At 58.5% G+C, this 57,254-nt stretch carries 54 protein-coding genes and 1 pseudogene (1 of these 55 running past the window's edge); 23 read left to right on the top strand and 32 right to left on the bottom strand.

Annotated elements, in window-relative coordinates; genetic code table 11:
• The 4 genes from sufC to CRO18_RS03915 form a co-directional block, all read right to left on the bottom strand.
• Positions 1-699, bottom strand: partial view of a Fe-S cluster assembly ATPase SufC gene (sufC, locus tag CRO18_RS03930; protein ID WP_076484752.1) — the 5' portion only. 72 nt of this gene lie to the left of the window's left edge; only the first 699 of its 771 coding nucleotides appear in the window; its start codon is at positions 697-699; the stop codon falls past the left edge of the window.
• Between the two features lie 69 nt (positions 700-768).
• Positions 769-2,283 carry a Fe-S cluster assembly protein SufB gene (gene sufB, locus CRO18_RS03925; RefSeq protein WP_076484751.1) on the bottom strand — a complete coding sequence of 505 codons (1,515 nt, stop codon included), beginning with the start codon at positions 2,281-2,283 and terminating at the stop codon, positions 769-771.
• A 28-nt stretch (positions 2,284-2,311) separates the two neighbouring features.
• Positions 2,312-3,388: a cysteine desulfurase family protein gene (locus CRO18_RS03920; RefSeq protein ID WP_097081149.1), complete on the bottom strand. Its 1,077-nt coding sequence runs from the start codon at positions 3,386-3,388 to the stop codon at positions 2,312-2,314.
• Between the two features lie 81 nt (positions 3,389-3,469).
• Positions 3,470-3,928: an Rrf2 family transcriptional regulator gene (locus CRO18_RS03915; RefSeq protein WP_076484749.1), complete on the bottom strand. Its 459-nt coding sequence runs from the start codon at positions 3,926-3,928 to the stop codon at positions 3,470-3,472.
• Between the two features lie 238 nt (positions 3,929-4,166).
• Here CRO18_RS03915 and CRO18_RS03910 point away from each other — a divergent pair, with 238 nt between their 5' ends.
• From CRO18_RS03910 to CRO18_RS03885, 6 genes are all read left to right on the top strand, one after another.
• Positions 4,167-4,826 (top strand): alpha/beta hydrolase, encoded by a 660-nt coding sequence (locus CRO18_RS03910; RefSeq protein ID WP_076484748.1) that lies wholly within the window; start codon positions 4,167-4,169, stop codon positions 4,824-4,826.
• Between the two features lies 1 nt (position 4,827).
• Entirely contained in the window at positions 4,828-5,055 is a 228-nt protein-coding gene (locus CRO18_RS03905; protein ID WP_076484747.1) for a hypothetical protein, read from the top strand.
• Positions 5,052-5,648: an HD family hydrolase gene (locus tag CRO18_RS03900; protein WP_097081148.1), complete on the top strand. Its 597-nt coding sequence runs from the start codon at positions 5,052-5,054 to the stop codon at positions 5,646-5,648. Before CRO18_RS03905 ends, CRO18_RS03900 begins: the two co-directional genes overlap by 4 nt.
• Positions 5,624-6,112, top strand: a complete 489-nt coding sequence (locus CRO18_RS03895; protein ID WP_097081147.1) for a hypothetical protein — start codon at positions 5,624-5,626, stop codon at positions 6,110-6,112. Before CRO18_RS03900 ends, CRO18_RS03895 begins: the two co-directional genes overlap by 25 nt.
• An 8-nt stretch (positions 6,113-6,120) precedes the next feature.
• Positions 6,121-6,681, top strand: a complete 561-nt coding sequence (locus CRO18_RS03890; RefSeq protein WP_097081146.1) for a hypothetical protein — start codon at positions 6,121-6,123, stop codon at positions 6,679-6,681.
• An 88-nt stretch (positions 6,682-6,769) separates the two neighbouring features.
• On the top strand, positions 6,770-7,984 hold the full coding sequence (locus tag CRO18_RS03885; RefSeq protein WP_097081145.1) for an NADP-dependent isocitrate dehydrogenase: 1,215 nt from the start codon (positions 6,770-6,772) through the stop codon (positions 7,982-7,984).
• Positions 7,985-8,054: 70 nt separating this feature from the next.
• On the opposite strand, the gene CRO18_RS03880 is transcribed toward CRO18_RS03885, so the two are convergent.
• Positions 8,055-8,291 carry a hypothetical protein gene (locus CRO18_RS03880; RefSeq protein WP_097081144.1) on the bottom strand — a complete coding sequence of 79 codons (237 nt, stop codon included), beginning with the start codon at positions 8,289-8,291 and terminating at the stop codon, positions 8,055-8,057.
• Between the two features lie 423 nt (positions 8,292-8,714).
• Here CRO18_RS03880 and CRO18_RS03875 point away from each other — a divergent pair, with 423 nt between their 5' ends.
• The 4 genes from CRO18_RS03875 to typA all read left to right on the top strand — a co-directional run bounded on the left by CRO18_RS03875 (position 8,715) and on the right by typA (position 12,223).
• Positions 8,715-9,332 carry a YitT family protein gene (locus CRO18_RS03875; RefSeq protein WP_076484743.1) on the top strand — a complete coding sequence of 206 codons (618 nt, stop codon included), beginning with the start codon at positions 8,715-8,717 and terminating at the stop codon, positions 9,330-9,332.
• A 51-nt stretch (positions 9,333-9,383) separates the two neighbouring features.
• The gene (locus CRO18_RS03870) at positions 9,384-10,001 is read left to right on the top strand and encodes a YitT family protein (protein ID WP_076484742.1); all 618 of its coding nucleotides are present in this window, start codon (positions 9,384-9,386) and stop codon (positions 9,999-10,001) included.
• Entirely contained in the window at positions 9,998-10,330 is a 333-nt protein-coding gene (locus tag CRO18_RS03865) for an SMR family transporter (protein WP_076484741.1), read from the top strand. The genes CRO18_RS03870 and CRO18_RS03865 overlap by 4 nt, the downstream gene beginning before the upstream one ends.
• A gap of 72 nt (positions 10,331-10,402) precedes the next feature.
• Positions 10,403-12,223 carry a translational GTPase TypA gene (gene typA / locus CRO18_RS03860; protein ID WP_076484740.1) on the top strand — a complete coding sequence of 607 codons (1,821 nt, stop codon included), beginning with the start codon at positions 10,403-10,405 and terminating at the stop codon, positions 12,221-12,223.
• A gap of 132 nt (positions 12,224-12,355) precedes the next feature.
• Here typA and CRO18_RS03855 read toward each other — a convergent pair whose 3' ends face one another.
• The 4 genes from CRO18_RS03855 to CRO18_RS03835 form a co-directional block, all read right to left on the bottom strand.
• Entirely contained in the window at positions 12,356-13,432 is a 1,077-nt protein-coding gene (locus CRO18_RS03855; RefSeq protein WP_076484811.1) for an ABC transporter ATP-binding protein, read from the bottom strand.
• A gap of 50 nt (positions 13,433-13,482) precedes the next feature.
• Complete coding sequence (locus tag CRO18_RS03850) at positions 13,483-14,289, bottom strand: ABC transporter permease (RefSeq protein WP_076484739.1); 807 nt, start codon at positions 14,287-14,289, stop codon at positions 13,483-13,485.
• Positions 14,286-15,167, bottom strand: a complete 882-nt coding sequence (locus tag CRO18_RS03845) for an ABC transporter permease (RefSeq protein WP_076484738.1) — start codon at positions 15,165-15,167, stop codon at positions 14,286-14,288. Before CRO18_RS03845 ends, CRO18_RS03850 begins: the two co-directional genes overlap by 4 nt.
• A 192-nt stretch (positions 15,168-15,359) precedes the next feature.
• The gene (locus CRO18_RS03835) at positions 15,360-16,769 is read right to left on the bottom strand and encodes a PLP-dependent aminotransferase family protein (RefSeq protein WP_076484736.1); all 1,410 of its coding nucleotides are present in this window, start codon (positions 16,767-16,769) and stop codon (positions 15,360-15,362) included.
• A gap of 98 nt (positions 16,770-16,867) precedes the next feature.
• Between CRO18_RS03835 and CRO18_RS03830 the strand changes: the two genes are divergently transcribed.
• The gene (locus CRO18_RS03830; protein ID WP_076484735.1) at positions 16,868-17,098 is read left to right on the top strand and encodes a DUF1127 domain-containing protein; all 231 of its coding nucleotides are present in this window, start codon (positions 16,868-16,870) and stop codon (positions 17,096-17,098) included.
• Between the two features lie 96 nt (positions 17,099-17,194).
• On the opposite strand, the gene CRO18_RS03825 is transcribed toward CRO18_RS03830, so the two are convergent.
• The 5 genes from CRO18_RS03825 to CRO18_RS03790 all read right to left on the bottom strand — a co-directional run bounded on the left by CRO18_RS03825 (position 17,195) and on the right by CRO18_RS03790 (position 27,979).
• Complete coding sequence (locus tag CRO18_RS03825; protein WP_076484734.1) at positions 17,195-17,446, bottom strand: hypothetical protein; 252 nt, start codon at positions 17,444-17,446, stop codon at positions 17,195-17,197.
• A gap of 115 nt (positions 17,447-17,561) precedes the next feature.
• Entirely contained in the window at positions 17,562-19,544 is a 1,983-nt protein-coding gene (locus tag CRO18_RS03820) for a Hint domain-containing protein (protein ID WP_097081143.1), read from the bottom strand.
• A gap of 162 nt (positions 19,545-19,706) precedes the next feature.
• Entirely contained in the window at positions 19,707-20,462 is a 756-nt protein-coding gene (locus tag CRO18_RS03815) for a Hint domain-containing protein (RefSeq protein ID WP_097081142.1), read from the bottom strand.
• A 254-nt stretch (positions 20,463-20,716) separates the two neighbouring features.
• Complete coding sequence (locus tag CRO18_RS18565; RefSeq protein ID WP_143128596.1) at positions 20,717-25,885, bottom strand: Ig-like domain-containing protein; 5,169 nt, start codon at positions 25,883-25,885, stop codon at positions 20,717-20,719.
• A gap of 927 nt (positions 25,886-26,812) precedes the next feature.
• Positions 26,813-27,979, bottom strand: coding sequence for a nucleotide sugar dehydrogenase (locus tag CRO18_RS03790; protein WP_097081540.1), 1,167 nt, complete (start codon positions 27,977-27,979; stop codon positions 26,813-26,815).
• A gap of 154 nt (positions 27,980-28,133) precedes the next feature.
• Here CRO18_RS03790 and CRO18_RS03785 point away from each other — a divergent pair, with 154 nt between their 5' ends.
• Positions 28,134-28,400, top strand: coding sequence for a hypothetical protein (locus CRO18_RS03785; RefSeq protein WP_097081539.1), 267 nt, complete (start codon positions 28,134-28,136; stop codon positions 28,398-28,400).
• Between the two features lie 9 nt (positions 28,401-28,409).
• On the opposite strand, the gene CRO18_RS03780 is transcribed toward CRO18_RS03785, so the two are convergent.
• Entirely contained in the window at positions 28,410-29,426 is a 1,017-nt protein-coding gene (locus tag CRO18_RS03780; RefSeq protein WP_097081140.1) for a hypothetical protein, read from the bottom strand.
• A gap of 92 nt (positions 29,427-29,518) precedes the next feature.
• On the opposite strand from CRO18_RS03780, the gene cysD reads away from it, so the two are divergent.
• From cysD to CRO18_RS03740, 8 genes are all read left to right on the top strand, one after another.
• Positions 29,519-30,418, top strand: coding sequence for a sulfate adenylyltransferase subunit CysD (gene cysD, locus CRO18_RS03775; RefSeq protein ID WP_076484728.1), 900 nt, complete (start codon positions 29,519-29,521; stop codon positions 30,416-30,418).
• 46 nt (positions 30,419-30,464) lie between these two features.
• A complete protein-coding gene (cysN, locus tag CRO18_RS03770; protein ID WP_076484727.1) occupies positions 30,465-32,366 on the top strand; it encodes a sulfate adenylyltransferase subunit CysN in 1,902 nt (633 codons plus the stop codon).
• Positions 32,367-32,646: 280 nt separating this feature from the next.
• Positions 32,647-33,404, top strand: a protein-coding gene (locus tag CRO18_RS03765) for an IS5 family transposase (protein WP_097081139.1) whose coding sequence is annotated in 2 segments (ribosomal slippage) — positions 32,647-32,971 and positions 32,971-33,404 — 759 coding nt in all. Because the reading frame shifts where the segments join, the coding sequence is not laid out codon by codon here.
• A gap of 781 nt (positions 33,405-34,185) precedes the next feature.
• The gene (gene gmd, locus CRO18_RS03760; protein WP_097081138.1) at positions 34,186-35,304 is read left to right on the top strand and encodes a GDP-mannose 4,6-dehydratase; all 1,119 of its coding nucleotides are present in this window, start codon (positions 34,186-34,188) and stop codon (positions 35,302-35,304) included.
• 1 nt (position 35,305) lies between these two features.
• Entirely contained in the window at positions 35,306-36,244 is a 939-nt protein-coding gene (locus tag CRO18_RS03755) for a GDP-L-fucose synthase (RefSeq protein WP_097081137.1), read from the top strand.
• A gap of 181 nt (positions 36,245-36,425) precedes the next feature.
• The gene (locus tag CRO18_RS03750) at positions 36,426-37,826 is read left to right on the top strand and encodes a phosphomannomutase (protein WP_097081136.1); all 1,401 of its coding nucleotides are present in this window, start codon (positions 36,426-36,428) and stop codon (positions 37,824-37,826) included.
• Between the two features lie 57 nt (positions 37,827-37,883).
• Positions 37,884-39,317: a mannose-1-phosphate guanylyltransferase/mannose-6-phosphate isomerase gene (locus tag CRO18_RS03745; RefSeq protein ID WP_097081135.1), complete on the top strand. Its 1,434-nt coding sequence runs from the start codon at positions 37,884-37,886 to the stop codon at positions 39,315-39,317.
• Positions 39,318-39,509: 192 nt separating this feature from the next.
• Positions 39,510-40,643, top strand: coding sequence for a glycosyltransferase family 4 protein (locus tag CRO18_RS03740; protein WP_097081134.1), 1,134 nt, complete (start codon positions 39,510-39,512; stop codon positions 40,641-40,643).
• Here CRO18_RS03740 and CRO18_RS03735 read toward each other — a convergent pair.
• From CRO18_RS03735 to CRO18_RS03690, 10 genes are all read right to left on the bottom strand, one after another.
• Positions 40,627-41,298, bottom strand: coding sequence for an acyltransferase (locus CRO18_RS03735; protein WP_097081133.1), 672 nt, complete (start codon positions 41,296-41,298; stop codon positions 40,627-40,629). The two genes, CRO18_RS03740 and CRO18_RS03735, sit on opposite strands and share 17 nt — an antisense overlap.
• A 49-nt stretch (positions 41,299-41,347) precedes the next feature.
• A complete protein-coding gene (locus CRO18_RS03730; RefSeq protein ID WP_097081132.1) occupies positions 41,348-42,178 on the bottom strand; it encodes a glycosyltransferase in 831 nt (276 codons plus the stop codon).
• A gap of 19 nt (positions 42,179-42,197) precedes the next feature.
• Positions 42,198-43,499, bottom strand: coding sequence for a hypothetical protein (locus CRO18_RS03725; RefSeq protein WP_097081131.1), 1,302 nt, complete (start codon positions 43,497-43,499; stop codon positions 42,198-42,200).
• A 75-nt stretch (positions 43,500-43,574) separates the two neighbouring features.
• A complete protein-coding gene (locus CRO18_RS03720) occupies positions 43,575-44,375 on the bottom strand; it encodes a sulfotransferase family 2 domain-containing protein (protein WP_097081130.1) in 801 nt (266 codons plus the stop codon).
• Positions 44,376-44,387: 12 nt separating this feature from the next.
• Positions 44,388-45,677 (bottom strand): oligosaccharide flippase family protein, encoded by a 1,290-nt coding sequence (locus CRO18_RS03715; RefSeq protein ID WP_097081129.1) that lies wholly within the window; start codon positions 45,675-45,677, stop codon positions 44,388-44,390.
• Positions 45,678-45,701: 24 nt separating this feature from the next.
• Entirely contained in the window at positions 45,702-46,589 is an 888-nt protein-coding gene (rfbA, locus tag CRO18_RS03710) for a glucose-1-phosphate thymidylyltransferase RfbA (protein WP_097081128.1), read from the bottom strand.
• The gene (gene rfbD / locus CRO18_RS03705) at positions 46,586-47,437 is read right to left on the bottom strand and encodes a dTDP-4-dehydrorhamnose reductase (RefSeq protein ID WP_097081127.1); all 852 of its coding nucleotides are present in this window, start codon (positions 47,435-47,437) and stop codon (positions 46,586-46,588) included. Before rfbD ends, rfbA begins: the two co-directional genes overlap by 4 nt.
• Positions 47,434-48,483: a dTDP-glucose 4,6-dehydratase gene (gene rfbB, locus CRO18_RS03700; RefSeq protein ID WP_097081126.1), complete on the bottom strand. Its 1,050-nt coding sequence runs from the start codon at positions 48,481-48,483 to the stop codon at positions 47,434-47,436. The genes rfbD and rfbB overlap by 4 nt, the downstream gene beginning before the upstream one ends.
• Entirely contained in the window at positions 48,480-49,043 is a 564-nt protein-coding gene (gene rfbC, locus CRO18_RS03695) for a dTDP-4-dehydrorhamnose 3,5-epimerase (RefSeq protein ID WP_170952581.1), read from the bottom strand. Before rfbC ends, rfbB begins: the two co-directional genes overlap by 4 nt.
• A gap of 168 nt (positions 49,044-49,211) precedes the next feature.
• Entirely contained in the window at positions 49,212-50,315 is a 1,104-nt protein-coding gene (locus tag CRO18_RS03690) for a DUF1972 domain-containing protein (RefSeq protein ID WP_097081124.1), read from the bottom strand.
• Positions 50,316-50,692: 377 nt separating this feature from the next.
• On the opposite strand from CRO18_RS03690, the pseudogene CRO18_RS19065 reads away from it, so the two are divergent.
• The 3 genes and pseudogenes from CRO18_RS19065 to CRO18_RS03675 form a co-directional block, all read left to right on the top strand.
• Positions 50,693-50,891 (top strand): annotated as a pseudogene (locus CRO18_RS19065) (hypothetical protein); the annotation flags it as partial.
• Positions 50,892-51,134: 243 nt separating this feature from the next.
• Positions 51,135-53,237 carry a YjbH domain-containing protein gene (locus tag CRO18_RS03680; protein ID WP_097081122.1) on the top strand — a complete coding sequence of 701 codons (2,103 nt, stop codon included), beginning with the start codon at positions 51,135-51,137 and terminating at the stop codon, positions 53,235-53,237.
• Positions 53,238-53,248: 11 nt separating this feature from the next.
• The gene (locus CRO18_RS03675; protein ID WP_170952553.1) at positions 53,249-53,911 is read left to right on the top strand and encodes a YjbF family lipoprotein; all 663 of its coding nucleotides are present in this window, start codon (positions 53,249-53,251) and stop codon (positions 53,909-53,911) included.
• Positions 53,912-54,134: 223 nt separating this feature from the next.
• Here CRO18_RS03675 and CRO18_RS03670 read toward each other — a convergent pair whose 3' ends face one another.
• The 7 genes from CRO18_RS03670 to CRO18_RS18760 form a co-directional block, all read right to left on the bottom strand.
• Positions 54,135-54,449, bottom strand: a complete 315-nt coding sequence (locus CRO18_RS03670) for a hypothetical protein (RefSeq protein WP_143128594.1) — start codon at positions 54,447-54,449, stop codon at positions 54,135-54,137.
• Positions 54,446-54,721, bottom strand: coding sequence for a hypothetical protein (locus CRO18_RS03665; protein ID WP_097081119.1), 276 nt, complete (start codon positions 54,719-54,721; stop codon positions 54,446-54,448). Before CRO18_RS03665 ends, CRO18_RS03670 begins: the two co-directional genes overlap by 4 nt.
• Positions 54,718-55,869, bottom strand: coding sequence for a hypothetical protein (locus CRO18_RS03660; RefSeq protein WP_097081118.1), 1,152 nt, complete (start codon positions 55,867-55,869; stop codon positions 54,718-54,720). The genes CRO18_RS03665 and CRO18_RS03660 overlap by 4 nt, the downstream gene beginning before the upstream one ends.
• Positions 55,866-56,177, bottom strand: a complete 312-nt coding sequence (locus CRO18_RS03655) for a hypothetical protein (protein WP_097081117.1) — start codon at positions 56,175-56,177, stop codon at positions 55,866-55,868. The genes CRO18_RS03660 and CRO18_RS03655 overlap by 4 nt, the downstream gene beginning before the upstream one ends.
• Positions 56,177-56,443, bottom strand: coding sequence for a hypothetical protein (locus CRO18_RS03650; RefSeq protein ID WP_097081116.1), 267 nt, complete (start codon positions 56,441-56,443; stop codon positions 56,177-56,179). The genes CRO18_RS03655 and CRO18_RS03650 overlap by 1 nt, the downstream gene beginning before the upstream one ends.
• Before the next feature lie 12 nt (positions 56,444-56,455).
• The gene (locus tag CRO18_RS03645; protein WP_097081115.1) at positions 56,456-56,659 is read right to left on the bottom strand and encodes a hypothetical protein; all 204 of its coding nucleotides are present in this window, start codon (positions 56,657-56,659) and stop codon (positions 56,456-56,458) included.
• Positions 56,660-56,672: 13 nt separating this feature from the next.
• On the bottom strand, positions 56,673-57,254 hold a 582-nt coding region (locus CRO18_RS18760), incomplete at its 5' end, for a peptidoglycan-binding protein (RefSeq protein WP_097081114.1).

The following is a 57,254-nucleotide window of genomic DNA, read 5'->3' as shown; positions in this document are numbered from 1 at the left end:
CTCCGGCCCGCCGGTTTGCAAAATGCGGCCATCGGCCATGATATGCACGACATCGGGTTTGATATGATCGAGCAGGCGTTGGTAGTGGGTGATCACCAAGAAGCTGCGGTCGGGCGAGCGCAGCGCGTTCACGCCATCGGCCACAAGACGCATCGCATCCACATCGAGCCCGGAGTCGGTCTCATCAAGGATGCACATCTTCGGCTCAAGCATCGCCATTTGCAGGATCTCGTTGCGCTTTTTCTCGCCGCCCGAGAAACCAACGTTCACCGGACGCTTCAGCATATCGGCATCAATCTTCAACGTTTTCGCTTTCGCGCGCACAAGCTTGAGGAATTCGCCCGCCGAAAGCTCTTCTTCGCCGCGCGCTTTGCGCTGCGCATTGAGCGCGGTGCGCAGGAAGGTCATGTTGCCGACGCCCGGGATCTCGACCGGGTATTGGAACGCCAGAAACAGGCCCGCCGCCGCACGCTCTTCGGGCTCAAGGTCGAGCAATTCGGTATCGCCCAGCTTGGCCGAGCCATCGGTTACTTCATAGCCATCGCGACCCGAAAGCACATAGCTCATGGTGGATTTGCCAGAGCCGTTCGGCCCCATGATTGCATGCACTTTGCCTGTTTCGACCGTCAGGTTCATCCCCTTCAGGATCACCTTGTCCTCGTCTTCAAGTTTGACGTGCAGGTTCTTGATTTCAAGCATGTTTTTGTCCTTGGGGTCAGCGGTGCGCAGGCCGCGCGCAGGAAAGGGAAAAGAATTGGGTGGCGGGCATCAGCCCACCGACCCTTCAAGCGAAATGGCAACGAGCGATTGGGCTTCCATGGCAAATTCCATCGGGAGCGCCTGCAACACGTCGCGGCAGAAACCGTTCACAACCAGCGCCACGGCCTCTTCTTCGCCCACGCCACGCGCACGGCAGTAGAAGAGTTGATCATCATCGACCTTGGAGGTGGTCGCCTCGTGTTCGACGCGCGAGGAGTTATTCTTCACCTCAATGTAAGGCACGGTGTGGGCGCCGCATTTATCGCCAATCAGCAAGCTGTCGCATTGCGTGTAGTTGCGCGAGTTTTTGGCGCGCGGGTGCATCGACACAAGGCCGCGATAGGTGTTTTGCGCTTGGCCTGCGGAGATACCCTTGGACACAATCCGCGAACGGGTGTTTTTGCCAAGGTGCACCATTTTGGTGCCGGTGTCGGCTTGCTGGTAGTTGTTGGCAATCGCGATCGAGTAAAACTCGCCCGAGCTGTCATCGCCGCGCAAAATGCACGACGGATATTTCCAGGTGATCGCCGAGCCGGTTTCCACCTGCGTCCACATCACCTTGGCGCGCGGCTCACGGCAATCGGCGCGTTTGGTGACGAAGTTGTAGATCCCGCCTTTGCCTTCCTCGTCGCCGGGGAACCAGTTTTGCACGGTGGAATATTTCACCTCGGCATCTTCCAAGATGACAATTTCCACAACGGCGGCATGGAGTTGCGCGGTATCACGCTTCGGCGCGGTGCAGCCTTCAAGGTAGCTGACATAAGCGCCCTTGTCGCAGACGATCAGCGTGCGCTCAAACTGCCCGGTGTTTTCCGCGTTGATGCGGAAATAGGTGGAAAGCTCCATCGGGCAGCGGGTGCCCGGCGGCACATAAACGAACGAGCCATCCGAGAAGCAGGCGCTGTTGAGCGTGGCAAAGTAGTTGTCGGTTTGCGGCACCACCGAGCCAAGGTATTTCTTGACGAGTTCCGGATGCTCTTTGATCGCTTCCGAGATCGAGCAAAAGATCACGCCCGCTTCGGCCAGCTTTTCCTTAAAGGTCGTGCCAACCGAGACACTATCAAACACCGCATCCACGGCGACCTGACGTTCTTCAAGGTTGATATTCTCGGCCCCTTCAACGCCCGCAAGGATCATCTGTTCCTTCAGCGGAATGCCGAGTTTTTCGTAGGTGGCGAGCAGTTTGGGGTCCACCTCGTCCAGCGACTTCGGCTTTTCCACCATGCTTTTGGGGCGCGCGTAATAATACAGGTCTTGGTAGTCGATCTTCGGCAGATCGAGCAAAGCCCATTCCGGCTCTTTCATCTCGACCCAGCGCGCGTAAGCCTGAAGACGCCATTCCAGCATCCATTCCGGCTCATCATTCTTTTGCGAAATCAGACGCACGATCTCTTCGGAAATGCCTTTGGGGGCATATTCCATTTCGATCTCGGTCTCCCACCCATATTTGTAGGAGCCCATGTTCTGGACGGTTTCGACCGTTTCGCGGTCCACGCCCTCGCGGATGTCCGTTTCCTGCGTCACCTTCGTTCCCTCTCCGCCTTTGCCCGCGTCAGCGCCTGCCGCGGTGCTTTTGATAGGCTGCGCGCCATGTATCGGCAAAGCGCAGCACCTCATCCCGTGTCACTCCCGGACCCAACGATATGCGTATCGCCGAACCCGCATCTTCTTCGCCCCATCCCATCGCGCGCAGCACGCGACTTGCGCGCACCTTGCCGGAAGAACAGGCCGAGCCCGCCGAGATCGCAAAGCCTGCAAGGTCCATCCGCATCACCTGCGTCTCGCCCTTCCAGCCCGGCGCGACCACCGAAAGCGTGTTGGGCAGAACCTCCAGCGGCCCCTCACCCGTCGCTTTACACTCTAGCGGCGTCTCCCATCCGGGAAAATAGACTTCTTTCGTCGGGAATTCCAGAGCCTCTTTTAGAATATTTCTAATCTCGGCGATTTCCGCCCACATTCCTTGGGCCAAATCGGACGCCGCAGCCTGTGCAGCAGCGCCGAAACCAACGATTCCGATCAAGTTTTCAGTGCCTGCGCGCCGCCCCATCTCTTGCCCGCCGCCTTTCAGCTGCGCTGCAATTTCCGTGCCACGCTTCACCACCAAGGCCCCAATTCCCTTCGGTCCGCCTAATTTATGGGCGGAAATAAAACCGCAAGTCACGCCCAGCCAGTTGAAGGCAAAGGGAATCTTGCCAAAAGCTTGGGTCAGATCCGCCGCCCAAAGCCCCTCGGGCAGCACCTGAATCACCCCGGTTTCGGAATTGGCGAGTTGCAGCGCGGCGCTTGCAGGGTCGCTCACTGTCACCCGGCCCCAACCATCCACGCTGAGCCGATTGTCGCACCATGCCGAAACGGCATCATGTTCGACCTCTGCGCAAGCGACGCCCCGGCCCGCAAGCGCGAGCGCGGCGGCTTCGGTCGCGCCAGAGGTAAAGATGATATCCGCCCCCTCGGCCCCAAGCGCCGCTGCGATCTGCGCGCGGGCGGTTTCAATCGCCGCTTTCGCTGCGCGCCCTTCGGCATGCACCGACGACGGGTTGCCGGTGATCTCCATCGCCGCAACCATCGCCGCGCGCGCCTCGGCGCGCAGCGGGGTTGTGGCATTCCAGTCTAGGTAAAGTCGTGTCATTTCCGCCCGGGCGCGTGGCGCGCATCAAGGAACCTTTTGATCCTTGTCCGAGAAATTGCGCAGCGTTGCAACCTTGCGGGTTTACTCGTCCACAACCGAAAACAGGTTCGGCACCGCCGGGCAGGGTTTGAGCGTGTTTTTCACCACATCTTCCAAGGTGGTCTGATGCAAAAACACAAAAACCTGCGCCGAGAGGCTTTCCCACAAACGGTTGGCGAGCGATTGCGCGCGGCTCCCCGACACACCGCCCGAGGCCCCTGCCCCCACATGCAAAGCCGAGACCGTTTCATCCACCGCCTCAAACACTTCTGAGATACGGATATCCGCAGGCGCTTTGGCGAGTTTGTAGCCGCCACCCGGCCCCCGCACCGAGGCCACAAGCCCCGCGCGCCGCAGCCGCACAAAAAGCTGCTCGAGATAGGGCAGCGAAATATCTTGTCGTTTGGAGATTTCGGCGAGCGAGGTCATCTGCGCAGGGCCGATCGTTGCCAGATCGGCCAGCGCCACCATCGCGTAACGCCCTTTGGTCGAAAGTTTCATCCGCTCTCTCCTGCGCGCCCCTTTTTGCAGCCGATATTCCCGCCACAGTTGCGCCACACAACGCAAGGGAAAATGGGCGAAGCATTGACGCCGCGCCCCGGGCCGCTTAACTCGGGGTCATCCGAATGCCCGGCATTGTGCCGGGTTGGTTTCGTCCTAGGGTTTTGGGCTTTCTGCGTCAAGTTTTCGCAAAGCCCAACCCCGGGGGCCGAAACGGCAAAAGCCCAAGCGAGTGAGCATGCCCGAAGTTATTTTTCCCGGTCCCGAAGGTCGCCTTGAAGGTCGCTACCACCCGCAGCCTGCCCCCGATGCGCCGATCGCGATTTTCCTGCATCCCGATCCGCAATACGGCGGCACGATGAACAACCGGGTTGTTTACAACCTGCATTACGCGTTTCACAAAATCGGCTTCACGGTGTTGCGGTTCAACTTCCGTGGCGTGGGCCGCAGCCAAGGCGAGTACGATCAGGGCATTGGCGAATTGTCCGATGCCGCCTCGGCGCTCGATTACCTGCAAGCGATGAACCCGAACTCCAAGCATTGCTGGGTCGCGGGCTTCTCCTTTGGCGCGTGGATCGGCATGCAGCTTTTGATGCGCCGCCCCGAGATCACCGGTTTCATCTCGGTCGCGCCGCCCGCGAATATGTATGACTTTTCGTTCCTTGCGCCCTGCCCGTCTTCGGGGCTGATCATCAACGGCACCGCCGACCGCGTGGCCCCGCCCAAAGACACGCATACGCTCGTTGCCAAACTGCGTGAGCAAAAAGGCATCACCATCACCCATGAAGAGATCGAAGGTGCCGATCACTTCTTCAAAGATGATGAGGCGCATATGAAGCCGATGATCGAGACGGTGCAATCTTACGTGAAGCGCCGCCTGACCGAGGGTTCGCGTTAAGATGGCGCTGATCGACGAGTTAGCCGAGGCACTGGCCACCGAGGTGATGGAGGCCCAGAAAGCTCTGGGCCCCAAAGCCGACCGGTTGTTCATGGAAGTGGGCAATCACATCGGCACCTCGTCGCCCTCGTTCCAAGAAGCCTTCATGACGGCCTGTCGTCTGCACATGGCCGCCGAGCGCGGGCGCGATTTCTTTGAAGCGCGACTAAAGACGCTGCGCGAGGAATGACCGACCGGCTGGAGCAACAATTCGCCTTCCTGCGCGAGGTGGAAAAGCTCAAATCGGTGACCCGCGCGACGCCGATCCATGATGCCTCGCGGCCCGAAAACTCTGCCGAACATAGCTGGACGCTGGCGCTTTACGCGCTGGTGCTGGCCGATCAAGCCGCGCCGGGGGTCGATGCGCTCCGCGCCGTGAAAATGCTGCTTATCCACGACATTGTCGAAATTGACGTGGGCGATGTGCCAATCCATTCGGCAGGCGGCACGGCACATAGCTCCGCCGATATTCAAGCCGCCGAACTTGCCGCGGCGAAGCGCATTTTTAGCCTTCTTCCCAAAGACATGGCTGACGAATTTCAAGCGCTCTGGGAAGAGTTTGAAGCGGCTGAGACACCGACCGCGATCTATGCCAAATCGCTCGACCGCGCGCAGCCAGTGCTGCTCAACCACCAATCGGGTGGCGGGTCGTGGATAGATTATGATGTGACATGGGACCAGCTAGAGACCCGCGTCGGCTCCAAAATCGCGCGCGGCCTTCCCGGTGTGTGGGACTGGGTTCAGGCGAGGATCCGCCCGTGGTTTCAAAAGCACCGGGGCTGAAAGAAAAGCTGAAGCGATTGGGCTGGCATATGCTGGTTTTCTTTCTGCCCTTTGGCTTTGCGCTACCGATGCAGGCGTTTTGGCATCCTTTCGTTTCCGCACGCGCTAAGGAGTCGTTGTCCCGTTACATGCAAGGCGGGCGCGAGGCATTTTTTGGTGCCGATGCGGACCGTTGGATCTATTTCGCCGATACCGCCCTTGGATTTTCTGCGCTGCTTGTCCCCCTTGCCTTGGTTGGGGGGATCGCCGCGCCACGGCGCGGGGATCGGCATTTTCTGTCCCTGCTCACGACCGCTTGGGTCGGCCTGTTTGGGGTCTTGCTCCTTTTCCCGCAAGCGAAGGTGGTTGATTTCGGCATGGGAGCGGGAGCGCTGATCGCCAGTTGGATGATCTGCGCAGGCGCGGGCACAATGATCGCGCTGGCGCTTTACACTTGGCGCAAAGCCCGTAAGCGGGCGGTGTGACGGAGAGCATGTCGCCGAAGCCCCCCGTTTTGGGGCGTAGACAGCGGGCGCTCGTCGTGGCGGCGTTTGTTGCGCTGTTGGCGGGGGCGCTCTTTGATGGTCTTGAAGGTTTGGCGCAGGCGGATTGGATCGCCTGCCTTGCCCATTCAGATGGCAGCGCGCTTGGCCCACCCCGGATCGCCGAACGCTCGTTGACAGAGGTTTTCTGGCTTTTCGTCGGCCATATGGCAGACACGCCACAAGCGATTTGGCGCAGTGGCTTTGGGGCGCGTTGGGGCATCGCTATGGCGGGTTATTACCTGCCCATCTTTGGGCTCGCGCTGCCGATTGGCCTCGCACGGCAGCGCGCGACCAAAGTGATCTTTGCCATCGCGGTCTTGGGGGTTGTGCTGTTATACATTTTGATGCTGCCGCCTGCGACTACGCATCACTGCGACAGCAACGGCGTGAGGCTCACGTTTGGTCTTGTTCCGCTCTTAACGATTTTTGCGGCGGTTCCGGCGATGGCGCTGACGGTGCTAAGCACAGTTTGGGGCGCGCGCCGCTCTGGGGCGCAGAGCCGCAGATGAAATCGGTATACAACCGCATACACTACTAGCCAAGCCAAACAGAAGCGGTTAAAAGACGGGCAACGAGTCACCAACCCGTGAGGCCCTTATGACCAAGATCAAGGTAGACAATCCCATCGTCGAGATGGACGGCGACGAGATGACCCGGATCATCTGGGATTTCATCAAGAAGAAACTGATCCTGCCCTATCTCGATATCGATCTGCTCTACTATGATCTGGGCATCGAAGAGCGTGACCGCACCAACGACCAAATCACCATCGATTCCGCGATGAAGACGAAAGAGGTTGGCGTTGCGGTGAAATGCGCCACCATCACGCCCGACGAAGCCCGTGTGGAAGAGTTTGGCCTCAAGCAAATGTGGCGCTCGCCCAACGGCACGATCCGCAACATCCTTGGCGGCGTGATCTTCCGCGAGCCGATCATCTGCAAAAACGTGCCGCGCCTTGTGCCGGGCTGGACCCAGCCGATCGTGGTTGGCCGTCACGCCTTTGGCGACCAATATCGCGCCACTGACTTCCTGTTCCCGGGCAAAGGCAAGCTGACGATGAAATTCGTTGGCGAAGATGGCACCGTGATCGAGCGCGACGTGTTCGACGCCCCGGCTGCGGGCGTGGCGATGGGCATGTATAACCTTGATCAGTCGATCATCGATTTCGCCCGTTCGTCGATGAACTATGGCTTGCTCAAAGGCTGGCCGGTGTACCTGTCGACCAAGAACACCATCCTCAAAGCCTATGATGGCCGCTTCAAGGATCTGTTCCAGAAGGTCTATGAGGAAGAGTTCGAGGCCGAGTTCAAAAAAGCCGGTATCCATTACGAGCACCGCCTGATCGACGATATGGTCGCCTCGGCGCTGAAATGGTCCGGCGGCTATATCTGGGCGTGCAAAAACTACGATGGCGACGTGCAGTCCGATACCGTGGCGCAGGGCTTTGGCTCGCTTGGTCTGATGACCTCGGTGCTGATGACGCCCGATGGGAAAACGGTTGAGGCCGAAGCCGCGCATGGCACCGTGACGCGTCACTACCGCCAGCACCAAGCCGGCAAAGAGACCTCCACCAACTCGATCGCCTCGATCTTTGCTTGGACGGGCGGCCTGAAGCACCGTGCCAAACTCGATGGCAACGAGGCGCTGGCGAACTTTGCCGCGACGCTTGAAAAAGTCTGCGTGCAGACCGTCGAAGACGGGTTCATGACCAAAGACCTCGCGCTCTTGGTTGGCCCCGATCAGAAATGGCTCACCACCATGGGCTATCTCGAAAAGGTCGACGAATATCTCAACAAAGCGCTCGCAGGCTAAGCGGCCCACCGCGCACACAAAGAAAGGGCCGGGGTTTCCCGGCCCTTTTCAATTTGTTAGAGGCAAAACTTCACCAGCCGAAATGGGTCCAATGCGGCATCGGCGGTGAATGCCCCCGCGGCGGCAAGCCGATGTCGCGCCGCATATGGTCATCAAGCTCCGCGAATTTTTCCGCCAAGGGCGCGCGCGCGCGTGGCCGCATCAGCGCAGCCAAAGCCGCCAAAACCACGCGGCGTGCCCCATGCAGGGCGATCAAAGTTTCAAGATGGAGATGGAGCGCAAGCTCCGGATCATCGGTCCGTGTCATAGATTTCCCGGTCGAAACCGGCCTTCTGGTTTGGGTTGGAAAAGACCGGACCCGGCCAAGGGCCTGCGCAGCACGCGGGAAACTGGGGAAGATCCGGTCAAAGGTCAGACGATTGGTGCAAAGGCACCGGGGCTCTTGCGGGGTTTAGGCGCGTGCGCGCGAATAAACGCCTGCTGGGACGGTCTGGGCCGCCCAAGTCTTAAACCCACCGGTTCGGAGAGTGGTCGTAACGTTGGTCATGATCCGCCCTCCTTGTCTGAAATTGCCGGATGCCCGTAAAAATGCATGGCAAAGGGATTCGGGCCAGCAAAATGTCCTTTGCCGCGCAAAGCCCCGCAGGCCGTGGCACGCCGGCCACAGGCGGATGATAGCGCTGCAACAGCCCCTCTTGCCCCTTTTTCATACCCGTGCCAGAAGCGCGCCATGATGACACCTGACGCCCCTCCCGCCGCCCGCCACAGCCCCCTTGACGATGCGCAAGGGCTGGTGTCTGGCACCATGCTCACCGCGCTTTCGGTGGTGTTCTTGCACGGCTCGGGGCTGTTTACGGGCCAAATCGCGGGGCTTTCGCTGGTGCTGAGCTACATCACCGGCTGGACCTTTGGCGCGATCTTCTTTTGCCTCAACCTGCCGTTTTACTGGCTCGCCTTCCGGCGTATGGGGCTAAAGTTCACGCTCAAAACCTTCATCGCCATTGCACTGATGTCCGGCTTTTCGTTGCTGGCGCCGCATCTTATCGACTTTGCCTCGCTCAATATCGCGGCGGCGGCGGTGCTGTCGGGCGTGATCTCGGGCGCGGGGCTTTTGATGCTGTTTCGTCACGGCGCCAGCCTTGGCGGCGTGGGCATCGTTGCGCTTTATCTGCAAGACAAGACCGGGTTCAAAGCGGGCAAGACCCAAGTCATCTTCGATTGCGGCGTGTTTTTGCTCGCTGTCTTCGTGCTGCCCTTCGATAAGGTTTTGTGGTCGCTTTTGGGCGCAATGGTGCTGAATGCCATTATTCTCATCAACCACCGCCGTGATCGCTACGTGGCAAGCTGACCTTCCTTTAGTTTTCTTGACGGAATGTCGCATCAGGCCTATATTTAGGTCATGAGTGTTGACGCAAATGTCCCGCCCCGCCGTTACACGTTTTTCGAGGACATTCAGGGCCTCGTGATTGCCTCCGCGCAGGCCGCGCTTGGCATCCACCTGTTGCGTGCCGCCGGGCTGGTGACGGGCGGCACGGCGGGGATGGCGCTCATTCTGTCTTACGCGACGGGCTGGAACTTCTCGGCGCTGTTCTTTGGCCTCAACATCCCGTTTTACGCGCTCGCTTGGTGGGCGCGCGGTCCGATCTTTTGCTTCAAATCACTCGCCACGGTGACGCTGGTGTCATTGATGGCCGAGGCGCTCAAACCCTTCGTCGTGCTCCAAAGCATCCACCCCGCTGCAGCGGCGCTTTTGTTTGGCGCGGCGGCGGGCGTTGGGCTTTTGGGGCTCTTCCGTCACTCCGGGTCTTTGGGCGGCGTGTCGATTGTCGCGCTCATTTTGCAAGATAAACTTGGCTGGCGCGCCGGATATGTGCAACTTGGACATGACCTGTGTCTGTTTGCCTTTGCCGTTTGGCTTTTGCCGCTCGACCGGGTGGGTTGGTCCCTTCTGGGGGCATTGGTTTTGAACTTTGTGATTGCCTTTAACCACCGAAGGGATTGGTACATCGTCTCATGATCAAGACTTATCTCCTTTTAATCATTGCGGTTTTGTTTGAAATCTTTGGCTCCAACTGCCTGCAAGCATCGCAACAATTCACCCGGTTCTGGCCGACCGTGGGCGTGATCATCAGCTTTGGTTTTGCGTTTTGGTTCTTTACTTTGGTGCTGCGTGAACTGCCGCTTGGCATCACCTATGCACTTTGGTCCGGGCTTGGAATCATTCTCATCGCCCTGTCCGGGTGGCTGATTTTTGGCCAAAAACTTGATCTTCCCGCCGTTTTCGGCATCGGTCTGATCCTTTCGGGCATCCTTGTCATAAACCTGTTTTCGTCTGCCAGCCATTGAGGGCGCGCTTAACGCTGGCCAAACGGGTGCTTTTCGCTTATGCGGCACTCAAATCTCGAACAGGCGGACCCCATGGACATTCGCAATATTGCGATCATCGCACACGTTGACCACGGCAAGACCACTCTTGTCGACAAGCTCCTGAGCCAATCAGGTGCTTTCCGTGAAAACCAAGCCATTGCCGAACGGGCGATGGACAGCAACGATATTGAGCGCGAACGCGGCATCACCATCTTGGCCAAATGTACCTCGGTCGAGTGGAAAGGCACGCGCATCAACATCGTTGACACCCCCGGCCACGCCGACTTTGGCGGCGAAGTGGAGCGCATCCTGTCGATGGTCGATGGCGTTTGCTTGCTGGTCGACGCCGCCGAAGGGCCGATGCCGCAAACCAAGTTTGTGACCTCGAAAGCGTTGGCGCTGGGGCTCAAGCCGATTGTCGTGCTCAACAAGGTCGACAAACCCGCCGCCGACCCGGAAAACGCGCTGAACGAAGTGTTCGACCTCTTTGCCAACCTTGGCGCGACCGACGAGCAGCTTGATTTCCCGCATGTCTATGCTTCGGGCATTGGTGGCTGGGCGGATCTGGAACTGGATGGCCCGCGCCAAGACCTTTCGGCGCTGTTTGACCTGATCCTCAAGCACGTTGAGCCGCCGAAACAAGAATTCCGCGCCGACGAGCCGTTCCAAATGCTGGCGACGACGCTTTCGGCCGACCCGTTCATTGGCCGCATTCTGACGGGGCGTGTGGAAGCGGGCCGTTTGAAAGTGGGCGATACGCTGAAAGCGCTGAGCCGCACCGGTGAACGGATTGAACAATTCCGCTGCACCAAAATCCTCGCCTTCCGTGGCCTGACGCAGCAGCCGATTGACGTGGCCGAAGCGGGCGACATTGTCACCATCGCGGGCATGACCAAAGCCACCGTGGCCGATACGCTCTGCGCGCTCGACATCGAAGCGCCGATCCCGGCCCAGCCGATCGACCCGCCGACGATCTCGGTCACCTTTGGCATCAACGACAGCCCCTTGGCCGGCAAAGACGGCAATAAGGTGCAATCGCGCGTGATCCGCGAGCGTCTGATGAAAGAGGCCGAGGTGAACGTGGCGATCCGCGTTGAAGACACGCCGGGCGGGGAGGCTTTCGTTGTCTCGGGCCGGGGCGAACTTCAAATGGGCGTGCTGATCGAGAACATGCGCCGCGAAGGCTTTGAACTTTCCATCTCGCGCCCGCGCGTGATCTTCCGCGAAGAGAACGGCGAGCGGATGGAGCCGATTGAAGAAGTCATCGTCGATGTGGATGATGAATATTCCGGCGCGGTGATCGAAAAGCTGACCGGCCCGCGCAAAGGCGATCTTGTCGAGATGCGCCCGGCGGGCCATGGCAAGACCCGGATCGTCGCCCATGTGCCCTCGCGCGGGCTCATTGGCTACCAAGGCGAGTTCATGACCGACACGCGCGGCAACGGCGTCTTGAACCGCATCTTCCACGGCTGGGCCGCCTACAAAGGCCCGATCGCGGGCCGTCGCCAAGGCGTGCTGATCTCGATGGAGAACGGCGTTTCGGTAGCCTATGCGCTGTGGAACCTGGAAGAGCGCGGTAAGCTCTTCATCGGTGCGCAAGAGCAGGTCTATCAAGGCATGATCATTGGCGAGCATTCGCGCGACAACGATCTTGAGGTGAACCCGCTCAAAGGCAAGAAGCTGACGAACGTGCGCGCCTCGGGCACCGATGAAGCCGTGCGGCTGACGCCCCCGGTGCGGATGAGCCTTGAGGAGGCCATCGCTTACATCGACGATGATGAGCTTGTGGAAGTGACGCCGAAAATCGTGCGCCTGCGCAAGCGCCTGCTGGATCCGCATGAGCGCAAACGCGCCGCGCGTACCGAAGGCTAAGAGGAAGAAGGGGGGCGCTGCCCCCCTCTTTTGTGCGTGCCGCACAAAATTCACGCCCCGGGATATTTGCACAAAGTCGAAGGGCGCCCGTTCAGAGCGCCCTTTTGCATTGCGGTGAACCGCCCTGCCCTTTTAGCGGAAAAGCACCAGCGCACCGGGCGACCACGCCACGCGGGTGCGGGTGCCCACATCGAGCACCTCGCGGCCAAAGACGTTGCGCATGGAAATCCGCACCGGCTTTTCAACGCCATCCAGCTTCACATCGTAATAGGTCATGTCGCCGTAATAGACGACCTCATCAATCACGCCCGGCGCTTCGCGGTCGGTCGCGGTTTGGCCTTCATACAAGATTGTCAGCGTTTCGGGGCGGAAGCCCACCGCCGCAGGCTCGCCCGTGGGGATGGCCTGCGCTTGATCATCGGTGATATCCACCGGGCCAAGCCCCGCGACCTCCAATTGTACATGGCCATTGCCCTCGCCCAGCACCGTCGCGGGCAGGAAGTTCATCACGCCGATGAAATCCGCCACCCGGCGCGAGGCGGGGCGCCGGTAAAGCGTTTCGGGGTCGGCGAGTTGTGCGATCTCGCCTTCAAACATCACTGCGATCCGGTCAGACATGACAAGCGCTTCTTCTTGGTCGTGGGTGACCAGAACGAAGGTGATGCCCACCTCGCGTTGCAGCTTGATCAGCTCGACCTGCATCTGCTCGCGGATCTTTTTATCCAGCGCGGAAAGCGGCTCATCAAGGAGCAGCACCTTGGGCTTGAGGATCAGCGCGCGGGCCAAAGCCACCCGTTGGCGTTGCCCGCCCGAAAGCGCATGGGCTGCGCGGGCGCCATAGCCCTTCAGCCCCACCATTTCGAGCGCTTGTTCCACCGCTTGCGCCTTTTCCGCCGCCGGGCGCGGGTCGCGGCGCAGGCCAAAGCCCACGTTTTCGCCCACCGTCAAATGCGGGAAAATCGCGTAGGATTGGAACACCATATTGGTGGGGCGTTTGTTCGGCGGCACATCTTCCATATGCTTGCCGTCGATCAGCACAGCGCCGGATGAAATGTCTTCAAACCCCGCAATCGTCCGCAGGAGTGTGGTCTTGCCACAGCCCGAGGGGCCAAGGAGCGAGAAGAACTCCCCCTCGCGGATCACCGCAGAAATGCCGCGCAGCGCGTGGTAATCGCCGTAATATTTGTGCACCTGATCGAATTCGATCATCTTGCGGCGGCTTTCGAGCGGCGCGGGCGCGGCTTTCGGGGCGGGTTGGTTCACAGGAAACCTCCGGTATCTTTGGCGCCGGTTTTCGCAAGACCGCGACGGCGGAAATATTCGGCCAAGGTGAGCAAGATGACCGAGGCCAGCACCAAAACCGTGCCAAGCGCCATGATCATCGGGATTTGTTTCGGGAAGCGCAACTGCGAGTAAATATAGGTCGGCAGCGTCACCTGCTCGCCCGCAAGGAAGAAGGCGATGATGAACTCATCGAGCGAGATGGTGAAAGCCATCAACGCCGAGGAAATGATGCCCGGCGTAACCAGCGGCAGAATGATCAGCCGGAAGGTGGACCATTTCGTCTCTCCCAGATCATAGGCGGCTTCTTCGAGCGATTGATCGAGCGTCGAAAACGCCGCGTTCAGCACCGCAATCGCATAGGGCGTGGCAATCAGCACATGGCCCAAGATCACGGTGAAAATGGAGAGCGTCATCCCCATGCCCAAAAGCACGACGAGCAAAGACACTGCCACGATGATCTCGGGCAGGACCAGCGGCAGCATGATCAGCCCCATCACCCCTGCTTTGCCTGCGTAATGGTAGCGGGTGGCGGAGCGGGCGGCGAAAATCCCAAGCGTCGTGGACAGGATCGCGGTCGAAAGCGCAATGATCAGCGAATTCACCAGCGCGCGGCCCAGCGTGTCATTCGAAGCCATTTGCCCAAACCACTCAAGCGTGAAGCCCTTGAGCGGGAAGGCAATCACCGTGCCGTCATTGAAGGCAAAGACCGGCAAAAGCAGGATCGGTGCATACAGGAAAAGCAGATAGAGGAGCGCGTAGAGCCGCAGGCCAGAGAATTTCATTTCGGCCCCCTCAGGAAGCGGCGGTTGAGGAAGAGGAAGATCAGCGAAATCGCCGCCACAACGAACATCGAGGAAACCGCAATCGCCGAGCCAAGCGGCTTATTGTCGATCTTCAGCATATCCATCTGGATCATATTGGCGACCATGGGCAACTTACCGCCGCCGATGATGACGGGGGTGACGTAATCGCCAATCGTCGGGATGAAGACAATCATCACCGCGCCAATCACCCCCGGCATCGCCAAGGGCAGCGTCACGCGCCAAAAGGTCATCAAGCGGCTTTCGCCAAGGTCTTGGCCTGCTTCCAAAAGCGAGCGGTCGATTTTCTCAAGGCTCACAAAGATCGGCAAAATCGCGAAGGGCGCGTAGGCATGGGCGAGCGTGATCGCAATCGCGCCGATGGTGTTGAGCATTTGCAGCGGGTCATCGGTGATGCCGAGCCCCATCAGCACCGAGTTGATCACCCCATTGTAGCCAAGGATCACCTTCCACTGAAACACCCGGATCAAATAGGACGTCCAAAACGGGATGGTGATCAAAAACAGCCAGCGCGATTTATTGGCCGCAGGCACATTGAACGAGATGAAATAGGCAATCGGAAACGCCAACACCACGGTGACAAAGGTCACGATCGCCGACACCGTCACCGAGCGCAGCAAGATCGCGCGAAAGATCGGGTCGCTCCACGCCTCGATATAGTTGGCGGTGGTGAATTCGTGGATCACCTCCAGATAGCCATCCTTGAAGAAGGAATAGGCAAAGATGATCACCAGCGGCGCCGCCAGCAGCAGCACGGCATAGATCAGCGTAGGGCTGACCATCAAATAGCCATTGGCCGTTTCTGAACGCGCCAGCCGCCGCAAGGGGGATGCCGACATGAAATTCTCCCTCTGGCCCGAAGGCACGCGCTGCAGGCAAATGCGCGCAGCTTTGGCCAAATTTGCACAGGCCATCGGCAGAGAAAAGGGGGGGCGGTGCGCGCGCGGGCAGGCAAACGCAGCCACAAGCGGCAAATGCCAAAGATTTGTGCAGCCCGCCCAAGCGGCTCAACTAGGGCGCGAATTTGCGGCCTAGACGGGCAGATCGCCGGGCGGATTCTTGAGCAGATCGCGCAGCTTGGCGATGGCGCGCATCAACCGTTCCTCCGGCACACCGCCCGAAAGGGCAAGCCGCACGGCATTCGGCGCATGGCCATCATAGAGCACATATTCATCAGCCGAGCGCACCAGCACCCCTTCCGCCTCGGCCACGCGGGCGAAGGTGGAGGCACGCCAGCCAAAGGGAAGCCGCAGCCAGATGAAGCTCAACCCCGGTTGCCAAGCGATGTCATGGCCCTCAAGCGCTTCGACCACCATTTGCAGACGGCGGCTCATCACCTCTTGCGCATCATGGCGCAGCCGCATCGCCTCGCCGCTTTTAAAAAGCCGGGTGATGATATCGGTCACCGGGCGCGGCAGGCCAAAGAAGCTGTGCTGCGCGGTGAGCCGCCCTGCCTCGCCCATCCCCTCGGGCGCGATGACAATGCCAAAGCGCATCCCCGCCGAGATGGTTTTCGAAAGCGAGGTCACATGCCAGGTGCGTTCCGGCGCGATAGCGCGCAACGCATCCAGCCCGGACACCGGCGCGGTGTAGCAATCATCTTCAATGATTTGCAGATCATGGCGCCGCGCCACCTCGGCAATGGCGTGACGGCGTTCGTTCGACATCCGCGCCGTAGTCGGGTTTTGCGCATCGGGCGTGACACAAACCACCTGCCCGCCATAGCGGCGGCACGCGGCATCCAGCGCCTCAGGGATCATGCCTTCGTCGTCAAGCTTCACCGCCACCACCTCGGCACGCGTGAGCCGCGCGGCATGGCGAAAGCCGGGGTAAGCCAGTTCCTCGCACAGCACCACGGGCCGGTCACCGCGCAAGCAGCATTGCAGCACAATGTTGATGCCGTTTTGCCCGCCATGCGTCAGCACCAGATCATCGGCGTCGATCATATGCTCCAGCGAGCAGTTCGAGAACCAGTCAAGCGCCGCCACCCGGCAATAGCGGTCGCGCCGCAGGCCGGGATATTCCAGATAATGCTCGCCCAGTTCCTCGGCCGCGCCGACCATTGCTTGCGACAACGCTTGCGACTGCCCCACATCGGGCAATTGCGGCGAGCGCAGGTCGATCAGCCCGTCATCGGCGGGGTCAGAGAGCGGTTGTTGATAAAGCGATTCGGTCGGACCAAGACGACGTGATTGTTTTGATACAAATGTTCCACGTCCGACGGCGGCTTCCAAAAGCCCCTCTTGCGTCGCCAATTGATAGGCGCGCGCCACCGTTCCGGGCGTAACCCCTAGTTTCCACGCCAAATCTCGGACTGTGGGCAGCCGCGAACCGGGCGCCAAATCGCCGCGACGCACGCCATCACGCAGCGCGCGCACCAGCGCCAAATACTTCGGACCCGACTGAACGGGCAGGTCTGGCTTCCAACTTGTATCAGTCACAATGTTTCTCTCGCGCGGATTGTGCGGATTTTGTAGGGTATCAATACCAGCAAAGGCTGGATTGTATCAATACAGAACTTCGTCCTGAAAGGTGTCCCATGTCGGGTCTGTCTACCGCCGCCGCCCTGTCGTATCCGAGCCTCACGCTGTCGCACCGCCCCGCTGCGTTGCGCCCCGGCGCTGCCGTTTTGCGATTGGTTCTGGACTGGATGACCCTGCGCACCACGGCCCGCGCGATGGACCGTCTGGATGACCACATGCGCCGCGATATCGGTCTGGGCGAACGGCTTGAGCCGCCGACCCTGCCCCATACGTTCGCGGGCTTCTGATCTGCTTCTTTCCCGAGTGCCGCTTCCCCCTGTCGCGGCCTCTTCCTTAGGCCGGATGTGCGCATCCGGCCTTTTTTGTTTTTCGAAATCTGAAAATCAGCCTGCGATCGCCTCAATCGCAATCGAGCGTTTGCGCAATTCGGCATAAAGAGCGGGCAAAACCCGAACTTCGCGGCGCGCATGGGCCAAAGCCTCGGTCAGGCTGCCTTCGTTGGCCGCGCCCTGCACCCGCCATACAAGGCGGCGCGCCACGCCATCGTCATAGACGATTTCGGTTACGCCCTTGCGACGGCGCAACGCAATGAAATCAAACCCGCTGTCGGGGCGGGAGAAGCCGGAATATGCCATGATACTGCCCGAGGTTTTTATTGGTATCGGTTAACGAGCAGATGCGCCGAAACCATGCCCCGGTCAAGACACGCACGCGTGAGACATCTTTTGCGTGGCGGGTGTTACCAAAAGATCAGGCCGCCAGCAGAACGCGCACCTCATGCGGCTTGAGCGAAAGCCGCGCGGCCGCCCATTGTCCGCGCCGATGCGCCTGCCGCAATTGCGGAAAAAGTTCAAAAAGCTCATCGCGTTGCGGCGTTTCCAGCCCGGCAAGCGTGTGATCGCCCGGCTGGAAGCTTTCGGTCCAAGCCCCATCGGCGCGGATGATTTCATGCGCGTCGAACATCAGGTGCAAATAGGTGATGGCGCTGCGCGTTGCACGGGTGATCCCGGGCAGGCCGACCATATGCAGCGCGGCGGCCAAAACCTCGCCCTCGCCAAACAAAAGCTCGGCGCGGGTGCCCGAAATCAACATCCGGTGTTGCGGGCTGACCAGCATATCCGCCTCGGGCAGACCTTCGCCAAGCGCGCCTTGGGCAATCTGCACCGGTTGCAATTGTGGCCGTGCGGCCAGCGCATGGGCCCCAAGCGCCCGCCGCCCGATCCAGCGGATCGGTTGATAGCCATTGTCACGCGTCAGCACCCTGTCGCCCAGATTGAGCCGCTCCACCGGCACGAGACCGCGCTTTGTTTCGATCAGGGTGCCCGGTGTAAAACAGGGCACATATTGAATGTTTTCAATATTTTCAAAGGTGGTCGTGGTGCCATTGGCCCACAGGATCGTGCCCGATTCCGGATCGTTTTCATTATAGACAATGGTCGCGCCGGTATCGCGCTCAAGGATCAAAACATCGGTGTCGGTATCGCCCGCATCCTCAGAGCCGATGACCGTGGTGTTCTCATTGGCATGAACATAGATCGTGTCAGACCCTGCCCCGCCATTGATCGTGGCCGAGCCGGTGCCCGCATCAAGGTAGTCATCCCCCGCGCCACCATAAAGCGTGTCATCGCCAGCACCGCCCAAAACGGTGTCATTGCCGTCGCCACCATCAAGGCTGTCGTCGCCCTCACCACCATCGACGAGGTCATTGCCCGAGCCGCCCAGCACAGTGTCATTGCCCGTGCCACCGTAAAGGCTGTCATCGGCGCCAGCGCCATCAATATAATCGTTGCCGCCGTTGCCGTAGAAGACGTTGGTGAAAGCGTATTCGCTGTCGGAGTAATCCGCGAGGTCAAAGCCAATCAGCGTGTCGTCATAGTCGGAACCATAGATGCCATCTATGCCCCCGAGCGTATCGCCTTGAGCGTCGCCCCCCGTACCCGAGCCGCTGGCCAAATTGACGTTCACGCCGGCGTCGGAGTCGGTGTAATCGACATAATCCATGCCGGTGCCGCCATCGAGTTGGTCGGCCCCTGCCCCGCCGTTCAGCGTGTCGTCACCCGCCCCGCCATAAAGCGTATCATTGCCGGTGCCACCGTCGAGCGTATCGACGCCGCTGCCGCCATCCAAAAGGTCGGTGCCCGCACCACCATAAAGGCTGTCATCGCCTGCATTGCCCGCGAGCGTGTCATCGCCGGCCCCGCCATCGAGCATGTTGGCGCTCGAATTCCCCGTGAGCGCGTTATTGCCGCCATTGCCGATGACATTTTCAAAATTGCGGACGACCGTGCCAAAGGCGATGGTCGTGGAAGAGCCATCGTCATTCAACGTGATCCCGGAATTCAGCGTGTCGGGAAAGTTTTCCATCGACAGCGTGTCATTGCCAGTGCCGCCATCAAGCGTGTCGGCATTACCGGTGTAAAACCAGCCAAGGGTCGCGAAATCGTCGCCGTCTTCTAGATAGACCGCATCGGTGCCGGCGCTTTGCGCCTCATTCGTGCCGCCGAGCCAAACGTCATTGCCCGCGCCCGCATAGACCGTGTTGTAGCCAGACCCGCCCGAAAGCGTATCTGCGCCATCGCCGCCGTAAATCAGATCATTGCCGGTGCCGCCGTCGATCAGGTCATCGCCACCCGCCCCGTTGAGCGTGTCGTTGCCGTCATTGCCATAGATCTGATCACTGCCCGCGGTGCCAGTGTAAGAGTTGTTTCGCGAGCTGCCGTTATAAGTTGCCATAGTCTTCTCTGCAGAGGCCGATGTGATGGCCGTCACAGAGAGAATGCCCGCTTGGCATGGCAGATTAAGGCCGCGTTAACGACAATAAAGCTGCGAGATTGTGGCGAAGAAAAGGCTATTGCAACCTAAGGGCGCGTTGAAATGTCGCGGGTTATAAGGGGGTTACGCGGCAGAGCCAACTTTGGCGAAAGGGCGCGCCGCTTCATAGGAAGCGCTTTCCCCGCCTTGCAGATCCGGCACCGCAATGAGCGCAGATTGCCGCCCGTCATCATCCAAAGCGGCCAGATTTCGTGTCGTGGGCAGGAAGGTTTCCGACCAGCAGCCATCCGACAGAACCAATTCATGTTTGTCGAAAAGAAGCTGCCAATACTCAATGCTGCTGCAAATCTCGGTGGTGATCCCCGGACGCCCGACCATATCGCGCGCCATTGTCAGGCGTTCACCGCCCTCGCCTTCGCCGGATTTGCTGGTCAGGAAATGGTGGTTTGGCGAAACGACCATATCGCGCTCCGGCAATCCATTCCCCAGCGCGCCAGCCGCAATGCGCACCGGGCGCAGCAGCGGGTTCAGCCCGAGATCTTTCCAGCCAAAGGTCCGTTTCCCGACCCAGCGCAACTCTTGCATGCCGTGATCGCGGGTGATCACGCGCAGGCCGGGGGTCAGAGACCCGACCTGCACGAGACCAGACCCGGTGGCGACCAATGACTGCGCGGTGAAACAGGGAATCGATCCCAGCACCTGCGCAATATCGGCGGCGAATAGCTGCTGACCTGCTCCGTTGCGCCCCTCAAGGCGCCCGGAATTGCCGTCAAAGCACCCGAAACACAAACGCATTTCGACGACTGAGACCCCCTCAGCACCGGCTTGCGCCGTGTTCGTTCCGCGCAATGCGGCAGATATTTCGTCTTCAGCAGCCATTCCACACGTCCTGTCCGGCGATTGCCCGGAAACTTCAGAACGCCCCCGGGTAAAAGGATAATGCAGAACACCGCTTTAAGAAAGATTAACTGCCTCATTTTTGCCCCATAAGGCAAAAACTGACCGTTTCTCGCCATGAAACAGACGAGATTGAGCCATACCCCGGCCCTCACGATCACAGTTTCGCCGCAAGACGCCCGGAGCTTCTGCCCCGGGCGCCCCACAGCCCCCACTGACTTGCGTCAGCCCCTGACTTAGCCCCGCAGCAGCGCGGCTTCGTGTTTCTTCAGCGTTTTGCGCGCTGCCGTGTAGTGGTCGATCCCTTCGCGGGTTTTGAGTTCCGGGAAGAGTTCAAAGATTTCCGAGCGTTGGGCATTGCCCATGCCGCCCAGCGTTTGGTCGCCCGGTTGGAAGCTCTCGGTCCAAGCGCCGTTGGCCAGAACCACTTCGTGACGGTCGAACATGAAGTGGATGTAGCTGGTGCCCAGCGTTTCCACCGGTTTCACGCCCGCATTGTCGACCAGGTGCTTGGCCGCGACCAGAACTTCGTGCTCTTCAAAGTAGAGCGCGGTGCGTTCATTGGCGACCAGCATCCGGTGGTTCGGCGAGACCAGCATGTCTTGCTCGGGCAGGCCGTTGCCAAGGCTGCCCGCCTTGATCAACACCGGACGCAGATGCGGCGCAGCGATCAGCTCGGCGCGGCTCATGTCGCGGCGGCCAACCCAACGGATTTCCTGAATGCCGTTGTCACGGGTCAGGATTTTGTCGCCTTCGCGCAGCTCTTCCACCCGGCGTTCGCCGCGCGGCGTTGCTACCATCGTGCCCGGCGTAAAGCAGGGGATCACGTTCTCGATGTTGCGGAAGGTCAGCGTGCCGGTGACATTGCCGTTGCTATCGAGGAAGTTGACGGTACCGTTTTCGTCGTTCGTCGGATCGTAAACAACGTCAAACGGGCCTGCGCCGCGCAGATCGAGCGTATCCCAGTCGTCGCCGCCTTCGTTGCCGTCGATGAAGTCGTTGTTGCCATCGGCAGCGGTGCGCACTTCGAACCAGTCACGATCATCGCCGCCCAGAAGCGTATCGACGCCGTCACCGCCCGAAAGCGTGTCATTGCCCGCGCCGCCGTCCAGCAGGTCTTGGCCCTGCCCGCCGGTCAGCACATCGTCGCCATCCTCTCCATAAAGACGATCATCGCCGTCGCCGCCATCGAGCGTATCATTGCCGTCGCCGCCATAAAGCGTGTCTTGGCCATTGCCGCCCGAGAGGCTGTCATCGCCCGCATCGCCGTTCAGAAGGTCTTCGCCTTCGCCGCCGATCAGCGTGTCGTCGCCCTCCCCGCCCGAGAGCGTGTCGGAAGATTGGCCGCCATCCAGCAGGTCATTGCCTTCGCCACCTTCCAGCGTGTCATTGCCATCGCCGCCCTCCAGCGTATCGGCACCCTCCTCGCCCAAAAGGCTGTCGTTGCCATTGCCGCCTTGGACGGAGTCATCGCCCGCGCCAGACCAAACGGTGTCATCGCCTTCGCCCGCCAGCACGGTGTCATCGCCGGCCCCGGCCAACACGCGGTCATCATTGGCCGCGTCGCCCGGCAAGATCGCGTCGGCGTGGTCGATCATGTCGCCTTCGGGGTCGCCGGTGTAATCATAGTCGATCAGATCGGCGCCGTCGGTGCCCTCAACCCAGCCATCACCTTCGTCGTAGATGATGTTCTCGATATTGGTGAAGTCGAGCGTGCCAAGCACGTTGCCATCGGTATCGAGGAAGCTGACGGTGCCGTTTTCCGGGTTCGCCGGATCATAAGCGATCGACACCGGGCCCGCGCCGGTGAGGTCGAGCGTGTCATAGTCCACGCCGCCCTCGTTGCCATCAATCACATCACCGATGCCCTCATCCGCAGAGCCAACCAAGAAGGTGTCTTGGTCATCGCCGCCCATCAGATAGTCGGCACCCGCACCGCCGATGATCGTGTCATCGCCCTCATCACCGGCAATCGTGTCTTCGTCGATGCCGCCATCAAGGTAGTCGTTGCCCGCACCGCCCGCGATCTGGTCGTCATCATCTTCGCCATAGACAACGTCATCGCCGTCGCCCGCGCTGATGACATCGCGGCCATTGTTTTGCACAAGGTCGGTATCATCGGGAATGTTGATCGCATCGGGGTAGCTCGGACCAAGGCCACCATAGATGGTGTCATTGCCCGCGCCGCCTTCGACCCAGTCATCGCCTTCGCCTGCGGTGATCAGATCATTGCCGTCGCCGCCCAGGATGGTGTCGCGGTCAACGCCCGCATCAATCACATCATCGCCGTCGCCGCCCAAGATGTAATCGGCATCATCACCGGTCAGGATCGTGTCATTGCCCGCGCCGCCCGAGACCGTATCCATATCATCGGTCGGATCGGTGTCCGAGGGGTAGAGCCCCGGATAGCCGATGTCGGGCGAAGCCACGGAATTGCGGGTGTTGATGTAATCATCGCCATCGCCGCCATCGACCGCATCGCTGCCCGCGCCGGTGGTGATCGAGTCATTGCCCGCGCCGCCATAAACGATGTCATCGCCGCCAACGCCGCTGATCGTGTCGTTGCCGTCACCGCCAAGCAGGCTGTCATCGCCGACGCCGCCAATCAGGCTATCGTCGCCAAGACCACCTTCAAGCGTGTCATCGCCGACGCCGCCGCGCAGCGTGTCATTGCCAGCTTCGCCGAGCAGGCTGTCGTTGCCGACATCCCCTTCGACCGAGTCATCCCCTTCGCCAGCCCAGACGGTATCATCGCCCTCGCCCGCCAAAACGGTGTCATTGCCCGCACCGGCCAGAACGCGGTCGTCATTGGGTTCGTCATCGCCCAAGATCGCGTCGCCATGGTCGATCAGGTCGCCTTCCGGGTCGCCGGTGTAGTCATAGTCGATCAGATCGGCATCATCGGTGCCATCGACATAGCCATCTTGCGGCGGCGGGGTGTAGAGCACCGTCACCTGCACGGTCGCGGTATCGGTGCCGCCTTGACCGTCCGAAATTTCGTAGCTGATCGTCGTGTTGCCCGAGAAACCGGCCGTCGGCGTGAAGGTCAATTCGCCCGTCGTCGGGTCAATCGTCACGGTGCCATCGGGGCTCGAGGCCGAGGTCACGGTAAGCGGATCGCCATCCACATCGGTGTCGTTGTCGAGCACCGAAATGACAATCTGCGTGCTCGCATCGCCGGTCGCCATATCGTCATTTGCCACCGGGTCATCGTTCACCGGGGTCACCGTCACCGCGACTTCGGCGGTATCGGTCGCCCCATCGGGATCTTTTACGGTGTAGGTAATCGTGTCGGCGCCATTGTAATTGGCGTCCGGCGTGTAGGTGAGATTGCCCAAGGCATCAAAGCTGACGGTGCCATGCTGCGCGCTGGCCGAGATGATTTCGAGCGTGTCGCCATCGGGATCGCTGTCATTGGCGAGCACGTTGATCGACTTGGTCGTGTCTTCGGCCAAAGTCAGCGTATCATCCGACGCTTCGGGCGCATGGTTCACATCATCGCCACGGATCTCTTCGATCTCGGTGAAATCGAGCGTGCCGGTGACATTGCCATCGCTGTCGAGGAACTCAACGGTGCCATCGGTCCCGTTGCCATTGCTGTCGGTCGTTTGATTGACCACGCGCCAGTCACCTTGGCCGGTGATGTCGAGCACGTCCCAATCGTCGCCGCCCGCGCCACCATCAACGGTGTCGCCCGTCGCGCCATAGATCACGTCGCGGTCATCGCCGCCGGAAAGCACGTCATCGCCTTCGCCGCCGGTGATGATGTCATCGCCACCTTGGCCAAGGATCGTGTCATCCCCATCGCCGCCCAAAAGCGTATCATCGCCCGCGATTTCATCGTCTTCAGCCGAGACGGTGGTGCAGGTCAGATCGGTCAGCGTGATGGCTTGGTCAGTATCGCCACCATTGTCATAGTCGATCTCGATCCGGGCCACAGCGCCCGAGATATGCACCAAGACAGAGCCCGTCTCGCTGGTGGTCGAAAGCGAACCGTTATCGACATCTTGGCCGGTGACGGTGTTGCCCGAAACGGTTTGGCTGCCGCCGACCTCATAGGTGACGTCCAGCAGATTGCCATCGGCATCATAGGCGCGGACGGTGACGATATCTTCGTGGTAATCCGAGCTATTGCCGATATCGACGTCGTTGATGCGGAAGGTCACATCGGTGACCGCCGAGGCGTAATCTTCATCGGTGGAGGCAAAGGTCAGCGTGGTGGTCGAGGTGTTGTCGATGCCACCTTCGCCGCCGCAGCCGTAAAGGCGCAGACCGCCGGTGCCTTCGAGCCCGTCACCCGCTTCGACATATTGCGCACCGGTATAAGAGGTCGCCGTTGCCCCGTAATCTTGCGCGGTGAAGTCGAAAGTGACCGAGACGCCGCCCATATCATAGGAAGAACCATCGACGATCGTGCCGCAGTTTTCGTTGAACTGCTGCCAATCGACGGTCAGCGCTTTCGCAGGGGCAGCCGTGGCCAATTCGCCATCGCCCTCGATGTAGTCATCGCCCGCGCCGCCTTCGATGCTGTCATTATCGGCGCCGCCGTAAAGGCTGTCGTCCGAGCCAAGACCCATGATCGTGTCATCGCCCGCACCGCCGTAAAAGACGTTAGTATAGGTATCGGCGGGGTTGGTGCCTTGGTGATCGAAGCCCACGAGGCTGTCGGCATAATCGGTGCCGATCACGCCATCCACGCCACTGGAGATCAAATCGCCCGCCGCATCGCCGCCCGAAAGCGCACCGGTGCTGAGGTTGACGCTCACGCCCGAGGTGGAGGCGGAATAGTCGATCATGTCGAGGCCAGTGCCACCGGTGAAGGTGTCATTGCCCGCGCCACCCACAAAGGTGTCATCGCCCGCGCCGCCAACAAGATTGTCGTCGCCTGCGCCGCCGTCGATCAGGTCGTTGCCATCTTCACCGTAAACGGTGTCATTGCCCGCACCCGAGAGAATGGTGTCATTGCCTGCACCCGCAACCACGACATCATCATTATCGCAGGTGGCATTGTCGTTATGGTCGATTTTGTCGCCTTCCGGATCGCCGGTATAGGCGTAGTCGATCAGGTCATCGTCGGCGGTGCCTTCAACGATGTAGTCGCGCGGAGGTTCTTCGACAGTAATACGCACGGTGGCGGTGTCATAGCCGCCATGGCCATCGGTCACGGTGTAGGAGATGGACGCCGCGCCGGTGAAATTCGTGCTGGGGGTAAAGGTAAGCGTGCCGTCAGAATTGACGGTGACAGTCCCTTGGTCAGAGGTGGGCGTGCCACAGATCGAAAGCTTGTCGCAGTTCGGATCGGTATCATTGGCCAAGACATTGATCGTCACAGAAGTATTGTAAGCCGTTGTCGCGCAATCATCCCGCGCCGTCGGATCAGAATTAAACAAATTTAACCACGTCATAGCAGCCTCTCCTTAAACCGCCTGCGGACCACTGGCCCACGCGCCTATCTTTCGAGCGGCGCGCCTTGGCAGCGCCAGCGACACCCAGCGACAGGTCACAGACCCGCCAACGAACTTCACGCATGCGTCAAGGATTGTAGGACGACTGAGGATGCACGAACCAAGCCGCCCAAAAGGCGGTTTTCCCTAAGTCCCGGTTCGTAAATGTGACGAGATCGCAGATCATCTCGCCGACAGCAGCACCACACAACCTTCCCACACATCCTTTCGGATGGCGCACACACATTTGGCCGCCCCCACGGCCAGAAGCCCCCCAGTCGGGCTATCCAATAGATACCAAGCGTCGCAGGCCCTTGGAACGGGAATTTGCCCAAATCTCGCCAAGATTTCGCCGCGCGCTTTCCGCAAGCGCAGTTGTTTCGCCCTAAAAGCGCCGCGATGGCTGCGCGATTGTTTCAGGCTACCGCATCAGAGGTACGAAGAATTCCCTGAAAAGTTTAATGTTTACGTTGGATTAACCAGAGCCATCGGGCGAAAGCGATTGTTGACGGGGGGCAAGAACGGGCTCAGCGTTTCCATTTTTGCGACAATCTCGCCGTGGCGCAGTTTCCGTTTTCGCATCAATCTTGCGCCCGGAAGCGAACAATTGGGCAGGGTTAATTGTTCCTTGTTTGACGCCAAAATGACCTTTTGCGCATTTTTGTTCGTCACTGCACCGGATGTGAGCCGAATCACTTTTCGGTAACTATGTTGGGAAGATAGGCCCTACACAGGGAACTGAGCGGGGGTTCCGCGCGGGTGCCGAGAAATTCCAGAGGCCGCATCGTCGCACCAAAAGACGACGGCCCGACCCTATCAAAAGGGCCGAGCCGATGTGCCAGATTTGGCGTTTTTGATATGCGTTCGCCGCTGTGGCTGTTTGAGAGATCAGTCCGCGCCGAACAGATCGCGCGAGAAGATTTTCGAGCGCACGTCTTCCAGCTCCTCAACAATCCGGTTTGCGATGATCAAATCGGCCTCGGCCTTGAAGGCCTCAAGGTCACGCAGCACGCGTGAACCGAAGAATTGATCCTCTGCCAGCGCGGGTTCGAAAACGATCACCTCGATCCCCTTCGCCTTGATCCGCTTCATGATGCCCTGCACCGCGCTGTGACGGAAATTGTCTGAGCCGGCTTTCATCACAAGCCGGTAGACGCCGACCGTCTTCGGTCGGCGGGCAATGATCTGATCGGACAGGAAGTCTTTACGGGTGCGGTTCGCATCCACAATCGCGGCAATCAGGTTTTGCGGCACTTCCGAATAGTTTGCCAAAAGCTGCTTGGTATCTTTGGGCAAACAGTAGCCGCCATAGCCGAAGGACGGGTTGTTGTAATGGCTGCCGATCCGCGGATCGAGGCCGACACCTTCGATGATTTGGCGCGTATCCATGCCGCGCGCCATCGCATAGCTGTCGAGTTCGTTGAAGAACGCGACCCGCATCGCAAGGAAGGTATTGGCGAAAAGCTTGATGGCTTCGGCCTCTGCGGGGTCGGTAAAGAGCACGGGCGCATCTTTTCCAATCGCGCCTTCACGCAAAAGCTCAGCAAAGACCTTTGCCCGTTCCGAGCGTTCGCCCACGATGATCCGAGACGGGTGCAGGTTGTCGTAAAGTGCGCGGCCCTCGCGCAGGAATTCCGGGCTGAAGATCACCTGTTCGGTGTTCATCTCGGCGCGGATACGCTCAATAAAGCCGACCGGAATGGTGGATTTGACAACGATCGCCGCGCTGAGGTTCAGCGCAATCACCTGCGCGATCACGGCTTCAACGCTTGAGGTGTCAAAGTAGTTTGTGACCGGATCGTAATTCGTGGGCGTAGCGATGATCACGAAATCAGCGTCCGAATAGGCCGCCGTTGCATCCAAGGTCGCGGTCAGGTTGAGGTTGCCGCGCGCAAGATAATCTTCAAGCTCGGCGTCGATGATCGGGCAGCGCCCCGCATTGACGGCGTCCACCCGGTCGGCGGAAACATCGACCGCCATGACCTGATGGTGTTGCGCAAGCAAAACCGCATTCGACAGCCCCACATAACCAAGCCCTGCAACTGCAATTTTCATCATCTATCCTTGCCGTTTTATCGCTCTCTTCGTAGCGGATGCGACTGGCCGCGCCAAGTGGTCCTTGCCGGGCGAAGACAGCGCACGGCTCCCTAACGGGGCTTTGACGCTGATCATGGAGAGTTTCGCGCATTCCGTTGGAAAGGGAAGCATGATGACAGATCCGTTTAAAGCGCAAGAGGTCAGCCTTGAGGGGCCAAGCCTTGGGGCTGGGGCGATCACCCCCAATGATACCGTGGATTTGGCGCGGCCAGTGCGGGCTGTGACGATTGGCACGACAGGCGGCACACTCCGTTACACCCATGCGCGGACAGGCGAGATTTGCACGACCGGGCCGCTCCCTCTTGGGCAGCATTCGGTTTGGGCGCGCCGCATTTGGGCCACCGGCACAAGCGCGACAGGGCTGACGGGTTGGGTGTAACTTCGCAGCCTAAGCTATTAAAAAGACGCCACTACTGAGGATATGCCGAACAAGCGCGGGCTGGCCAGAAACCCCAAGCCGGGCGAAGATCGCTTTCGAGCAACTGCGCGCGGTTTGTTCGGTCCAGCCCAAATCTTGCGCCGCATCGCGCAGGCTTTGCCCATCACAAAGCCGCGCGGCGAGCCGCGCTTCGCTTGGGGTCAGGCCAAAATGCGTGGCCAATCTGGCTGGATCAATGGACCGAAGCTGCGGCGCGTGGCGCAACGCAGCGCGCAGCCCCCCTGCCGAGCTTTGCACATCGCGTTGCAAGACCATTTCAATCAGCGGCTCATGGGACAACAGAACCGACTGCGGGCGACCATGGGTAAGACAGGCAGAGAGCGCCGCACGATAGGCCGATGCAAGCGCCGGGTCAGAAGGCTCAAACCGGCGCCGCGTTGCGAAAGGTAAACCCGCTTCTTCCGCAAGGTCTTTGGCAAGCGGGGAGAGATGGGTGATCACGCCGCCACTATCGATCAAAAGCCAGCCCGCGCCCAAAAGCTGCGCGGTTTGCGCATTGAGTGCGGCAAGGCTTCGTTCTTCCTCAAGCGCGGCCCAGATTGACACCGCTTGGGCCAGATACCCCGCGACCAGATCGAGGCTTTGCCCGTCTATGGCGCGAAAATCCGATTTCTCGGCCCCGCGAAACAAGCTCAAAACCGCCTGCATGTTGGGGCCACTGCGCACTTTGATCAGGCGTAAAAAGCCGCTCTCAGCCGCCTCGCCCAGCACCTCGCTTTGCTCATAGACGCGCTGAAACCGCAAGGGCTCAAGCGCCTCTGGCGCGACATTTGGCGCTTGGCCTACCGACCATGAGCGCCGCTGTGCCCGCCCCTGCGCAAGACACAAAGACACGCCATCCGCCCGCGCCAGATCGCGTAACCGCGCCAAAAACGGCTGCCATTGGCCCTTTTCCGGCCCCTCCGAAGCGGCGGCGCAGGAAAAAAGTGTATTCAAGAGACGGGTTTGGTCGTCAACGTAGAACATTTTCAAGATATACCCCCCAAATGGGGGGTTCGCCAAGAGCGCAGATTGATAAGGCTTGGGAAAACCCTGGAAACGACGATCTGGTAGTGCCCATGAAAACGCTGACGCATCTGCAACGCCTCGAAGCCGAGAGCATCCACATTCTGCGCGAGGTGGTGGCGGAAGCCGAAAACCCCGTGATGCTTTATTCGGTCGGCAAAGACAGTGCGGTGATGCTGCATCTGGCGAAGAAGGCGTTTTATCCTTCGCCGCCGCCCTTCCCGCTGTTGCATGTCGATACAACGTGGAAGTTCAAAGACATGTATGCTTTGCGTGACAAAGCCGCGAAAGCCGCCGGGATGGAGCTTTTGGTCTACCAAAACCCCGAGGCACTGGAGCGTGGGATCAACCCGTTCGATCACGGTGCGCTGCACACCGATATGTGGAAGACCGAGGGTCTGAAACAGGCGCTCGACAAATACGGGTTCGATGTGGCTTTTGGGGGCGCGCGCCGCGATGAAGAGAAAAGCCGCGCCAAGGAACGCGTTTTCTCGTTCCGCTCGGCCAATCACCGTTGGGACCCAAAGAACCAACGCCCCGAACTTTGGCGCCTTTACAACGCCCGTAAGGCGAAGGGTGAAAGCGTGCGGGTGTTCCCGATCTCGAACTGGACCGAGCTTGATATCTGGCAATACATCCACCTTGAAGGCATTGAAATCGTGCCGCTTTACTTCTCGGCCCCGCGTCCGACAGTGGAGCGTGACGGGCTGATTTTGATGGTGGATGATGAGCGCTTCCCGCTGCGCGACGGTGAAACCCCGCAAATGCGCTCTGTGCGGTTCCGCACGCTGGGTTGCTACCCGCTCACCGGCGCCGTTGAAAGCGATGCGAAAACCCTGCCTGAGGTCATTCAGGAAATGCTGCTGACCACCACATCTGAGCGTCAGGGCCGTGCGATCGATCACGATCAAGCCGCCTCGATGGAGAAGAAGAAGCAAGAAGGCTACTTCTGAGCCCCTGCCCGCCCCTCCTGCGCCAAGATCACAACGGACCCGTGACATGACCGACCCGATTTACAAAACCGACGCCCTGATTGCCGAAGATATCGACGCCTACCTTGAAGCGCACCAGCACAAAACCATGCTGCGTTTCATCACCTGCGGCTCGGTCGATGATGGCAAATCCACCCTGATTGGGCGGCTGCTTTATGACAGCAAGATGATCTTTGAAGACCAGCTTGCGACGCTTGAGGCCGACAGCAAACGCGTCGGCACCCAAGGCGGAAACATTGATTTCGCGCTTTTGGTCGATGGCCTCGCGGCGGAGCGCGAACAGGGCATCACCATTGATGTCGCCTATCGCTTCTTTGCCACCGAGCGGCGTAAGTTCATCGTTGCCGACACCCCCGGCCACGAGCAATACACCCGCAACATGGTCACCGGCGCCTCGACCGCCGATTTGGCCGTAATTTTGATTGATGCGCGCAAAGGCGTGCTGACGCAGACCCGCCGCCATAGCTATTTGGTGAACTTGCTTGGCATTCGTCACGTCGTGCTGGCGATCAACAAGATGGATCTGGTCGATTACGACGAAGACATCTTCAACAAGATCGTCGCCGATTACGACAGCTTTGCCCGCGGCATCGGAATTTCGAAGTTCACGCCGATCCCGATCTCGGGGCTTGCGGGGGACAACATCCTTGGGCCGAGCGATAATACCCTTTGGTATCAAGGCCCTTCGCTCTTGCCGCATCTTGAAGAGGTCGAACTTGACAGCGCCTCGGACCAGCGCCGCGCCTTCCGGATGCCGGTGCAATGGGTGAACCGCCCCAATCTCGATTTCCGCGGTTTCTCGGGGCTTGTCGCCTCGGGCACTGTGGCGCCGGGCGATCAGGTGCGGGTGCTGCCCTCGGGCAAAACCTCGGAAGTGGCGCGGATTGTAACGCTGGATGGCGACCGTGACGAGGCAGTGGCCGGTGAAAGCATCACCCTGACGCTGAAAGACGAGATCGACTGCTCGCGCGGGCAGGTGATTGTGGCGGCACAATCGCCGCTGGAAGTGGCGGATCAGTTTGAGACCACGCTTGTGTGGATGGATGATAGCTCACTCGTACCGGGGCGCGCCTATTGGCTGAAAATCGGCGCGCAGACGGTTTCGGCAACGGTGCATCAGCCGAAATACGAAGTGGATGTGAACACCCAAGACCATCTGGCGGCGAAGACGCTGGATCTGAATGCGATCGGGGTCGCCAATGTGACGACCGACCGCGAGATCCCTTTTGCGCCCTATAGCGAGAACCGCGATCTGGGTGGCTTCATTCTGATCGACAAGCTGACCAATCGCACGGTTGCGGCGGGCATGATCCATTTTGCGCTGCGTCGGGCGAGCAATATCCATTGGCAAGCGCTGGAAATTGGCCGCGAAGCCCATGCTTCGATGAAGAACCAAAAGCCTGCCGTGGTTTGGCTGACGGGGCTTTCGGGCTCTGGCAAATCGACCATCGCCAATGTGCTGGAGAAGAAACTTGCGCGGATGAACCGCCACACCTTCTTGCTGGATGGTGACAACGTCCGCCACGGGCTGAACAAAGACCTTGGCTTCACCGAGGCCGATCGGGTGGAAAACATCCGCCGTGTGGGCGAAGTGGCGAAGTTGATGACCGATGCGGGGTTGATTGTGATCACCGCCTTCATCTCGCCCTTCCGGGCCGAGCGGGACATGGTGCGCTCGATGATGCAGCCGGGCGAGTTTGTTGAGGTGTTTGTGGATACACCGCTGGAAGTGGCCGAAGAGCGTGATGTCAAAGGGCTTTATGCCAAAGCGCGCGCGGGGCAGTTGAAAAACTTCACCGGCATCGACAGCCCCTACGAGGCGCCCGACAATGCCGAGCTGCGCATCGACACCACAACTATGACCGCAGAGGAAGCGGCCGATGCGATCATTGACCGGCTGATCCCGTAAGCGCATAAGCGACGAACGCCCCCGCTTGGTTCTGGTTAGACCAAGCGGGGGCTTTTTTGTGCCGTGTGGGGGAAGGCCATCTTTGTGACCGTGCGAAGGATGTCGCCGAAAGTCATGGGGCACACTCAAGAGATACAACTCTGAGGTGATTCGTCATTTCGGGGTTTATCAGCCTTTAAAAGTTAACACGCCTGTGTGTTGTCCAACTATTAACTAGGGTCAGGATGCATTGATTTCAGTTTCGCTGCGTGATTCACGCCTCCGAAAACGGAGCGATGACATGAGCGATCTCTTCTGGCTGACCGACGCGCAGATGGCGCGTCTGGCTCCCTTCTTTCCCAAGTCACACGGGAAGCCTCGGGTTGATGACAAGCGGGTGTTGAGCGGGATTATCTTCATCAATCGCAATGGCTTGCGTTGGCGTGATGCTCCTGCTGCATATGGCCCCCACAAAACACTTTACAGCCGCTGGAAGCGTTGGAGCGAAAAGGGCCTCTTCGCGCGGATGATGGCCGGGCTGGCGGCGGAACACGGCGAGAAGACGACCGTGATGATCGACGCGACATACCTCAAGGCCCACCGAACGGCGACCAGCATGGCCGCCAAAAAGGGGGGCGTGGTCGCCTGATTGGTCGAACCAAAGGCGGTATGAACACCAAGCTTCACGCCATCTGCGACAGTCAGGGACGACCGATCGACCTGTTCGTCACCGCTGGACAGGTTAGCGATTATATCGGCGCACGGGCGCTGCTCAGTGGCCTGCCAAACGTCAAATGGCTACTCGGGGATCGTGGCTATGACGCGGACTGGTTCAGAGAAGCGTTGCGGGACAAGGGGATACGCGCCTGCATCCCTGGCCGGAAAAAACGCAAGACGCCGGTCAAATATGAAAAACGGAGATACAAGCGGCGCAACCGCATCGAGATCATGTTCGGCAGGCTCAAGGACTGGAGGCGCGTCGCGACCCGCTATGACCGATGCCCAAAGGTGTTCCTCTCAGCCATCGCCCTCGCGGCTCTCGTCATTTACTGGTTATGAATCCTGACCCTAGAGTGCTTAGGCTTGCTAAAAGGAGCATCTTTGTGAGAACGTGCTGTAGAATTTGTTAAAAGGTGTGGGGTGCATATCCTTTAGGCGCAATCGGCGCAACCTTTAGCGCACCCCCTTAAATCATTTCATAAATTTTAAAAGATTTAGCGGCGGGATTAATGAATATTAATGAAAACGCATGTCGCGTATCATTTCAGTTATCGCAAACTGTCCGCCACAAGCAGTGGCTGAGGTGACAGCATTTTTTGGAATCTTGTCTTCGCGCACTGAACTGCACTGATCGGCTCCGGATAAGCGGCAGTGTCAGATGCGGCCGTTGGAGACGAGAAAGGGAGACGCCGCTGGTGCGCTGGCAGACGTGATCATGCCAATACTCTCCGACCCAACGTAGGTTCCTCTTAGCATAGGTTTTTGAATTTTTTAGAAGTCCCAGTACCGCCAAGTACTTGGGCGAATTTTGTCCCAAGGACAAAACACGAACGCAGGGAGAACGTGGGAAGCGGGGAATCCGCGCCCAGAACTCCTAACTGTATCGCTACGATCGATGGCGCGCCAAGGTGACGCACAATCTTTGCGTGTGTTGCAAAATGCTTGGCAACCTCCGATAATTAAAGACACAATACGCTTCCGTTCGCGGCCACAGATCAACTGCGAACAAGATCAAGACGCATGAGATGGCCTTGGAATTTGGCAAAGGCGGTCTGCGCTGCGTGATGTAGCGGCGTCGATACAATCAATTACCGACAGCATGAAAAAGCGGGAAATTGAAATGAAAAAAGCACTGATTACCGGCATTACCGGTCAGGATGGTTCTTATCTCGCCGAACTCTTGCTGGAAAAAGGCTATGAGGTTCATGGCATCAAGCGCCGTGCGTCTCTGTTCAATACCGGCCGCGTCGATCACATCTATCAAGACCCTCACGTCAGCAACCAGAACTTCCGCCTGCACTACGGCGATCTGACGGACACCTCGAACCTCACGCGCATCCTGCGCGAAGTCGAGCCGGACGAGGTCTACAACCTCGGCGCACAGAGCCATGTGGCGGTGAGCTTCGAAGCACCGGAATATACTGCCGATGTCGACGGCACCGGCACGCTGCGGCTTCTGGAGGCCATTCGCTTCTTAGGCCTTGAGCAGAAAACCCGCTTTTATCAGGCATCCACCTCAGAGCTTTTCGGCCTTGTGCAGGAAACGCCGCAGCGTGAAACGACGCCTTTCTACCCGCGCAGCCCGTATGCCGTCGCGAAGCTCTACGCCTATTGGATCACCGTGAACTATCGTGAGAGCTATGGCCTCTACGCGTGCAACGGTATCCTCTTCAACCACGAGAGCCCGCGGCGCGGCGAGACCTTCGTGACGCGTAAGATCACGCGGGGTCTGTGCAACATTGCCCAGGGCCTCGAGCCCTGCCTTTACATGGGCAACATCGACAGCCTACGGGACTGGGGACATGCCAAGGACTATGTCCGGATGCAGTGGATGATGCTGCAACAAGACGAGGCCGAAGATTTCGTGATTGCGACGGGCATTCAGTATTCCGTGCGCGAGTTCATCAGTTGGACGGCAGAGGAACTGGGGCTGACGCTGGAGTTCCGTGGCTCTGGGGCGGACGAGATTGCGATCGTGACTGCCATCGAGGGAGAGATGGCCCCTGCCCTCAAAGTTGGCGATGTGATCATGCGCATCGACCCGCGCTATTTCCGCCCCGCTGAAGTAGAGACGCTTCTCGGCGATCCGTCAAAGGCCAAACAAAAGCTCGGCTGGGTGCCCGAGATCACCGCGCAGGAAATGTGCGCCGAGATGGTGACCGAGGATCTAAAATCGGCGAAGCGGCTGAAGCTGCTTAAGGCGCATTGTCTTGATGTGCCGGTGAGCGTGGAGGGGTAAGATGCCATATGATCTGACCGGGAAACGCATCTGGGTTGCCGGCCATCGCGGTATGGTAGGCAGCGCAGTCGTGCGCCGTCTAGCTTCCGAGCGTTGCGAGGTAATTACTGCCGGGCGTGATGTTGTCGATCTTGTCGATCAGGCGGCGGTTCGAGCCTGGATGGCGGCTAACCGCCCTGACGCGATCGTGCTGGCGGCGGCCAAGGTCGGCGGCATCAAGGCTAACAACGATTTTCCGGTCGATTTCCTTTATCAAAACCTGATGATCGAAGCGAACATCCTGCAGGCTGCGCATGAGGCTGACGTGGAGCGAGTTCTGTTTCTGGGCTCGTCCTGCATCTACCCGAAACTCACACCCCAACCGATCCCAGAGGAGGCGCTGCTCACGGGCCCCCTAGAGCCAACCAACGAACGGTATGCGATCGCAAAAATAGCCGGGATCAAGCTGACACAGGCCTATCGCACCCAATATGGCCGCGACTGGATCTCGGCGATGCCGACAAACCTATACGGGCCGGGTGATAACTACGACCTGAACTCCAGCCACGTGTTGCCGGCGCTGTTGCGGAAGTTTCACGAGGCCAAGGTGTCTGGCTCGAAGGAGGTGGTCGTCTGGGGCACAGGCTCTCCCCGGCGAGAGTTTCTGCATTGTGATGATCTGGCCGATGCGCTGGTGTTCCTTCTGAAGGCGTATTCTGGCTATAAGCATATCAATGTCGGATCGGGCATCGAGGTGACAATCCGCGAATTGGCCGAGACGATCGCCGAGGTCGTGGGGTACGATGCGAAACTGACCTTCGACACTACCAAACCAGATGGCACACCGCGTAAGCTGATGGATTCAAGGCTACTGCAAGCGATGGGCTGGAGAGGAGGAAGGCAACTGAAAGACGGGATCTCCAATGCCTATGCCGATTTCCTTTCGCGAAAAGTTCTGTGAGGCCCGGGTCGCACAGACGCAGAAATCGGGATAACACAAGCGCCTCTCACGCTGACACGCCGACGTTGATTGCGATGACGCAGAGTGTCGTGAAACTTTTCACAACTGCGGCTAATCACGGTCTCGACACCTCTCCCTTCGCTGGCCTAGACAGGTTGCGCAGAGGACCAAGGAGCATTTCATGGCCCCCAAATTTGGTACAAGCGGTTTGCGCGGTCTGGTGGTCGAACTGACGCCTGAATTGATCAGCGACTATGTCTCGGCCTTTATTTTGGCGTGCCCGACCGGGCCTAGGCTTTTCGTCGGAGAAGATCTGCGCCCTTCTTCGCAGCGCATTGCCGCGGTTGTGATCGCGGCTGCGCGGGATGCGGGTCTAAATGTTACCTATTGTGGCGCGCTGCCGACCCCGGCACTTGCGCAGATCGCCATGTCGGCGGGCGCGGCGGCGGTTATGGTGACGGGCAGCCACATACCGTCGGACCGAAACGGGCTCAAGTTCTACCTTCCCACGGGCGAGATTTCCAAAACCGATGAGGCTGCGATCCTAGCCAAGCTCGGTCATGCGCCCAAAGCCGCAACCCGAGGCACCCTGCAATATTACGCGGAGGCCGGGGCAGATTATCTTGCGCGCTATCGCACGGCCTTTGGAAACGCAGCGCTCTCGGGTTTGCGCCTAGGTCTTTACGAGCATTCCTCGGTGGCGCGCGATCTGTTGCATTACATACTCCTCGCCTTGGGGGCTGAGGTGGTACGGCTTGCCCGCTCGGACATTTTCATTCCTGTCGATACAGAGGCGGTCGATCCGGCCACGCGGGAGCAACTGTCGGAATGGTGCGCTGCGTATCGGCTGGATGCGGTGCTCTCGACCGATGGCGACGCAGATCGGCCTATGCTGACCGATGCGACGGGCCGGGTGATCGCGGGCGACGTGCTGGGCGTGCTGACCTCGATTGCGCTAGGCGCGAAGGTGATCTGCACCCCGGTTTCCTCCAATTCGATGGTGGATATGCTGCCCGATTTCGCCGCGGTGACGCGCACTAAGATCGGTTCGCCCTTTGTCATTGCGGCGATGGAAGAAGCCTTGGCGCAAGACCCCAGCGCAAAAGTTGTGGGGTTCGAGGCGAATGGCGGCTTTCTCCTTGGCTTCGCGGCCGAGGGTCCGGCGGGTCCGCTGCCCGCGCTCATGACCCGCGACGCGGTTTTGCCTATTGTCGCACCTCTGGTTCTCGCCCAGGCCAAAGGCCAGGTCCTCGCGGAGCTAGTCGCCGCCCTGCCCGCCCGCGCGACAGCCTCTGATCGGCTGACGGAAATCCCAACTGAGGCCAGCGCGACGTTTCTCTCGCACCTGTCTAAAGATGCGAGCGCCCGCGCAGAATTTCTTGCACCATTTGGCCAAGAACAGGCGCTCGATCGCGCGGACGGGCTACGGATGACGCTTGCTGATGGCAACGTCCTTCATCTTCGCCCTTCCGGAAATGCACCGGAGTTTCGCATCTACACCGAGGCAGAAACCCTTGACGCTGCAGCAAATTTGCTCGAACAGGCGATGAACACGATCAGGCTGAAGTTTCGCGGCCTTTGAAATTGCGGCAGCGCAGCATTTGTGTTTCGATACGAATCCGTACGAGGGAGCTTTTTGATGATCTATCCGACAATCCTTTGCGGAGGTTCTGGTACGCGGCTGTGGCCGCTATCGCGCAAGAGCTACCCCAAGCAATTCGTTCCCCTGCTCGGCGATCAGACGCTGTTTCAGGCGTCTGCGCTACGGTTGCGCGGGGATGAGTTTGCGGCACCTGTGATACTGACGAACAGCGATTTTCGCTTCATCGTCACAGAGCAACTCTCCGAAATCGGGATTGATCCAGGCGCGATCTTGATCGAACCTGAAGGGCGCAACACCGCGCCGGCGGTTTTGGCCGCTGCGCTTCAACTGATGGCATCCGACCCCGATGCGGTGTTGCTCGTCGCGCCCTCAGATCATGCGATCCCCGATGCGGCCGCCTTCCGCGCAGCGGTCGAGCGCGGTCTTGCAGCAGTCGCAGCGGGGCAGATCGTCACCTTTGGGATCACGCCGTCGCGCCCGGAAACGGGCTATGGCTACCTTGAGCTTTCCGCACAGCCAGACAGCAACGGTTCCCCGGTCGCCCTAACCCGCTTCGTTGAAAAGCCAGACTTAGCTCGGGCCGAGGCGATGCTTACTGCGGGGAACTTCCTTTGGAATGCGGGGATCTTTCTGTTCCGCGCCGCCGATATGGTTGCCGCATTCGAAGCCCATGCCCCAGAGGTATTGACCCCTGTTCACGCCGCGGTCGAGAAAGCGCAGGCGGATCTTGGCTTCCTGCGGCTTGACCCTGTGGCTTGGGCTGATGCTCCCGATATCTCTCTTGATTACGCGGTTATGGAGCGGGCAACAAACCTTGCCGCCATACCCTTCAGCGAAGAATGGTCGGACTTGGGCGGCTGGGATGCGGTCTGGGCCGCACAGGCACAAGATGAAGCTGGGGTTGCGACGTCGAGCGGCGCCACAGCGATCGACTGTGAGGAAAGCTTGCTTCGTTCTGAAAGCGACGGCGTGGAACTCGTTGGAATAGGGCTAAAAAACGTGATCGCTATCGCGATGAACGATGCTGTTCTGGTGGCCGACATGTCGCGCGCGCAGGATGTAAAAAAGGCGGTGGATGCGCTGAAAACGCGCAAGGCCCCGCAAGCGGTACAATTCCCGAAAGACCACCGCCCTTGGGGCTGGTTCGAGACGCTGGCGCTTGCCGACCGATTTCAAGTCAAACGCATCGTCGTGCATCCCGGCGCGGCGCTCAGCCTGCAAAGCCACCATCACCGCTCGGAACACTGGATCGTTGTTCAGGGCACGGCGAAAGTCACGATTGACGACAGGGTGCAGCTGGTGACTGAAAACCAATCCGTCTACATCCCGCTCGGGGCGGTCCACCGGATGGAAAACCCCGGCAAGGTGCCTATGGTGCTGATCGAGGTTCAGACGGGGTCCTACCTGGGCGAGGACGACATCATTCGCTACGACGACGTCTACGCTAGGGGGCATGGGGCGAAGGTATGAGCTTCAAGGCCAGATCAGCCGCCGCAATCCGCAAAAAGAAGGAGTGAAACCCGTCCCTGCCCCATAACTGACGAAAGATCCATAATTAGGGGCGCCTCACTCCTCAATTGAAAACCCGACTTAGTTCTGGATGGAAATCAGCAGCCCGGGGTGATAGGTTGCCCCTGACGGCAGACGAAAACGAGTTTGGCAATGCTGACAATACTTTGCGTCCATCAGGGCGTGGAAAAATATGGATCAGACAAGAGTTTTGTCGCCGCTGTTTCTGCATTGCAGGCTTCCCTAGATGTCGACACCCAAATTTTGCTGCCTGGTGAAGGAAGCATCGACGATCTGATCCGCGGCGCAAATCTGCGCCCTGCCCGATCACGCTATCTTTGGGTTTTGCGCAAAGCTGGTTTCGTGAAGTCCATGACCCTTGGTTTGCCGCGCAATCTTATTGCGCTTTTCAGAGCCATCCGGGATTTAAAAAAGTATGACCTAGTGTATGTCAACACGGCAGTCATTGTTGATTTTCTGTTCGCCTCCATTCTCACACGTCGAAGGGTGATTGTGCATGTGCGGGAAATCCCCGTGGGGATAGCGATGAACGTCATTCGCAAGCTTCTCATCCTTGCGAAGTCACAGGTGATTTTCAATTCTCATGCAACGGCTCAGGCCTTTAATTTGCCGAAAGGCCAACAGCAGGTCGTGGTGTATAACGGGTTTGAAACGCCGGAACCGTTTACTAAAGACGCGTATGATGGCACGCGAGCCTTACGTGTTCTCTGTATCGGGCGCCTGAATGCCTGGAAAGGGCAGGAGGTGCTTGTGCGGGCTTGCACTCTGCTTTCCGATGATGAGCGCAGCAAACTTCGGTTGCGGATCGTTGGTGGTGTCTACAAGGATCAGACCCACTTCCGGACCGCTCTCGAGACCCAAATTACGACATCAGAACTGTCTGACACGATTGTTATGCAAGATTTCGTGGATGATCCGGCCGAAGAGTATCGCAAGGCAGATATCGTAGTTGTTCCCTCGACCTTGCCCGAGCCTTTCGGACGCGTAGCAATCGAAGGCATGGCCTATGGATGTTCCGTCATTGCCTCCGATAATGGCGGGCTCAGTGAGATTGTTGTGGATGGCGAAACAGGATCTTTGGTGCTTCCGGGAGACCCTGAACCTCTGGCGGAGGCGTTGAGAGCCGCTTTGCACAATCCTGCCTCTGTGGCCCGGCAAGGCACGGCAGGGCAGCATCGCTTTGCTCAGGTGTTCACGCAGGCTCGGTCAGATGAAAATCTGGTGGCGATGTTCGCGCGCCAGCCTGCATTCAATCAAGGGTCTTGATAACCCGGGCCGGAACCCCGCCGATCACAACATTTGGTGGAAACTCCCCGGATACAACAGCCCCAGCGGCAACGACAGAATGTTCGCGCACGATAGCGCCGTCCAGGAAAGTGACTTTGGCACCGACCCAAACATCGTCTTCAACGATAATCCCAACAGCCGTTGTTCCCTGATCTTTGATCGGGCATTCAAGGTCGCTGAAGACATGATTTGAGGCGTGGAACGAAACAAATTGGCCCATGATGACTTTGGAGCCGATCGTCACTCCGCCCGACGCACCGATGAAACCAAACTGGCCAATGCCTGAGTTCGCGCCAATTTTGACGCCTTTTCCTAAGTTCGTAAAGTTGTTGGACGCAGATATAATAGTATGCGCGCCAATCCGTGAATGTGTGCCGATTTCAATGGGAGTTTGTGCATAGGTGTTCAAAACAACTCCGCGTTCAAGAGAAACGAATTTTCCGATCTTCAGATTGCGACCACGGATTTGTACATTGCGATAGATGAACACGGGTTTCTGGAGGCGTATGAAGCCGCGAAGCAAAGAGACTGAACGCGTCAAAATCTCTGAAACCAAGAACATAAGTGGGATATCTTCGCTGATTTTGACATCCTTGCCTGCGGCGGCAAGCAATCGATTCAGGTGTTTTTTCATTGAAAGTATCCGCTGAGAGAGGGTTGTTTCGGGGGGGGGGGCGGCAGACTTATCTGGAATGAGACCAGCCCTGTAGAAACTTTGGTGACTGGAATTTCAGACTACGTGAAAGCGACATTCCCAGCATGTAAAGACACGCCTTTCCATAGCTTACACATCCGCGTTCACGCATCATTGTAAGATAGGACCACCTGAGGTTTCTGAACCGAAACAACCTTTGCTCCAAAGACAGGTCCTCCCGCAGAGCAGACTCATGGGCAATACTCTCCTCAAGAATGAAAAACTCGCGTTCGAGATCCCGGAATGCCAAAAAGAAATCCGTGTCGATGGAGTATAGCCACAGCGCCTCATTAAAGCGAATATCGTGCGCTTCAAACAGGCTCCGACGAATCACAAGACCACTTGTCACCACTGTGCGTTGTGCCGTCGACTGTCGACCTGCAGTCAGCGTGGTCGGCTGCCAACCCTTATAGCTATTGAAGCACCCCGGCGACATGACCCCGCCGTTGGCATAGACCTTGGGCGCAAAGAGAAAAAGGTCCGGAGCCGCCGCCGCGCTGTCCTGTGCCGTTTGCAGATAGCTCGCCGACAGATCGGAATCTTGATCGAGCAGAACGATAAGCGCTTCGGAGCTGTCACGAATGGCCGTGTTGTAGAGCGTGGAGAGCGGGGTGTTCTCTGGCGTGTGCCGGTAGTCCACTTTGGCAAACCGGTCCTCCAAGGCCGCTGCGGTGGCCGCATCCCACATGGAGCTCGGACTGTTGTCCCAGATCAGCAGTGAAACGTCTGAACCATCGACCGTTTGGCGCGCCAGAGACTGAAGCGTGCCGCTCTCGCGCATCTCAGTTTTGTAGAGAACGACTAAAACGAACATGTTCATTGTATGGCCTCGTCAGGTTTCATATCGGCTTTTCATTTGTGAGTTTAGCTCTGGCAATGTAGGCGAACAGAAATGTCAGATAATACGGTTTGCCGCCAACCGAATAGTGGAACGCATACACAAAAATGGAGGCGAGGATCAGATAGACCGTGATTTCAGACCAGATCCGCGTTTCGCGCCGCAGCATCTGTTGGCGGAAGCCGTCGGACAAAATACGCAGGGGGCGAAAGATTAGGCCAAAATATATGACTGAGAAGATCCCGTAAGTATTGAGGACAGAAACATACAAAGTATCGCGATATGTGGGGGAGTTGTTAGAGATCGCGCCTGTGCCATAGCCCTGCGGTCGGAATTCGGTCAACACTGAAAAATATTGAATGATCCGCCCCCGAGTTGACGCGTCCCACATCCCGGGAGATGCCGCGACGATCATTAAAAACAGACCGGCAAACAGCCCAGGTATCCACGCAAGCTTAATCATATTTTTCAGATCGAAAATTCGAGCCAGAGCATACAGTGCAGTAGCAAATATGAACAAAATGAGCCCAGAGCGTGTTTGTGACATGAAAATTGCACAGATGTTCGCCATCAGGACGCAGAGCAAAAGCAGTACCTGTAAATTATTTTTGCTGCGCACCAAGCCGATAAAAGCCACGATGGCCATGAGTGCACTCAAAAAACTGTATTCAACGGAAGAAATGAGAACGCCGGTTGCGCGCAATGAGCCGTCTCTCAGAAACTGGTATTGGATCAACCGCTCGGCTGTATTCAGCGCGAGTTTGCGTTCTGCGACGAAATCATAGAACCATAATTCTTTATAATTGGTACCAATCCGCCATTCTATCCATATTGCATAGAAAATGGAAAACGCGGAGGCACACAGAATGACTGTGAACACAAAGGTATAATTTTTCGTGGCAGAACTCTTTGGCATGAAAAATATACAAGGCAGTAAAAACGGAAAGATGTAGCGTCGCGTTGTACCGTAGATTTCGGAAAGCCCGTCACCATTCAGAAAGGCGACGCCAATCCCGATAATTGCGATTATGGAAATCCATATGAAATCTTTCCCAATACGTTGTTCGATTTGATGCCGCAGAAACAGCAGCCGAGTGAAGCCAATAACCAAGAAAATTTCTTGCCAAGCCTGCATAAGCAGCGCGTATGGGCTGTTCACCTCGTAAAAAAACTGAAGCAATAAAAAATCGTTAAAAATGATAAAAAAGGCATAGAATGCTACGAACAGCGGATATGCCCAATATGCTGCTGCGGCTGCATATATGTAAAAACCTACAACGATCAGAAAGGCAAACAATTCCACTATAGCACTCTTGTGTGTATCATCGTTAACGTTGCGGCTAGCTGCATGTTCAGTAACTTGGATCCTTTGGTGATCTTAGTCGTTTTCGAGCGATCTCATGATGAGAAGATCCTCTGCGTAATACTCCTCCACGAAAGCCCTGACATCGTCGAGCTTAGCCAGATCGACCCCTCCCGACTTTCGTTCCTTGAAGACCAGTTGTTTGGTCATAGCTTTGAACGATGCGGGCAACAAGGGAACGAGCCGTTTTTGGAGGGGACTCAGATAGCGGAACAACACCCTCAGCGTGTCATTTTTGAACACTTGGCTTTTGTTGTTTTTGATGGTGTCGTTTTGCGGAACACGGAGAGTCTGACCGATCTTCTGTTCTAATACCGTTTGCAACAGATCGATCTGTTGTGTCGTGTAGATTGCATCCAAGACTTTTTCGCCGTTCAGAAAGATGAAATCGCTCTGCCTCTGGAAATGGATATATTCCGGGGGGAGTAAAACGTTCTGGCCGCCGTTTTCCCGCAGAAACTCCATCACTTTGCACGCTTCGTGTTCCAGCTCATCCTGCGTCATCAGCCGAGCCGGGGTCGGGCAGTTGCGATCGATGCGTTGAAACAGGGCGGAGGTAAAGCGGCTGTAGGGATCTCGCACGATGGTGAACGACTGATATGCGGTGACTTTGGCGAACAGGTCCGGAAAATGCTCTCTGAGGGTAAATAATGGGATATGCACATAATCCAAGTGGCCGAGCACAGGATGCGTGTCGATGCGACTGGTATGTGCCCCCTTTAAGTCATCATAGTCCAAGAGCATGTTGCGTACCGTGGTGCCAGCACATTTCGGAATGTGAATGAAGGCAAATTGATACATGTCACTGATGATCATATTACTTTTCCCCTAAAAGACCGTCGGCCGAATGCGGAGTTTCTGATAAAGCTTCCAGCCCAGAACAGCGTTCCACGCGATGAGCCCGATTGCCACACTCAGGGCGGCCCCTATGACCCCAAAGGAGGGAATGAGACCCAGAGCGGAGAGAAAGAGGAGGACTAGGGCTAAAATTTGGCCTTTGAGGGTTTCTTTTTCATATCCGGACATAGTGAGATACATGCCGGTCTGGCCAAAAAACACGTTGATCAGCTGTGCGCCGACCAGAATGATGAGTGGCAGGAACGCAAGGTCGGAGAATTCGGGACCAAAGATCAGATTGATCAGCTCTTTCCCCCACAGGATCATCGGCAGACCGATACAAAGGGCGGTAAGGAATGCAAGCCGGGCGGACAGGACGAAAATGCGGCGCATCTCGTCGATGTTGTTCTCTTTGGACAGAACTGCGACCTGAGGGGCCAGCAACATATTGCCGATGATAAGCGGAAAACTGACCAGCTGCGCCGCGCTTTGCGCAGCACGCAAGCCACCCACCTCAGAGGGTTCTCCCATCCACCCAAGCATGATGATGCCGAGTTCATTGTTGAACGAACTGGTCAACGTCAGAAGGGCAAAGGGCAAAAAGGCATATGCCCATACCCGATCGTTATATTCAGCCGGTGCATCCCAGACCTCTTTGGGAAACTTCCGTAAAAAAAAGGCCGCGCTCAACACAATCGCAGACAGAGCTCCGAGAGCTTGCGCGATCAGCGCCTGTAATGCTGTCAGATGCGCCACGAGCCCGATCGCGAAAGCGATCAGAAGCCCGGCGGCGGGTTTGAGAAACAGATTTGAAAACTGCGCGACAACGGGGCTTTTCAGGGCCTGAAGCAGGCCGGTCAGTGTCGCCAGCGCCCCAAGCATCGGCGCGAGAAGTACAACGCCCAGCACGAGGCTGAAAGGCACGTCATGACCGATGGCGCGCAGAACAAAAAAAATGCCGAGAGCCAGCAGGGCCAGCAGGGCTGTGCCGGACATCCAGATTAGACGCATACGCCGCAGCAACCCGTGCAACATCCCTAGATGTCCGAACTGCAGGCTTTGGGCGGTCTCCCGCAGCAAAAACTGATTATAGCCGGCACCCAGAAGGATGGCGGCAACCGTTGCCAGTGAAACGGCCAAAGAGTAAGTCCCGAACCCAGAAGGGCCAAGCGTGCGCGCGAGATAAACGGCAGTCAACAAGCTGATCGGCAGCGCACCGAACTTCACCAGGGCCAATCCAAAAGAAGCCCCCAAGCCATTTCGTCTTTGTTTATGTGTCATGCTGTTACGTCTTCAACTAACCGGTCAGCTTGCCTCTGCACCGCGCATCAGGCCCTTGAGGTACTTTCCATATTCCGTCTTTCTGAAAGTCTCGGCATGCTGGCGCAGCCGATCGTCGTCGATCCAGCCCCTCTGATACGCGATTTCTTCTGGGCAACCCGATTGCATCCCCTGACGCAGGGACAGGGTGCGCACGAAATTGCCCGCATCCAACAAAGAGCCATGCGTGCCGGTATCGAGCCAAGCATAACCGCGCCCCATGCGTTCGACGGACAGGGTCCCGTCATTGAGATAGCTCTCCAAAAGCGTGACGATCTCAAGCTCACCACGCGGCGAGGGTTTCACCTCTTTCGCACGTCGTGGCGCATCGCCATCGAGAAAATAAAGCCCCGTCACGGCGTAATTCGATGGCGGGACCTCGGGTTTCTCGATGATCTGCTCCACCGTGCCATCGGCATCGAATTTCACCACTCCGTAACGTTCGGGGTCGGCGACGTGATAGCCGAACACGGTGCCGCCATACTGCTTGGAATCGGCTGCGGCAAGCATCTCTGGCAGGCCATGGCCGAAGAAGATGTTGTCCCCCAGCACCATCGCGGATGGCGCCCCGTCAAGAAAATCCTCGGCCAGTATGTAGGCCTGGGCGAGGCCATCGGGCGATGGCTGCGTGATATAGGTCAGCGACAGCCCCCATTGCGACCCGTCGCGAAGCAAGTGCTTGAACTGGCTCTGATCCTCAGGGGTGGTGATTATGGCGATCTCTTGGATCCCGGACAGCATCAGCACGGACAGCGGGTAATAGATCATTGGCTTGTCATAGATCGGCATGAGTTGCTTGGACACCGCCATGGTCAGCGGATAGAGCCGCGTGCCCGAGCCGCCTGCGAGAATGATGCCTTTGCGTGCGGTCATGTCGAGATCTCCAATTCGTTCAGCACTTCTGCCAACTCGGTCCGCCAGTCCGGGCGTTCGATGCCGAACACCGCTTTCGTCGTGTCGCAGTTCATTCGGCTGTTGGCGGGGCGTGCGGCCGGGGTCGGATAGGCGGAACTCGGGATGTCCTCGACAGCCATCGACTTGCCCGCCTGCGCAAAGATCTCGCGAGCAAACCCAGCCCAGCTGACATCCGGCTTGCCGGAGAAGTGATAGGTCCCGGCCTTGGCCGGATCGGCCTTCAGCTGTTCAGCTATCTCGATGCATGCCGTGGCGATAGCGCTGGCCGGGGTCGGTCCGCCAATCTGATCGGCCACGACCGTCAGCTTGTCGCGAGCCTCGGCCAGCCGCAGCATAGTCTTCACGAAGTTGCCCCCATGAGCCGAGAACACCCAGGATGTGCGTAGGATCGCAAAGGCCCCGCCCGCCGCGCGCACGCCGTTCTCACCGTCAAGTTTGGTCGCGCCATATACACCTAAAGGACCCGTGGGATGATCCGGGGCAAAGGGCCTATCGCCCGCCCCGTCGAACACGTAATCGGTCGAGATGTGCACGAATGGAATGACCAGCTCCGCACAAGCTTGGGCCATCTCCGTTGGCGCATGCGCATTGATCTGTGTAGCCGTGTCGCGCTCATCTTCAGCCTTGTCGACCGCCGTGTAAGCGGCAGCGTTGATCACCGCCTCCGGGATCAGATCGCGGATTTTCCGACCACAAACCAACGGATCGGTCAAATCGGCTTCGTCTCGTCCGAGAAATGTCGCCTCCGGCAGAAGCTTTTTCAGCTCCCTCGCGACTTGGCCCGTTTTGCCGAAGACAAGGATCATGCCTTCACTCCCAGTCGTTTCCCGACCCCGTGCCTGTCCTGCAAGGCCCGCCACCATGCTTCGTTGTCGAGATACCAGTCTACGGTTGTCGCCAGTCCTTCCTCGACGGTTACAGAGGGCCGCCAGCCGAGTTCATCGCGGATGCGACCGGGGTCGATGGCATAGCGCGCATCGTGACCTGGGCGGTCCATTACAAAGGTGATCTGGTCGGTATAGCTGCCGCTGGCTTTCGGTCTTTTCCGGTCGAGAATGGCACAGAGCGTCTGGACCAGTTCCAGATTGGTGCGCTCGTTCTCGCCGCCTATATTGTAGCTGCGCCCGATCTCGCCCTTTTCCACTACAAGCATGAGCGCGTCGGCGTGATCCTCGACATAGAGCCAATCGCGGATATTCGACCCATCGCCATAGATCGGTAGGGGCTTGCCCGCCAGAGCGTTGAGAATAATGACCGGGATCAGCTTTTCAGGAAAATGGAAGGGCCCGTAATTGTTCGAGCAGTTAGTCAGGACCACCGGCAACCCATAGGTTTCGTGCCAGGCCCGCACCAGATGGTCAGAGCTGGCCTTCGAAGCCGAATAGGGTGATCGCGGATCATAGGGCGTATCTTCGGTGAACCGCACAGATAGGTCGTTCGGCAGCGACCCGAACACTTCGTCGGTCGAGATATGATGGAACCGGAACCCGTCCGGCCGTCCCGCCTCGATCCAGTATTTCCGCGCCGCTTCCAGCATGTTGAACGTGCCGGTTATGTTGGTCTCGATGAAATCGCCCGGCCCGTCGATAGAGCGGTCGACATGGCTTTCTGCGGCCAGGTGCATCACCGCTTCGGGCCGGTGCTTAGCGAAGACGGCATCCAGAGCCAGACGATCCCGAATATCGGCCCTCTCGAACGCGTAAAGCGGGCTGTCGGCCACGGAGGCCACGTTGTCGAGACAGGCTGCATAGGTCAGCGCATCGAGATTGACCACCTCATGCCCCCGAGACACCGCAAGCCGCACCACGGCAGAGCCAATGAACCCCGCCCCGCCGGTCACAAGAAGTTTCATTGTTCGTCCTTCGTGAAAGGTGTCTCGAAAGCAGCGAAAAGCTGAGCCTTTTCGTCTTTCTCCGAGATCACCGATGTTACCCCCTCAAGCGGCCAGTCGATGCCGCAACTGTCCCATTTCACCGCTCCGTCGCATTCCGGTGTGTAGTAATCGGTGCATTTGTAGACGATCTCGCTGTCCGGCTCGAGGGTCATAAACCCGTGCAGGAAACCCGCCGGAATCCATAGCTGCTTGCCGTTCTCGAAAGACAGCTCCTCGCCCACCCATTGACCATAGGTGTCCGATCCCTTGCGGGCATCCACGGCTACGTCGAAAATCCGGCCCCGGCCACAGCGGACAAGCTTTCCCTGAGCATGGGGTGGACTTTGGAAGTGCAGGCCCCGCACGGTGCCGACCTCACGCGATAGCGAATGATTGTCCTGCACGAATTCCGGCAAATCGAGCCCGGCCTCGGTCAGTTTCTTCTTGTTCCAGCTTTCGGAAAAAAAACCGCGATGATCGCCGAACCGCGGCGGAGCAATGAGGTAAACGCCCGAAAGCGCGGTCTTTGTTATCATGATGTTTTAGCCTTGCGATACGACGGGGCGATCGATGTGCAGAATGCGAAATTATGATTATGAACACAACGCATGATGTGGATCGAGAAGCGGCTTTGCGGTTTCAGGGGATGGATAGAAAGCTAGTGCAACAACCATGCTTCAATTCGGATGAGACAACAGGCGTTCGGCTCAAGCTTTGTGCATTTGCTCCATGAGAACCTCTTCATAGGTACCCAGGATATGCTCCCAGGTGAAATGGGCCTGATGCCTCGCGCGCGCGGCCCTTTGCGCGGCTTGAACGGCATCGGAATCTTGGCACATACGGATCATGTGCTGTGCGGCATCAAGTGCCGTCGAGAAAAAGAACTGCTCCGGTCCTGCGGTCCAGCGGTTGAACTTGTTGTCATGGGCCAAAACAGCGTTTCCGGCCCCGAGCGCCTCCACAAGGGATGGATTGGTTCCCCCGACCTGATGGCCGTGCAAATAGGCGCGGGCATGATAACGTAGCGCCTGTACAATCTCTGGGTCGTAGATCGCACCTGGGAACACTACCGCAGGGCCGGCGGCGGCCTTGACGGCGTTATGATAAGCGTTTTCCTGTTTGAACTTCCCCAGCACCATCATCTTGAAGCCGTCGGGCAGGGATTTTGCGCCCTGTACCAACTCCAGAATAGAGTTTTCAGGTTCGATACGTGCAATCGAAACAAAGTAACGATTGGGCTCAAGATCGTGTGCCTTCAGGCACTCTGTCGGAGCACTGGTGATTTCATCGCTGCCATAAGGGATCATTACAGGGTTCTTGATGCACCTTGACCGCACATGCCTGGCAATTTCAGGATGATCTGCAATTGGCAGATGGGCAATATTAGCGCCAATAAGCTCGTTCAGGTAAAACCAGACTTTCGGTACGATCCCCCATTTGGACCGTTTCCATTCGATACCGTCCATATTCATCAGAATTCGGCGACCTTTAAAGCGCTCGAACACGCAAAAGATGGCTGTGTTATATCCAAGAACGAGGTCGATCCCCGGCTCTTTCAATACGTGTTTGATACATTTTAAGTCAAACGCCATCGTCCCGACCGGGCCGCTTCGCTTTGCCTGAAAATGGGTTCTTTTCACGCCCTCCCACATATCTTGCTCGCCATCTGAGAAGACCCCGTCGTCATCCTGACAATACACATTCACCGACCAACCCTTCTTTACAAGATAACGGGACAAGTGATCGGCAAAAGTCTCGAAGCCACCATGAGCGGCAGGGACGCCACGAGTGCCAATAATATTGAGATGCAAGGTTGCGATTCCTGTGAGATTTTATTGAAGTATCTTTATAAGATTGCGACGACGAGGCACGTCGTAGACTTCTTTGAGCTTTCAATCAATGCCAAACATGACCAGATCGAAGCCATGGCCGACCGAATCCTGGCAGGGCGAGATGCCGATCCCGCACCGGGGTCGTGCCGTCGATACGGTGGGTGCGGGGCCCTGTCGTTCTGCGCGTGTCATAGGGGGTTGCTGCGGAACTCAAACTGCGAAGGCTTCATATCACGAATCGATACGGTTAGACCGCAGGCATGAGCATGCCAAAGCCCGTCAAGTATCGCGCCACCAACTAGTCAGCCTACAATACTGCGCTGCGCAATCGCGGATCCTTGCTGATCTGGCTGGGCAAGAGATGGCTTGGCACGCACAACATCAAGGCCATCCCGGGCGCCCGCAACCGCATCGAGGCAAAGATGCGCAACCCAAAGGCCTTCGGCGAACATCCCGCCGCAAAGACCCCGACCACCACCCAAAATCCAGATCGGAATTGCCCTCATCAACCGCTTCAATGCACTCGGGACGGCCGAGAACGTTCGCGCGGCCTGACAGAAGTGGGAAGATGTGAGACGACGCCTCACGTCCGAGTTCTGCAACAACGCCGACTGAACACTTAAAAAGTTGAAAGTTCACCATTGTGTCGCTTTATGTGACACAATGGCATCCCTTTGCGAGATTTCGTATAATTTGCTCGCTTCTCGCTTGCATGCGTCCCTGCAGCATGAAAGCAATTGACCAACCAAAGCGCTCAGCGTGTCTTGCCCTTAACTTCACAGAAACATCGACATCCTAATGCAACGGAAGTATTTCAAACATACACTTCAGTCTGGCGCTATTTTGTGTTTTTGGGCTCCTGCCCTTATCGCACAGGCTGATGGCTTGGCGAGCTATGGATCCCCCGGCCTACTTGATATGCCAAGCGCAACGGCCACAGCAGATGGAACGCTTAACTGGACCACATCATTGATGGATGGTCACACACGTAACAGCCTTCACTTCCAGATTACTCCGCGACTATCAGGGGTATTTCGATATTCGATTTTGCGCAAGTTTGATGGTTATAATACAGACCTCTACGACCGCAGTTTTGACCTCCACTATTTGCTTCGTGACGAGCGTCAGCATTTTCCGGCAATTGCCTTCGGTTTGCGTGATTTCGGCGGCACAGAAGTATTTGCCTCTGAATATCTGGTTGCATCGAAGCACTTTATGGGTAACCGCCTAACCGTTACTGGCGGCATCGGTTGGGGCCGGCTTGCGAGTTTTGGCGAGTTTCGAAATCCACTGTCGGTTTTGGGAGCTGGCTTCAAAAATCGCCCAGTTTATGGCTGGGACATCAACGATACCGGCCGTGTGTCGTTTGATCGCTTCTTCCGCGGCGATGCTGCGTTCTTTGGGGGGATCGAGTATCAAGCAAATGATCAAACGCGACTGGTTCTGGAGTATTCCTCGGACGCTTATATGCAAGAAGTCGCCACTATGGGCTTCAAGCATCGCACCCCGATCAACGTCGGCCTCAATTATCGCTACAATGATCATCTAACGTTGAACGCTGCTGTGATTGGCGGCGCGCAGGCTGAACTCGGCTTCACCTACATGCTTGACCCGCGCGCGCCACGGGCGCCGGGGGGAACGGAGCGCCCCGCACCTGTGTTGATGCCGCAAGCAGAAATTGCTGCTCTCGGCTGGTCGCTTGAAAATTTGAATGCAAGCAATACCCGGCTTGAGGCCGCATTGCGTCGCCAGAAGCTTGATCTGCAAAGCTATGCCCAAAGCGGCAGTACCGCGCAGATCGTGATGCAGAACCCGAGTTATCGAGCCGAGGCAGAGGCGTTGGGGCGCGCCGCGCGCGAGATGGCGAATACGCTACCGGCCGAGATCGACACATTTGAGATCACCCTTGCTAAGGGCGGTATGCCGACCTCGCGCACGGTGATCCGCCGCGCCGATCTGCACGAGATGGAGCACGCCTGGGACGGCAGTTGGCAGAGCTTCGTGCGTGCAGATATTTCGGATGCACCGGACAGGCTCCCCCCCGCGCCCGGGGTCTATCCGCAACTTGGTTGGGATATTTTGCCTTACTTCCGATCGTCGCTTTTTGACCCCGACGATCCGGTGCGTATGGATGTCGGGCTGGCGGCGAGCGCGTCTTACAAAATCGCGCCGGGCTTCTCGCTCAATGCCGTGGTTCGGCAAAAAGTCATTGGCACCCTTGATCAATCCACCCGGCTTTCGAATTCTATTCTGCCGCATGTGCGCTCGGATGCCCCGCTTTACGATAAGCTTCAGGGCCCCGAGATCACGCTGCTGACCGCCGATTACCTGTTCCGTCCGGGGAACAACCTTTATGGGCGTGTATCGGCTGGCATTTTTGAGCAAATGTACGGCGGGGTCTCGAGCGAAGTTCTGTGGTACCCTCAAGGCAGCAGCCTCGCACTGGGAGCCGAACTGAACTATGTGGCACAGCGCGAACCCGGATCGCGCATGGGCTTCACGGATTACCGCATCGCCACCGGCCATGCCTCGGCCTACTATGATTTCGGCAACAGCTACCGGGGCCAACTTGATGTGGGGCGCTATCTTGCGGGCGATTGGGGCGGCACACTGACCCTTTCTAGGGAATTCGACAACGGCTTCAGAATTGGTGCCTTCATGACGCTGACCGATGTCCCCTTCGACGACTTCGGCGAAGGCTCCTTCGACAAGGGGATCAGCTTCACCATTCCGCTCGATTGGATCACTGGCGAGCCGACCCGGACGGGCTTCTCCCAAACGATCCGTCCGATTTTGCGGGATGGCGGCGCCCGGGTGGGCATTGCACATCGGCTTTATGAAGAGGTCCGCAGCAGCAATGCGAGCGATCTCGAACACGGTTGGGGCAAGTTCTGGAGATGAGACAGATCCTTATGCTCAAAGCGCTTCTCCCCGCCGTGGCGATTATCGCCAGTCTGACGGCCTGCTCGTCTGATCCTCAGACCCAACAAGTGCTAAAAGGCGCGATCCCGTTTCAAAAAAGGGCGCCTGCCACTGCGAACCCGCTTTTCTTGGCTGCCTACGAGGCCGATGCGCCCGGCGTTGCGGCGGTCACCGAACAAAACACGAGCGCGATCGCTGTTTTGCTGCGGCAGGCCCGCTCCGATGTGAGCGGCGTTGACACGATGATTGCCGCTGACGGATCGCAATTGATGCTCAAGAGCGGTGTTTTGGTCGGAACCCGGGGCTTCGGGAACGATCTTATGGCGGCCGAGGTCTCTGAAAGCACCATCTTAATCCAGTCTCTTGGCTCTGGCGTTGCAACGCGGCTGATGACCTTCATCAATGGCAACGACAACACCGAGACGCGCGCTTTCAAATGCGACATCTATCCCGGAGGGACGGATAGCGTGTTCGTTGGCGACACTCCGGTGTCGACGCGCATGGTGACCGAGCATTGCCGCGGCGGATTGGCCGAGTTCTTTAACTACTACTGGGTTGTTCCGCAGAGCCGCGAAATCGTTCAGTCAACCCAATGGGCAAGCCCGCTGACGGGCAAGTTGTCCTTGCGTAAGGTCCCCAGCGTCCGCAATTAAAAAAAGATCAAGCCATGCAAGAGATACTGCTATTAACTATTAGGATCAGCGAGCATCCATAGCCTCATTTTGCTGTAGGGCGACCAACTTCGCATTCGCACAGAGCCGCCCGGACTTCTCGGCCGCCGCCGCTCGCGCAAAATCGCCCTCGTCCTTTGGTCGCACACCGGTCCAACCCGCACAAGGCGCGAGATCCAACCCCGCCAGTGGCGGCGGCACGGGGTCAGGGCCACAGGCGGCCAGCAGCAGTGCGCAGGTAATCGCTAAGCGGCGCATCGCCCCCCTCCATGCTTTCAAGCTGATGATCAAGCGCGGCGGCTTCCTCTCGCAGCCGCGTCTGTTCTTCATCCGACCGGCGCCGGATCTCGGCCGCCTCGGCATAGGCGGTGACCATGCCCTGCGCCGCCGCCAGATCGGCCCGCGTGGCGGCGAGGTCAGCGCGCAGGCGGGTGTAATGCCCCCAAGCCAGCGCGCCGCCGAGTGCTGCGGCCATGGCGAGCCAAAGCCACCAGAGCCGCAGCATCGCGCGTAGGGTCATGTCGCCAGCACCGCAAAGGGCGTCACCGGATAGACCCGCCACGGGTCCAGCTCCGGCGGACAGGTTCCCATCGGGCAGACGCAGTTGACGTGATAGCCGGGCACCGCCGCACTGATCGGCGCGCCTTCAGCATCCATTTCGCCCGTGGCCTCGCTCACCGGCATCGGGCACGGGTTGAGGATTTCCAGCCCCGGATAGCGCGGGGTTTCCCCGTCGGTTTCATAGAGAGCGGCCATCGCTTCGGCTTCATCGGTAAAGGTCAGGTAGATCATGCCGTCACCTCGATCAGCTGGGCCTCGGTCAGGAGGTATGGGTAGATCATGATGCTTTCGAGCAAGAGGCGGGCGGGCTTACTGCCCCCGCCGAATGACTGCGCGAGGCGTAGGGCGTTGGGCGTGATGAACTCTGCATCCGTATCGAGTGACCCAGCCACGCCGTTGATCGCAGCTTGGCGGTAATTTAGGCCGAGTGCGGAGGCGACCGCGAAACTATCCCCGAGCAGATAAGCCGCTTCGGTAGCCCCTTGGCTTATCCCGCCTGAATACATTGATGCGTAGATTTTAGCCTCGGGTGCTGCATAGATGACCGCCTGCCGGCTTGCATCGGTGCCGCCATCAAGCTGCACAACTCGATCATACAACCCATTCGCCGCGTCAAACTGCCCCTTCACGACAACCGTATAGCCATCTCCGAGATAGAACCCGCTGAGATCAATCGCCGCGATGTTATCTGCGGCGCGGGTGACGGCGACAGTTGTGGTGGGGATGTAGCTTGTTGCGCCGGCCCCAATTTCGAGTTGCGGCCTACGAACCAGTATTCCTGTTCCGGAAGCGCCCTCAGACCCAATCAACACGCGCCTGCTCGTATTACCTGTACTACCGGGAGTAGATCGCAGAACGTACCGTCTGTATCCGTCTACATCTGGTGGTGAAACGCTCACAACAACAGCGGAACCGTTCGGTGTTCCGATAGAGGTAGCGGTTACGGCCCCGCTAGCGAGAGAGAGACTGAAACGCCCCCCGGACGCCCCGATAGTGCTGACGAGTTCAACCATCGCCGTCCCGGCGTCGATGTCTTTAATGTCGATGCTTAGGGTAGCCACCTCGTCGCCAGCTAGAGCAGGGGTCTGGGTGACAAATCTTAGGGTTGCATCGGTACAACCAATGCGCCACGCGCCGTCCTGCGATGCAACAGTGGCGTTTGCCTGTCGCACCCACACCGCATTATCAAATGCCTCTGAATGCAAAAGAAAGTTCGTCGCGCTATTCTCCAACAACAGCGCCTTCTTCCCTGTCGAGAAGTCAAAGCGCGGCACATCGACCGCGGCGGTTTTGATCGTGCCATCCGCGCCCACGTAGGTTGCCGTGCTGGCGCGGGAGAGCGTGATCAGATCGGCAAAAGATTTCGTTTGCAGGCTCATGCCGCATACCTTTCGTTTGTGAAGTCCAAGATCAGCGCAGGGGTGGCTGGCAGGACCGGCGGCTCTTTCCACCAATCCACATCTGCCAGATACGTCTCGCGCGCGAAGTCGAGCACGAGACAGGGCGGATCATCGCCAGAGGTGTAGGAGGGATACCACCAGGTCTCATCCGCGACGTAGACTTCGTTTCTGAAGTCGAGCCCGAGGCAGGGCTGCAGATCGCCGACGCGGTAGCTTGGCCGCGCCGCCACCAAGCCACCGCCGATGCTGACGAGCCCAAGCCCGCCAAGTCCCATCAGCCCCATCATCACTGCCACCCCGTCAGGCCCTCGGCCGTGGTGCCGGTGAACCAGATGCGGCGCGCCCAGATCGAATGCTGCCCGATCGGCAAGGCGCCGGTGGTGCAGATCGCGCCGGTGCGGGCATGGGTGTAGCGCACCGTGCCGCCATTCACGCCGATGGTGACGGCGCGCACCGGCACCGCCAGATCTTCGGTGTCACTCGGCACAATCGGCGCCGCCCCCAGTGAGGGGCCATTGATGCCGGGGTCATGGAATGCAAACGGATCAGACATGATCGGCCCCCCTTATTTCTTGCCCCAGAGCGCCATCACGCCCCCGGAGGCGACGAGCGCGCCGACAAAGACGCCCGCCAGCGTCTCGATATTGATCGAGAGAATGCCGGTGGCCGCGTCATAGCTGAGCCCCCAGCCCGCCCAAGCTGCGGGCATCGCGGCGAGGAGCGACGAGAGCGCGTAAAACACCACGCGCGCCCAAACGATATTTTCCATGATCAGCCTCCTTTCAGGCTTCGTTGTGCGAGAGCGGCCCGCCAGACGCGGAGAGCTCAATAGGTTTTCCGGTGACGGGGAGAGCGTCTGGCCAGCGCGCCGTGAGCAGACGCGCCTTGGAGATCCGCGTGACGCTCACCGCGTTCGATTGATTGCCGCCAAGCACGTGATAGGCGCCGGCCTCCTCGCCCCAGTAAAAGCCGACATGCCCCTGCCAACCCGCGCGCGACCCACGCCAAAAGGTCAGCACAGAGCCAAAGACCGGCGCACAGGCCTTGCCAAAGCCGCCCCAAGCGCGCGCACCAAGCGGATTGTCGGGCAGCACCTCACCGGGCAGCGCCGAGCGAATGCAGGTCGCCACAAACGCCCCGCACCAGGGGATCTCGCGTGGGTCGATCCAGTTGACCGCCTTATCAAACCACGCCTTGAGCCGTGCCGTGTCGCGGGCCTCATGAATGCCGAGCATCCGGGAGGCCTCGGCCATCCAGGGAATATCGGCCCGCGCACGTTGCTGCGCGCCGCCCATCAGCGCGGCCTCGGTGAGCGGGCCAAAATAGGGCCGCGGGGTAAGCCCGACACTGCGCTTGAACGCGGT

The organism is Rhodobacter sp. JA431 (assembly GCF_900217725.1).
Taxonomy (GTDB): Bacteria; Pseudomonadota; Alphaproteobacteria; order Rhodobacterales; family Rhodobacteraceae; genus Rhodobacter; species Rhodobacter aestuarii.
This window is presented reverse-complemented; position numbering and strand designations above follow the sequence as displayed.

Bases quoted from the DNA above. Each gene is read 5' to 3' on its own strand.
- CRO18_RS03780 (WP_097081140.1), bottom strand. From the start codon at position 29,426: ATGTTCTACGTTGACGACCAAACCCGTCTCTTGAATACACTTTTTTCC.
- CRO18_RS03650 (WP_097081116.1), bottom strand. From the start codon at position 56,443: ATGTCTGATCCGTTTGCATTCCATGACCCCGGCATCAATGGCCCCTCA.
- CRO18_RS03920 (WP_097081149.1), bottom strand. From the start codon at position 3,388: ATGACACGACTTTACCTAGACTGGAATGCCACAACCCCGCTGCGCGCC.
- CRO18_RS03645 (WP_097081115.1), bottom strand. From the start codon at position 56,659: ATGGAAAATATCGTTTGGGCGCGCGTGGTGTTTTACGCGCTCTCGTCG.
- CRO18_RS03885 (WP_097081145.1), top strand. From the start codon at position 6,770: ATGACCAAGATCAAGGTAGACAATCCCATCGTCGAGATGGACGGCGAC.
- CRO18_RS18565 (WP_143128596.1), bottom strand. From the start codon at position 25,885: ATGACGTGGTTAAATTTGTTTAATTCTGATCCGACGGCGCGGGATGAT.
- CRO18_RS03845 (WP_076484738.1), bottom strand. From the start codon at position 15,167: ATGTCGGCATCCCCCTTGCGGCGGCTGGCGCGTTCAGAAACGGCCAAT.
- rfbD (WP_097081127.1), bottom strand. From the start codon at position 47,437: ATGATCCTTGTCTTCGGCAAAACGGGCCAAGTCGCGAGGGAGCTGAAA.
- rfbB (WP_097081126.1), bottom strand. From the start codon at position 48,483: ATGAAACTTCTTGTGACCGGCGGGGCGGGGTTCATTGGCTCTGCCGTG.
- CRO18_RS03670 (WP_143128594.1), bottom strand. From the start codon at position 54,449: ATGACCCTACGCGCGATGCTGCGGCTCTGGTGGCTTTGGCTCGCCATG.
- CRO18_RS03715 (WP_097081129.1), bottom strand. From the start codon at position 45,677: ATGACACATAAACAAAGACGAAATGGCTTGGGGGCTTCTTTTGGATTG.
- CRO18_RS03785 (WP_097081539.1), top strand. From the start codon at position 28,134: ATGACAGATCCGTTTAAAGCGCAAGAGGTCAGCCTTGAGGGGCCAAGC.
- CRO18_RS03755 (WP_097081137.1), top strand. From the start codon at position 35,306: ATGCCATATGATCTGACCGGGAAACGCATCTGGGTTGCCGGCCATCGC.
- CRO18_RS03870 (WP_076484742.1), top strand. From the start codon at position 9,384: ATGAGTGTTGACGCAAATGTCCCGCCCCGCCGTTACACGTTTTTCGAG.
- CRO18_RS03750 (WP_097081136.1), top strand. From the start codon at position 36,426: ATGGCCCCCAAATTTGGTACAAGCGGTTTGCGCGGTCTGGTGGTCGAA.
- CRO18_RS03910 (WP_076484748.1), top strand. From the start codon at position 4,167: ATGCCCGAAGTTATTTTTCCCGGTCCCGAAGGTCGCCTTGAAGGTCGC.
- CRO18_RS03880 (WP_097081144.1), bottom strand. From the start codon at position 8,291: ATGACACGGACCGATGATCCGGAGCTTGCGCTCCATCTCCATCTTGAA.
- CRO18_RS03680 (WP_097081122.1), top strand. From the start codon at position 51,135: ATGCAACGGAAGTATTTCAAACATACACTTCAGTCTGGCGCTATTTTG.
- CRO18_RS03820 (WP_097081143.1), bottom strand. From the start codon at position 19,544: ATGGCAACTTATAACGGCAGCTCGCGAAACAACTCTTACACTGGCACC.
- CRO18_RS03915 (WP_076484749.1), bottom strand. From the start codon at position 3,928: ATGAAACTTTCGACCAAAGGGCGTTACGCGATGGTGGCGCTGGCCGAT.
- CRO18_RS03830 (WP_076484735.1), top strand. From the start codon at position 16,868: ATGTCGGGTCTGTCTACCGCCGCCGCCCTGTCGTATCCGAGCCTCACG.
- cysN (WP_076484727.1), top strand. From the start codon at position 30,465: ATGACCGACCCGATTTACAAAACCGACGCCCTGATTGCCGAAGATATC.
- CRO18_RS03665 (WP_097081119.1), bottom strand. From the start codon at position 54,721: ATGATCTACCTGACCTTTACCGATGAAGCCGAAGCGATGGCCGCTCTC.
- CRO18_RS03850 (WP_076484739.1), bottom strand. From the start codon at position 14,289: ATGAAATTCTCTGGCCTGCGGCTCTACGCGCTCCTCTATCTGCTTTTC.
- CRO18_RS03905 (WP_076484747.1), top strand. From the start codon at position 4,828: ATGGCGCTGATCGACGAGTTAGCCGAGGCACTGGCCACCGAGGTGATG.
- CRO18_RS03740 (WP_097081134.1), top strand. From the start codon at position 39,510: ATGCTGACAATACTTTGCGTCCATCAGGGCGTGGAAAAATATGGATCA.
- CRO18_RS03875 (WP_076484743.1), top strand. From the start codon at position 8,715: ATGATGACACCTGACGCCCCTCCCGCCGCCCGCCACAGCCCCCTTGAC.
- typA (WP_076484740.1), top strand. From the start codon at position 10,403: ATGGACATTCGCAATATTGCGATCATCGCACACGTTGACCACGGCAAG.
- CRO18_RS03655 (WP_097081117.1), bottom strand. From the start codon at position 56,177: ATGATGGGGCTGATGGGACTTGGCGGGCTTGGGCTCGTCAGCATCGGC.
- CRO18_RS03890 (WP_097081146.1), top strand. From the start codon at position 6,121: ATGTCGCCGAAGCCCCCCGTTTTGGGGCGTAGACAGCGGGCGCTCGTC.
- CRO18_RS03660 (WP_097081118.1), bottom strand. From the start codon at position 55,869: ATGAGCCTGCAAACGAAATCTTTTGCCGATCTGATCACGCTCTCCCGC.
- CRO18_RS03735 (WP_097081133.1), bottom strand. From the start codon at position 41,298: ATGAAAAAACACCTGAATCGATTGCTTGCCGCCGCAGGCAAGGATGTC.
- CRO18_RS03900 (WP_097081148.1), top strand. From the start codon at position 5,052: ATGACCGACCGGCTGGAGCAACAATTCGCCTTCCTGCGCGAGGTGGAA.
- CRO18_RS03790 (WP_097081540.1), bottom strand. From the start codon at position 27,979: ATGAAAATTGCAGTTGCAGGGCTTGGTTATGTGGGGCTGTCGAATGCG.
- CRO18_RS03730 (WP_097081132.1), bottom strand. From the start codon at position 42,178: ATGAACATGTTCGTTTTAGTCGTTCTCTACAAAACTGAGATGCGCGAG.
- CRO18_RS03855 (WP_076484811.1), bottom strand. From the start codon at position 13,432: ATGATCGAATTCGATCAGGTGCACAAATATTACGGCGATTACCACGCG.
- CRO18_RS03815 (WP_097081142.1), bottom strand. From the start codon at position 20,462: ATGGCTGCTGAAGACGAAATATCTGCCGCATTGCGCGGAACGAACACG.
- CRO18_RS03675 (WP_170952553.1), top strand. From the start codon at position 53,249: ATGCTCAAAGCGCTTCTCCCCGCCGTGGCGATTATCGCCAGTCTGACG.
- cysD (WP_076484728.1), top strand. From the start codon at position 29,519: ATGAAAACGCTGACGCATCTGCAACGCCTCGAAGCCGAGAGCATCCAC.
- CRO18_RS03720 (WP_097081130.1), bottom strand. From the start codon at position 44,375: ATGATCATCAGTGACATGTATCAATTTGCCTTCATTCACATTCCGAAA.
- rfbA (WP_097081128.1), bottom strand. From the start codon at position 46,589: ATGACCGCACGCAAAGGCATCATTCTCGCAGGCGGCTCGGGCACGCGG.
- CRO18_RS03825 (WP_076484734.1), bottom strand. From the start codon at position 17,446: ATGGCATATTCCGGCTTCTCCCGCCCCGACAGCGGGTTTGATTTCATT.
- CRO18_RS03865 (WP_076484741.1), top strand. From the start codon at position 9,998: ATGATCAAGACTTATCTCCTTTTAATCATTGCGGTTTTGTTTGAAATC.
- CRO18_RS03745 (WP_097081135.1), top strand. From the start codon at position 37,884: ATGATCTATCCGACAATCCTTTGCGGAGGTTCTGGTACGCGGCTGTGG.
- gmd (WP_097081138.1), top strand. From the start codon at position 34,186: ATGAAAAAAGCACTGATTACCGGCATTACCGGTCAGGATGGTTCTTAT.